The following is a 57671-nucleotide window of genomic DNA, read 5'->3' as shown; positions in this document are numbered from 1 at the left end:
GATCTTGCGGCCGTTCGCATGAATCTTCAGCTTCGCTTTCGAAAGAACTTCCTTGTTCTTCTCCGTAAAAAGGGCCGCCGTCTCATCGGACAGCTCATATACGACACCGTTCAGCCGGATGTGTTGGGAATCCCTGATTTCCTGAAGGATCATGTCATGTTCGACGGAAAAAAAGGTGGCCAGCAGCATTTCAGCCGCTTCGCCGCGGGAGACGGTGCCTGCCGGGAGAAAAGAACCTCCGGCAAGCTTCATGGAACCTTGTTCCAGACTGGTCCGGACATAAGATTGCGCCCACGGAGCGGTCCGGTCCCAATCTAAGGGCATACCGGACAAGCCGGCCCCTTCGGGAGATAGCTTGGCGGCACGCATCAGCATGGCCGCCATTTCCTGGCGGGTTACGGGAGCCTGAGGGCGATAGTTGCCTTCTCCGTCGCCTTGGACGATATCGGCCCTGCGGATCGCCTCAATATACGGGCTTCCCCAGCTGCTTGCGGAAACATCCTTGAAAGACGAGGACGAAGCGTCCAGCGGGAGCTCCAATGCATGTGTAAGGAGAACCGCCATCTCCGCCCGGGTCAGCGAATCTTTAGGCCGGAAAGCTTCCGCGGCTCCGTCGAAAAGCCCCAGCTCGACCGCCCGCTGAATACTTTGCAGCGGATTTCCCGTTATGCCCGAAAGATCGGTAAAGCCCGCTTTCTGGGCCGCGGAGGCCGCGCTTACGGGCGAACCTCCCGCCGTTCCGGCGAAAGCTGCCAGAGCGCCTGCCATCACAACAGATAATACTTGTGGAATTTTTCGTATCTTTCTCATCTTTCATCTCCGCTTTGGTTGAATTTTCTTAGTTGAATGATCCGGCTCAGATTTGGACTTTTGCCTTAAATTTATCGGCGTTTCAAGGCGATAAAGTTACGGAGATATACGCCCTTACGGGAGCTTGACCGATCCTTCCCAATATTACGAGTCACATTCTTTCCCGCGTTTTCGGATTCCTCTTTAAAACGACAAAAAAAGCCATTTGCCGCAAAAGGCATCATGGCTTTCGTAAGGAACAAAAAATCAGAATAAGTCCAGCTGTCTCGGGGCGAGTCCCTGGTCGTCCCCGATTCCGAGCAGCTCCATCATCTCCTTGGCGTTGGCGGCCGCGTCCCCGCCGGAGTTGTTGTTGAAAATAACCGCGACTTCACGGCTGCTTCGCTCCAGCACCTTCAGTCGCTCCTTCCACTCCAGGAGCTCGGCCCGGCTGTAGCGGTACAGGTACCGCACGTCGCGCCAGCTCTTGCCCGGAGGCGCACCGACCCAGCCGCCGTCGTTGCGCCCGTGGAACCGGACCAGCGTCAGGTCCGGATTCGCGGCGCGCAGCACGATCGGCACGGAGCCGCTGCCGACCTGGGGTTCGTCACAGACCGTGTGGATCCAGCCCTCCTGCTCCAGAAAGCCCAGCGTGCGCTCCCGCACTTCCGGCGCGTACCAGCTGCGGTGCCGGAACTCCACCGCAAGCGGCAGCCCGTCCAGGAGGCTCCTCGCTTCACGGAGCGTGTCCACATTTTCGCGGACGCAGTCAAACCAGGGCGGATACTGGAGCAGCACCGCCGTCAGTTTACCCGCCTCGCGCATCGGTTCGATGGATTCGGCGAAAGCCCGGAACATCTCCTCCGTGCTGTCAAAAGGATTTTTCCCGCGCAGGTGTCCCGTCATGCCCTGGTACGCTTTGACGACAAATCCGAAACCGGGCGGCGTCTCCCTCACCCACTTCTGGGTATTGCGCAAAGGCTGGACGGCGTAGAAGGAGCTGTCCAGCTCCACAACCGGAAAGTGTGAGGAATATACTTTCAGTTTTTCTTTTTTGTCCGCAGGAGTCGTGTAAAGATCGTCATGATCCCCCCAGCCTGCCAATCCGATCCGTATCATGCCAATCCCTCCTCCGGCAGCGTCTTTTTATGCGGCTGCAGCCAGCCGCTTTTTTCCATTTTAACACATAGGTACGATTACCCGAATTCTGTCCGTTTGTCCCAGCCCGTGAGATTTCCCGTTTGAAGGCCCTTATGGCAACAAGAACATACGCAAAAAAAACAAAACAAAGCCGCGCGAGAAAGCCCGGCAGAAAACAACGAAGCAGCACAAAAAGCGCCGGAGAACGATTCTCCGGCACCTTCGCGCAGCAGCTGGCTGGAACAATTAACGGACGGGAGAAGGACAGAATTCGTCTTTCACCGTGTAACAGTAAACGTGCTTAGGCACGGGAACACAGTGATGACGGTTGACGATCTCGATCGGATGAACGACTTCCACGATTTGCGGATGGTAAAAATCTCTGTAAACGCGTGTCGGCGGATCAAATACCTGCTTCTCCGGGCAAAGACAATGTTTATGATGATGGTGATGATGATGACTCATATTTGAACCTCTCCTTTCGGTTATTTCTAATTCAGCATACGAAAGGAGAGACATTTATGCCTGTTCACTTGCCTATCGGGCGGATACTTTTTTCCGCTCCTGCCTCAGGGGCTTATCCGCATCCGGACGCGGTCCTTATAGGACAGATGAAACGATGGCCCCTTAACGGACAGCAAGCACGCGCCCGTATTTATCCGGCGGCATCTCCGGGATGCCGTCATCCGAAGCGGCCCGAGTTATTGTCCGAAGAGCATACGCACCCCTTCGAGAGCAATCCCGATAATAAATCCACAGACGGCGCCGTTGACCCGGATCCACTGAAGGTCTTTGCCGACCTTGTTCTCGATGAAATCGATCAAGGCGGCATTGTCCATCTTGTCGATATTCTCCCGGACAAGAGCGCCGATCTTGGAATGGTTGCGCTCGACGAATTCCGTAATCTGCGTCTTCAGCCATTCCTCAAGCTTGCGCACAGTATCTTCGTCGCTGCGCAGGCGCCGGACGCCTTCCTGGAGCAGAGGCATGACGGTCTCATCCAGGAGAGGACCTTCCTGCAGCTGCTCGAGGAGCCGGTCTCGCCAGCTTTCGATCAGAGCGGCAAGCCGCTCCTCCAGCCGGAGCCGGTCCGGCAGCTGCTGCGCCAGGCTACCGACGGCTTCGTGCAGCCGCTCGTTGTCTTTGAGGCCGGCCAGCTCCCGCCGGACGAGGTCGAGCAGCCCGGCACGGCTGCGGTGGCCGGGGAGCCGCAGGGCGGCCAGGTTATCGAGAAGCGCATGCTGAAGCATGCCGCCGAGCTTGTCCCCGGACATGAATCCGAGGAAAGCGTTCTTGGCGAATCCCATCAGCCCGTTCATCTCGATCCCCTGGATAACCCCCTCGGCAATCTCCCCGAGGAGGCGGCGCGTCTCGGCCCGCACGGCCCAGCGCTCGGCACGGTCGATCAGGAAATCAACGGCCGGCTCCTCGTAGCCGTGCGTCAGCACCTGATAGACCATCAGCCCGACGGCCGCGGCCGGGTCCATTCTGCCCGCCGCCTGCCGGATCTGCTGTGAGGCGAATGCGGCGATCTGCTCGGCCGGCAGACGCTCCAGCGCGTAGCGGCAGGCGCTGCGCACCGCCTCGCGCGCGCCTTCCGAGCCAAGCGCCTCTTCGGCTTTGGCGAGCATGGTCTCGACAAGGCGCATCTGGCCGATCCGCAGCGCGATGCTTTCCTTGCCCAGCAGGTTGTCCTCCACCGCGGAAACGACCGCTTTGGTCAACTGGGCGCGGTTGTTCGGAAGCAGCGCCGTGTGCGGGATCTTGATTCCCAGCGGATGCCGGAACAGGGCCGTGACCGCAAACCAGTCGGCAAGTCCCCCGACGAGGCCCGCTTCAAAGCCGCTTTGCAGAAAGGCACCCGCGGTATGCGGAGCGAAAGGAAGCGTGGCCAGGAAGCCCGCTCCCATCACACCTAGCGAAACCGTCGCGATATGTTTGGTCTGTTTTGGTTTTTTCTCTCTCGATTGAAGTTCCTGAAGTTCCTGCATAGATGAATCCCTCCGACAGGGCATAACCGGATGGGCAAACGGATGCTACCGGTTTCCTGGTTTTTATCGTTAACAGCATTATCGCCGATTTTTCCCATGAACTCCAGAGGATGCGTAATCCGCGCTCCCGGATACCGAAGCGGGGCTGCCTTTGTACGTATGTACGCGGACAGCCCCCTCCATTTCGGTTTCCCTATCTTTGCTCCGGCAATCCCCTCACAAGTCCTGCACTATACTTCCAGGGTCTCGCCCGGAGCGAGCCGGACGCCATCCTGATACGCCTGCTTCAGCTTTTGAATCCATTCGCTCGCGTCCTGCTTGATCGCGTCGAACGTATTGTAATGGGTCGGAATGTATTTTTTGGCGCGCAGCCACGTCGCCGCAAGCACCGCCTCATCCGGTCCCATCGTAAAAACGTCTCCGATCGGCAGCGCGGCCACATCGATGTTGTACATTTCTCCGTACAGCTTCATATCTCCGAAAAGGGCCGTGTCGCCCGCATGATAGAACGTTTTTCCTCCCATGGTCAGAAGAATGCCCGCGGGTTGTCCTCCGTCCACGAATTTGCCCGGCTCCACTTCAATACTGGAGGAATGGAAAGCTAACGTATATTTAACGGTGCCCCATTCGAACTTGGCGCTGCCGCCGATGTTCATGGCAAAAGTTTTAAGTCCCTTGGATGCGTAATAAGAAGCGATTTCATAATTCGCGATAATGACGCAGTCGTTTTTGCGGGCGATTTCCTCGGCATCCACGATGTGGTCACTGTGGCCGTGTGTAAGCAGGATGGCGTCCACTTGAATTTCTCCCGGATCGGCAACAGCCAGTGCATTTCCGCTTAGAAAAGGGTCCAATAGTACCCGGTATCCTTCGTTTTCTACCAAAAAACACGAATGCCCGTGGTAAGTAATTTGCATATGAGCGCCTCCTTTAAGTTTCAACTTGTTCATTACCCGTCTCGCGGGCTTTCGAAACATCCGTTTTAACCGGTAGGTGTATGTATAAAATGCCGGCCTGCGAGCAGACCTTCCAATGGAAGTGTGCCCAGCGGAACGCCGGTTCAAACAGGGGTTTTCCGTTCCCTGTCTCTATTAAACCTCAAACGAGAGGGCGGATACAACTTTTCGGATAAGCAAAAAAGCCCGCTTGCGCGGGCAGTACGGCCGAAATCGCCAAGTGTCCTGCCGCTGCAAGGGGCTTTATAGAGCTTCAAAAAGCTGCTCCGAACGGCCGTTTCAGTCGTCTATGTTGGCACTCAGCCCAGCAGGCGCAGCACATAGACTTCTCCGATGCCAAGCAGCGAGAGCAGCACCGAGCCGAGCAGAACGGCCGCGGAGGCCCGCAGGCCGTGGCGCCGGAACACGGCCAGGTTCACGTTCAAGCCGAGCCCTGCCATCGCCATCGCGATCAGTAGGTAGGCGCCTTGAACGGCGGCCGCCGCGGCGGGCTGCGGGACGATCCCCATCGTGTTCAAAGCGGCTGCCGCCAGGAAGCCCACGATGAACCACGGGACCGGCACGCCCGCCCTGCGGGCCGCACCCGCGGCTGCGTTCGAAGCCGCCGAGCCGGGGGCTCCTTCGCCTGCGCTCCGGCGTTCCCGCCGCGCCGCCCAGACGCCGAGCGCCAGGGCGACCGGCGCGAGAAGGGCCACGCGCGTCAGCTTCGCGACGAGCGCGCTGTCTACCGCGGCACTGCCGCCGGGAGCGGCGGCCGCGATGACGTGGGCGATCTCGTGCAGCGTCGCGCCCGAGAAGAAGCCGTACTCGGCGGACGAGAAGCCGAGCAGCGGGTAGATCAGCGTGTAGGCCACGGTAAACAGTGTGCCGAGCAGCGCGATAACCGTGACGCCGACGGCCGTTTCGTCGTCGTCCGCCTTGATTTGCGGAGAGATGCCGGCGATAGCCGCCGCCCCGCAAATCCCGGTGCCGCAGGCGCTCAGCATCGCGAGGCGCGGGCCTACGTTCATCCGCCGGGCGATGGCGTACACGACGACGGTCGCGAAGAGGATGTTGCCGGCCGCCGCGGCGAACACCGCCGGACCGGCGTGCACCACATCCATCAGGCTGAGGCGCATGCCGAGCAGGATGATGCCTCCGCGGAGCAGCTTTTTGCTGGCGAAGGCCAGCCCCGCGGGAGCGGATGACGGAACGGGGGCGCCCGCCCGCCAGGCGATGCCGAGCAGCAGAGCGAGCACGAGCTGCCCGACGACGTTCAGGCCCGGAATGAGGGCGAGCGCTTTGGCCGCCAGGGCCAGCGCAAGCGTCATTCCGAGGCCTGTGGCGAGCCCGGCGGGGCCTCTCCCGAGCCCGGACGCGGGCTTCGCCGCTGCCGAGGCGGCGGAAGGACCCCGAGCTTCTGCCGCGGCCGCGGGGGTTTCCGCTGCGGAAGCCGCTTGAGCGGCTCCGCCGGCCGGGGCTCCTGCGGCTGTGCTGCCGGAGAAATCGGCCGCTGCCGGGATGGCCGGCGCGCTTTCCGCTCCGCCGGAACCGGGAGTACGCTCCGCGGACTCAGCCGTGAAACCGTAGGCGGCAATCGTATCGGCGGCATTCTTGCCCGTTCCCTCTGTTTGCGTCCCCTTCGGCCGTGTTTCTTCTTTTATAACAGTAGAATCTGTCCGATCTATAGAAACGGCGCTTAATTCTTCGTTCATCCGGGAGCGTTTCATATTCGAATCCGTCTTTGCTGGTCCCTTTTCTTGTACAGCCGGGGTTCCTAACCGTTGTGTGAAAGTTTTCATCTGTCGACCCCTCCAGTTTCTTCTGCTCGTATTTATAGGCTTTCGAACGTTCTTTATTTTCACTATAAAAGGACGTGCAGAGGAACGGAAATACGAATACGCGATGCCAATCATTACAAATACTTATGATACAATGGTGCCAAAGGCATTGCGCTCTTTATATGTTTTCTAAAAGGGCTTTTGTACACCGCATTTTAGCCGCACTCAAACACTATAGTTTGTATACCACTCGATTACGGAGGAAGTTACGATGATCGTCGATCATTTGCGCGTGTTTGCCGCCGTAGCGGAACAGCGCCATTTTTCCCGGGCAGCGGAGGCCCTAAATATTTCCCAGCCCGGCGTCAGCCAGCATATCCGCAATCTGGAGCAGGAGTTCGGCGCCAAGCTTATGATCCGCTCGCCCAAGCAGGTTAAACTGACGGAAGCCGGGGAACTTCTTTATGCGAGAGCCAAAAAAATTTTGCGCTTGTATGAAGAGGCCCGGCAAGAAATCGACGCTTTGCAGCATGTGGTGACGGGATCGCTCAAAATCGGCGCCAGCTTTACGATCGGCGAATATATCCTTCCCCGCCTGCTGGCCGATTACGCCAAGCATTACCCGAAGGTCGACATCCATTCCACCATCGCGAACACCGTCGAAGTCGTCCAAGGCGTGCGCCGCGATCATTTTCATATCGGGCTGATCGAGGGTGCCGCGGACGCTCCGGACGTAGAGATCGAGCCTTTTATGGAGGATGAAATGATTCTCATCGCTCCGCGCGATCATCCTCTGACCCGGGAACCATTCAAGCTCCATGCCCTTCAAAATCAGACCTGGGTTTGGCGGGAACCTGGTTCGGGAACGCGCGATTACAGCGACAGGCTGATCGCGGAATGGCAGCTCGGCGTGAAGCGCTCCTTTATGTTCAGCAGCTCCCAGAGCGTGAAGGAAGCGGTGTCCGCCGGGCTCGGAATCGCCATCTTATCGAGATGGATCGTACGCAAGGAGCTCGAATCGGGGGAAATCGTCCATCTGGGGGCGGACGGACGCCGCTTGACCCGGACGCTGACGATGGTGCGCAGAGCCGCCGGCGAGAACTCGAAGGCGCTTGAAATCTTCGTCCAGAAAGTCCGGGACGCCCACGAGTCGATGCAGCTCCCCGGTTCCTCCGGGTCCTGACCGGAGCCTGTCCGTGGTTGACCGCCGTCACGTAACGCCGAGCACCGGGCGCCGGGAACTTCACGTCGTGTGTTCCCCGGGACAGCCTGTCTGCCGCCGCGGTCCCCTTCTCGTTTTTGTATGCCAAAAACTCCCCTGCTTCACATGGCCCTTCCCGGCGTTAAATATTCGGTAGCCTGTAACGGCCTGCCCTGCCCTGCGGGAGTCTATAGATTGATTCCCGGCATCCGCGGCATAGAGAAACTCCGTTACGTCCACTACAAGTACGGGAGAATGCCCATGAAGCCTTTAAAACGAACCGAACGGAACACTTGGCCCCCGGGCCGCTCTTCGGGAGATACAAGGAAGCAAACCGAAAAAAGCTGGCTCTCTTCGAATTGGCTGAAAGGCGGTATCCTGCTTCTCGTCTTCTTTCTCTGGGCGGGCATCGTGGCCGCCATTCATACACATAAAGCTTTGCCTGCCGGCCTGTCATTCGAAGGAAAAGCCTACCGGGCGGAGAGCGTCGATTTTCTCTATGATCTTTCTTATAAAAAAGACGGCGGCTATCATCAGGAACAGATGATTTTCGACCGGGTCAAACATGCTATCGCGGAAGCGAAGGAATTTATCGTGATCGACATGTTCCTGTACAGCGGGTACTACGACAACGACCAATCCTTCCCTCCTCTGAGCGGGCAGCTGACGGAAAGCCTGCTGGAGGCCAAGCGGAGACACCCGGCCATGCCGATCACGGTCGTTTCCGATGAAGTGAACACGACCTACGGCTCGCACCCGTCTCCGGAGCTTGAACGGCTTAAGGCGGCCGGTATCGGGGTAGTACTTACGGACACGGACCCGCTCAGAGACTCCGTCCCGCTGTACTCCGCCGTCTGGCGCATGGGGCTCCAGTGGTTCGGACAGTCGGGCAAGGGCTGGCTGCCCAATCCTCTGGCGGATTCCGCTCCCAAGGTGACACTGCGCTCTTATTTGAAGCTTTTCAATGTCAAAGCCAATCACCGTAAAGTCGTCGCCACCGAAAATACGGCTCTCGTGCTATCCGCCAACCCGCATGACGCCAGCTTCAATAACTCGAATATCGGGTTTCAAATAACGGGAAGCCAAGACTTCATCTCCGAAGTCGTCGGCACGGAGCAGGCCGCCTCCCTGATGTCCGGCGGGCCCGGGCTTCTTCAGCCGAAGGCCGGCGATAAACCGGGAGAATCAGCCGGTTCGGAGGAGGCGTCCGGAAACGGCACGCAAGAAACGGCAGCTTCGTCCAAGGACGCCGTAACCGTACGGCTGCTTACGGAAGGCAAAATCTACTCCCGCCTGCTTGCCGCTATTTCGGCCGCGCCCAAGGGCAGCGAGATTCGTATGGGCATGTTCTATCTCGCCGACCGCAAGGTTATCGACGCCCTGCTGGACGCTTCGGCCCGGGGCGTATCCGTCCAATTGCTGCTCGATCCGAACCAGAATGCGTTCGGGCACAGCAAGACCGGAATTCCGAACCGTCCGGTCGCCGCGGAGCTGAGGAAGAAATCCGGCGGCAAAATCGCCGTTAAATGGTATAACACAGCTCAGGAGCAGTTTCATACGAAGGTGATAGATATCCGGGATCCGGAAGGCAACGCCGTCATTAACGGGGGCTCCGCCAATTTCACGCCGCGTAATCTCGACGATCTTAACCTGGAAACGAACGTGGAAATAACAGCTCCGGCTGACAGCAAGATTACGAAGGACCTCGACCGTTATTGGGACCGTCTGTGGAATAACCGGGATGCCGAATATTCCCTGGACTATCCCGCCTATGAAGATAAGCTGGTCGGCTTCAAGCGGGTCGTTTATCATTTGCAGGATATGTTCGGATTTACGACTTACTGAAACCTTATTTCTCTGCTTGAAATGGGATTTTTGACAGAAGAAAGCCATTCTTTTTCCCCGGTGACTATGATATAGTTGCAAGTGGATTTAGAAAGGTGGAACCTCACATGAATACATCTCCAATTCCGGCTTCCACCAAAAGCAGACCGCGCGCTGCTTACTGGAAGCCTTTTTTATTTATCGCCATTCTCATAGGCGGACTATTTTATGTAAAGTGGGAGCCGTACTTCCACAAAGCGCTTACCGCAGCCGCCAAGCATGATATCGGGAAGTCGATACTCGCCGGCACCGCCGAGCCTTCGCTGGCCGCGGCTTGGGACTACTCCGTGGTCTATTTCAAAGCCGTCTGGAAAGCCGCTATTCTCGGCATCGTCCTCGGCTCTCTCCTTCAGGTGCTCATCCCGCAGGACTGGCTGAAGCGGGTGTTCGGCAAACGCACCTTCGGCAGCACGGTAGCCGGCGGCCTTAGCGCCATGCCCGGCATGATGTGCTCCTGCTGCGCCGCTCCGGTAGCGGTCGGCATGCGCAAGCAGTCGGGCTCCATCGGGTCGGCTCTCGCTTTCTGGATCGGCAATCCGGTACTGAACCCCGCGACGATCATCTTCATGGGCTTCGTACTCGGCTGGAAATTCGCCGTCCTGAGAATTGCCGCGGGTATCGTGCTCGTGTTCGGTGTCTCGTACTGGGCGGAACGCCTCGTTAAGCAGGGCGATGAAGCGACAGGTGAGCTTCCGCAAACGCAGGCTGTGCAGCCGCAGTCCGGTCCCTTGGCCGTCCGCTGGCTCAAAGCGCTTTGGACGATGTTTTGGACCGTGGTGCCCGTCTACTTCATCGCCGTGTTCATTCTCGGTGCCCTGCGCGCCTGGCTGTTCCCGGCCCTTGACCCCGCGATCGGCAACAGCCTCGTCGCTTTGATCGGATTGGCTTTGGCCGGTACCCTCTTCGTCATCCCGACCGCCGCGGAAATTCCGATCGCCAAAACGATGATGGCCCTGGGCCTCGGCACGGGACCGGCCGCCGCGCTTATGATGACGCTGCCCGCCGTCAGCCTGCCGTCCCTGATTATGGTGCGCAAGGCTTTTCCCGTGCGGGTGCTCTGGTTCACGGCCGGTATGGTCGCCCTGACGGGCATCGTAACCGGCGTGGTCGGCATTTTCGTTCTATAAGCCCGTCCGTTTTGGCAATCGGGGCTTTGATCCAACTCTATAGAAATGCGTTACGCGAGAGGGCGGGCCACCCCTCTCGTTTTCTTTTGCCCCGTTAAAAGACAGCGATTTCAAATACCGTGGAAAAAAATCTGCGAAGCGGCTTCCCGCATCGGTTCCGTCATAAAATTCACGCCTTTTTCCGCGATTGACAAGGTTTGGGACATCCTGTAGTATTATCACGGAAAACCGCATATTTGTGGAAACAGGTATTTTAGAGACACTCTAAAATTTAAAAGGGAAGAACGGTGAAATGCCGTCGCGGTCCCGCCACTGTAAGGGGAAACACTCTCATTCACATCCGGCAAGAAGCCACTGGAACCAGAACGTTCCGGGAAGGCGCCGGTATGGACGCCCCGAGCCAGGAGACCTGCCTGTTTTGACAGCACTGATACGACCTACGAGGAATAGGGAGGTGTTTGAGATCGCAAACTTTTTTTGTTGCGTGCATAAGGCATCGTGTTCCCGTACGAAGGGAAAGATGTCTTTTTTTGTGTGCGAAAAAATGGACCGGAAACCGCCGGATCGGAATCACCGGAAAGAGCTTGCGGAACCGTCGGCCTGACCGCCGGCGGAAACAACCAGCGCCGAAAGCGCGGCAGGGGCAAGAACCCCTACTGTCGCATCACCGCCAAATAAGGCGGCCCCCATCATAAAGGAGGATTTCCGATGAACATCCGTAAACCCCTGGCGTCTTTCCTGCTCATAGCCGGATTCGTCTGCTTTTTCCTGATAAACGAGCCGCAATCGGCTTACGCCATGCATATCATGGAGGGCTTTTTGCCGCCCTTCTGGGCCTTATTCTGGTGGATCGTCTTCCTGCCTTTCTTCATCCTGGGCGTCCGCGCTCTGGTCCGGATCACCAAAGAAACGCCGGAGCTTAAGCTTATGCTCGGCTTGGCCGGCGCCTTTACATTCGTCTTGTCGGCCCTGAAAATCCCGTCCGTCACGGGAAGCAGCTCCCATCCGACGGGTACCGGTCTCGGAGCTATCCTGTTCGGACCGCTCCCCATGAGCGTGCTCGGCTCCGTCGTCCTTCTCTTCCAAGCCCTCCTGCTGGCCCACGGCGGTCTTACGACACTGGGCGCCAACGCATTCTCGATGGCCGTAGCGGGTCCTTTCGTCGGCTATGCCGTGTACAAGCTCATGATCAAATCAACGGGAAGGCAGAAGCTCTCCGTCTTTACGGGCGCCGCGCTTGCCGACCTGACCACCTATCTGGTCACTTCCGTACAGCTTGCGGTGGCATTTCCCGCGGCCGAGGGCGGCATGCTCGCGTCCTTTGCCAAATTTGCGGGAATCTTCGCCGTCACTCAGATTCCGCTCGCGATTAGCGAAGGACTGCTGACCGTACTGGTTCTGGGCTGGTTGCAAGCCTATACGCCGCATGAAATTTCCGCTCTGCAGCGCAATTTGAAGGGAGCTGACCGTTCATGAAAACGTGGAAAAAGAACGTGTGGATTCTGGCCGCAGTCGTCCTCCTTGCCGTGCTGCCGCTCGTTTTCGTTCAAGGAGAGTTCGGAGGGGCCGACGGAGCCGCGGAAGAAGCGATTCAAGAGATCGCCCCCGATTACGAGCCATGGTTCGCATCGCTGATGGAGCCTCCGGCTGAAACCGAGAGCATGCTTTTCGCGCTGCAGGCCGCGCTCGGAGCCGGTTTTATCGGGTATGTAATCGGCCTGTATAAGGGGAGAGCCTCCAAACCTAAACCGAAAGCATGATGCTCAAGCGGATTGACACGATTTCTTATGCCAACGCTTTGCGGGGAGTCTCCCCCGTCTGGAAGTGTGGATTTGCCACCTGCCTCTTTTTGCTTTCCTATGCCGGGGCGCCGCCTGTTCAAGCCGCCGTGTTCGGATGGATGACACTTTGGTCACTGCTTTACGCGCGTATCCCGGCCAAGCTTTACTGGCTCGTTTACGGCGGTTCTCTGCTGTTCTTCGCGGCCAGCCTTCCGGCTCTCCTTCTCGAATTCGCGGCACATGCGGAAAACGGGGTTCCCCTTGCTTCGGGGTGGATCATCGGAACGGCCGGTCCTTGGACCGTATATGTCACGAGAGAATCTTTATCCCGCACAGCAGAGCTGTTTATGCGGGTTTCCGCCTGCCTGGCTTGTCTGCAATTTGTTTTGTTTACGACCCCCTTGCTGGAAATTCTTCAGGTGATGAAAAAAATCCGCGTTCCTCAGATCGTGATCGAGCTGACCCTGATTATGTACCGCTTTATTTTTTTGCTGGCCGATACGGCTCACGCCATGCGGACCGCCCAGCGCTGCCGGGGCGGGCAGAACGGATTCACGGGCGGCCTGCGCGATACCGCGCTGCTGATCGTTCATCTGTTCGGCCGGACCATGCAGCGCTACCGGGGACTGACCTACGGGCTCACTTCCCGCGGCTTCACGGAACGGATCGAACTCGCCCCCTATGAAGCGATTCCCGTCCCGCGGCGCTACAAAGCCGAAGGCGTGACGGGGATCCTCATGCTGACGGCAGCACAGATTTGGCTGAAATGGAGGGGATTCGCATGAATCCGAATCAGAATCCGAATCCGATTCTGGAACTGGCGGACGTCGTCTACAGCTATCCCGGCACCGATAATAAAGCCCTGGACAGGCTAAGCCTGGCGCTTCCGGCCGGCCGCCAAATCGCGCTTTGCGGACATAACGGCTCCGGCAAATCGACGTTTTTCCTGCATGCCGTTGGCATTCACCGGCCGCAATCGGGGACCGTGCGCTGGAAAGGCGCCCCTGTGTCCTACAAGCGCAAGGAATTGCTGGAGCTGCGCAGACAGGTGGGACTCGTGTTCCAGGACCCCGAGCAGCAGCTCATTCTCGGTACGCCGTACGAGGACGTCTCCTACGGCTTGCGTAACGCGGGCGTTCCCGAGCCGGAAATCCGCGCGCGGACCGGGGCGGTGCTGGAAAGAATGGGCCTGGAAGACCTTGCCCATACCCCCATCCATCACCTCAGCCTCGGGCAGAAGAAGCGCGTCACCCTGGCCGGCGTTCTCGTGCTGGAGCCGAGCCTTCTCCTGCTCGACGAGCCGACGGCGTATCTCGACCGCGCGTCGGAACGGCTACTGCTGGATGAGCTGGCGGACATCCGGCGGAGCGGCGTCACCGTGGTCATGGCGACCCACGACATGGACCTGGCCTACACATGGGCGGACCAGGTGCTGGTCATGGACAAGGGCGCCTGTCTGCTGCAGGGGCCGCCCGCTCAGGTTTTCGCGGAGACGGAGACCATCGGACGCATCGGGCTGGAACTGCCCCTGCTCCTCCGGCTGTGGCAGTCCCTTCCCCGTGAGCTGCGGGAAGGCGCCGACCCGCCGAGGAGCGCCGACGCCTTCGGCGAGCTGCTCGCGGCCCGGCTTCAAGCGGCGGCCTCCAGGAGCTAGCCGTTTGAAGCCGGCACATAAAAAAAGCAGGTCAGGAAATTTCTCCTGAACCTGCTTTTTTATTTGGCCGCAAACCGGAAAACGGCGCGATGCGGCACATAAGCCCGAAGCGGCCTTAAGCGGGCCGTGCTTCCTCTCCATTCGTCAGGGCTTAGGCCTGCTTGATATCGAAAGAGCTTTTCAGCGATACTGTCAGATTGAAGACCAAATGATCTTTCGTGGAGGCTTTAGGATCAACATTGAAGTACCCGTGACGGAAGAACTGGAATTTATCGCCGCCCCCGGCATCCTTCATGTTCTCTTCCACAAAGCCGTTCAGAGCCTCCAGGGAATTCGGGTTGATCCGGTCGAGGAACGTGCTTCCTTCTTCCTTCTCTTCCTGTTCCGGCAGGACCAGCGGCTCGTAGAGCCGGAACTCGGCCGGCACGGCGCGGCTCGCTTCCACCCAGTGGATCGTTCCCTTCACTTTGCGGCCGGTAAACCCGCTTCCGCTCTTCGTTTCGGGATCGTAAGTGCAGCGGAGCTCGATCACGTTGCCCGCTTCATCCTTAACCGCTTCTTCGCATTTTATGAAGTAGGCGTGCTTCAGGCGCACTTCGTTGCCGGGAAATAAGCGGAAATATTTGCTCGGCGGATTTTCCATAAAATCGTCCTGCTCGATATAAATCTCCCGCGAAAACGGAATTTGACGGACGCCCATCTCCGGGTTCTCCGAGTTGATTTCGGCATCCAGCATTTCCACTTTTCCTTCGGGATAGTTCGTGATCACAACCTTGAGCGGTTTCAGAATGCCCATCGTGCGCGGAGCCTTCAGCTTCAAATCTTCCCGGATAAAATGATCCAGGTATTTCACGTCGACCGTGCTGTCGCTCTTCGTCACGCCGATTTCGCGGCAGAAATTACGGATCGATTCCGGCGTAAAGCCCCGGCGGCGCAGTCCGGAAACGGTCGGCATGCGGGGATCGTCCCAGCCGTCCACGACCCCTTCGTCCACCATCTGCTTCAGGTAGCGCTTGCCCATGATCGTATCCGTCAGCTTCAGCTTGGCGAATTCATATTGATGAGGCACATGTTCCGTCTCACACTCCTGAATAACCCAGTCGTAAAGCGGACGCTGGTCTTCGAACTCCAAGGTACAGATGGAGTGGGTAACCGCTTCGCGGGCATCTTCCAGCGGATGCGCGAAAGCATACATCGGATAGATGCACCAGGCATCTCCCGTACGGTGGTGATGCGCATGCGAAATGCGGTAAATGACCGGATCGCGCAGATTGATATTCGGCGAAGCCATGTTGATTTTCGCCCGTAGGACCATTTCCCCGTCCTTAAATTCACCTTTGCGCATGCGCTCGAACAAATCCAGGCTTTCTTCCGCCGGACGGTCCCGGTACGGGCTTTCCTTGCCCGGCTCCGTAAGCGTTCCGCGGCCTTCGCGGATTTGTTCCGCATTAAGCTGGCACACATACGCTTTTCCTTTGCGGATCAGGAGCTGCGCCTTTTCATACATATAATCGAAATAATCGGAAGCGAAAAAGAGGCCGTCCCACTCGAAGCCCAGCCACTGCACGTCTTCCTTGATCGCCCGGACGAACTCGTCGTCTTCCTTGGCCGGATTCGTATCGTCGAAGCGCAGGTTCGTCTTACCTTTGAATTCGTCCGCGAGCTCGAAATTCAGGCAGATCGACTTGGCGTGCCCGATATGCAGATACCCGTTCGGTTCGGGCGGAAAGCGCGTGACGACCGTATCCACACGGCCTTCGTTAAGATCTTCGATCACGATGTTTTTAATGAAATTGGTGTTGGTTGTATTTGTTGTGCCGCTTTTGTTCTCCATCCGGATCAACCTTTCTTTCTTATCGGAAATCGCTGCCGCAGTCCAATTCGGTATTTGTATTCCATCATACCCATAACAAAGGGAGAGTTCAACCTGCAAAAGACGATCCGCGCCCCGGAGAGTCCACGATCTTATCCGCTGCCGGCTCTTTACCCCTCCTCATTCCCTGACACGACCGTACCCGCGCATATTCCCCGTTTTTCCTATGCCCATCAGTATCGCCTGCCTCCGGCTTAAATATCGCTTTTTCTTTTTAAAATGCCGCCGGGGCCGCACCGGTTTTCCATTGGGCGCTAAAAAACCAAAAAACCGCCCCCGGCCGAAGCCCGGGACGGTTTTAGTAGAACGGGGAACTCTGCAATACTTTCAGCGTTTATGAACTCTCAGCGTTTGTGAAAAATCAGTATTACCGCGCGCTCAGCTTATAAATCACGCTTGCCGATTCCGCGCGCGTAGCGCCGTTCAACGGCTTGAAGGTGCCGTCCTCGTAGCCGTCGATCAGACCGAGCCCGGCAGCCTTCCGCATAAACGGCACCGCCCAGGTTCCCGCCGTGCCTTCGTCTGTGAAGGACGCCGTCTTAGGCACGGGAAGCTCGTCCGGCGCTATGCCGCTGCCGTAAGCGAAGGCGCGCACCAGCATAGCGGCCATCTGCTCGCGCGTGATAGGCTCGTCCGGCATGAAGCGGTCGTCCGTGACGCCGGAGACGAGCCCCGCGCTGTAAGAGCGGGCGATAACGTCGGCGTACCAGGCGCCCTTCGCGACGTCACGGAACTGCTGCCTGCCTTCCGGGGCCGCCGGAAGCTGGAGCAGACGGGCCAGCATCGCCGCGAACTGGGCGCGTGTCACGCCCGCCTGCGGAACGAAGCGGCTCGCGTCCATCCCGTCCACGATCTGCCGGGCAGCGAGGACTTCCACGGGTCTTTTCGCCCAATGAGCGCTCATATCCGCGAACGTGCGGCTGACCGCAAAAACGGCCGCATACGAAGGGCCTTCGACCGCAAACGTTATGCTGTTTTCGTTGTCGGCCCCTTTAACATACTTCCACTCGGAATCGTCGTCCGTGTAAACGAAGGCGCCCATCTTCTCCGGATCGGCCCCCGAATCGGACGCCGCAGCGTGAGCAAGCGTGACCTTCGCAGGCTTTTGGAGATTCTCGATCAACCGGTTCCCGGCCGTTATTTTAATCTCCAGGATGGAAGACATAGGCGATGCGCCTTCGGGATAAGCCGCTGTCAGGCTCTCGGTCGCGTGTGTCCGGCGGAGTGAAATAACCACTTCCTCGCCGCCGTCCGCTTGCAGAGAACCCGGGTCCATCCTCAGCGTTCCTTCGCTGGTCGTAATGAGCAGCCCTTTGGACTGGCCGCTTCCGAAGAAGGATGCCGGAAGATGAACCTTCGCACCGGCGGTATTGTCCTTTCCGGAAGAGAGGGCCTGCACGCCGATCAGGGTTACATCGGGATTTTTAAGCAGCGGCTGCAAATTCTCGTCGGCGACCTTTACATCCAGCATGGCATAGCCTTTTTCCTGGATGACGGTTGAGTCCGACTTCACGGCCGTGGCAGTTTCTTCCGAAGGCGGTCCGGTTCCGTCCCCTCCGCCGGTATTCCCCCCGCTTGTCGCGATATCGTAGCGGTAGGTCCGGACTTCGCTTACGGCTCCGCCTGCCGCCGAGATGACTCTCAAGGTTTGCGTCCGGGAGATCTCGATCGGACCGGTATAAACGGCTGACTGCACGGTAGGGGCCGCTCCCGTCAGGGTGTAATAGATTTTGGCGCCGGGATCGGCTGCGGTCAGCGTAACTTTCTGTGTACCCGTGTAGCTCCCGCTCCGAAGACTGGCCTGGGGAGCTTGGGGGTTCTTACGGAACGTAAGCTCGCCGCTCACCCAGAGCGGACTTTTCTCGTCGTTATAGGCAACAAGCAAATATTTGCCGGCTTTATCCGGCTTGTATGTAAGAGAAGCTTTTCCTTGACTCGCTTGAAACGTTAACGTTTTGACGAACTGGGGTTCCATGCCGTTCGACGTGTAAGCGAACAAATCCGCCTTGCCGGCTCCGCCCGCGCCTGAGGCAAGAGAACCGTCTTTGTTAAGAAGCCGGATGTCGGCCCGGAGCTCGTCCGTGTCGGTCAGATTCGTGCTGCCGTTAACCGCCTGGATGCTTACACGGGGTGTTTCCATGGCTTTTTTGACGTCGATCAGCCCGGACCCATATTCATCGTCAAAGCCCGGGGGCCCCAGATCCCGGGCCGTTTCGGAAATAATACGGCCTACACGCTCCACCCTTTCGGAAGTGGAGAGACCATCCAGACCGGCGTCCCCTGCGAGGATGAGAGCGGCAAGCCCGGACACCATCGGAGCCGCCATCGAAGTGCCGTTGCGCCCCGTGTAGCCGTTGCCTTTGTCCGTGCTGTAGATGTCCACGCCCGGTGCGACCACGCTCAGGCTGCTGCCGGAGTTGGAGAAATCCGCGACGATAAATTCCGTTTGGGGATACCAGTCGACGGCGCCTACCGCGATGACTCCCGGCAGCTTGGCCGGGAAGGCCACATCCTTTACGAACCGGTGGGCCAGCGGATCTTCGCTGCCTTTTACCTGGTCCAGTTCTCCCGTGTCGCTGCCCGTCCAGTGATTGCTTTCGTTGCCTGCGGCGGAAACGACGATCACACCTCTCTGCAAGGCATATTGTACCGCCTCTTCCATAACCCGGGAGGAGCTCCCCGAAGTCAGGCTGAGATTAACTATATCCGCTCCGTGATCTACGGCCCAATAAATGCCCTCGGTAATGACGTCCGTTCTTCCGTAGCCTTCGCTGTCGAGAACCTTAACCGGCATAATTTTGGCTCCGGCGGCCACTCCGGCAATTCCGACACCGTTGTCCTTCGGTGCGGCGGCAATCCCCGCCACATTCGTACCGTGACCGTTATCGTCCCGGGTATTCGGCGTGTTGTTGACGAAGTTGTACCCTTCCACGAGACTGCCTTTCAGATCGTCATGGTACGGGTCAACGCCCGTATCGACAACAGCGATCACAACACCCGAGAGCTTGGCATCCGCCGCACCGGTATCCGCGAGATCCGACTGAATCGCCCGGTACCACCACTGCTGCTCCACGTAAGGGTCGTTCGGTACGGAAGCCGCTTTAGCGGGCGAATCCGCCGCACTTGCGGAACCCGTCGTTGTCCGTGCCGCAGCGCTCCGCCCGTCGCCTCCGTTCGGTACGGAAGTTTTCGTCTCGGCGGCCCATACGGGATAAACGGGCTCGACGAAATCAACTTCGGGATCGTTCTCCAGTTCCTCAAGCACGTCCGAAACCGGCTCCGATTTGGGAAATTCCATCGTGACCAAACCTTTCGGTCCTACACGCTGCTTGTATTTCGGACTAGGCGGATCGGGAAGCTCCGCTTTCTTTTCGGGTCCCATCAAACCTTGCACATTCATCGTATCCGCTTTTTCTTTGTATTTGACGATAACCTGGCCGGGCAGCGCTTCCTTCAAAGCCTGCGGTCTTTCGTAACGGGGAGTCGAACCGCTTTTTTTCAGGCCCGCTTGGGACTCCGCTCCGAATGCCGGGACAAACAGACTCAGGGCCAATAGTACGGCAAGCACCAGCAGACTTATTTTTCGCATACAAAAACCTCCAAACCTCACATCGCGATCCTTAATAGGCATTCGCTTCCGGTCCCTGAATTCCTGCCTCATCCCCACTTTTGTAAATAAACGGAATATATGAAAAGGAATCCTTCCTTCATCTCGCTCTAAAACATGCAAATTGTTGTAAAAACCTCATTATGGAGCTATTCTCCCGACGACACGTTCTATCCTGCATAAAAAGTTCTTCCACATCTTCCGATGCACAGGATAAACGGCCGGCACCGGCCCGTCTTCGTCTTACGCGCCGCCGTTTCACGCCGAGTACGGATTCGGCCAGCGGTTGCGGCTTCGCATAACGGCGTTCACCCCCCGCGGGTGCCGCAGGAACACAGTACCGCCGCGCGTAAGCAGCGGACGTCCGGGTCAGCGCCGGCAGCAATACGGCACCGCGGCGTGTAACGTGTGGCGCGGTTGCCCGGGTGAATGCCGGCAACCAAACAGCACTTCGAACCGGCAGTTCGGCATATTTCAGCCGCCCAGCCGGATCGGAAGCACGTATCCGCAGCAGGGAAGTTCTCAAAAGCTGCGAATACCGCCTACAAGAAGCGGACACCGGATCTCTTCCGCTTCCTTTCCGCGCCTCCCTCATCTCCGTAAATATACCGGAATGCCGCCGGGATACTTTCGATTACGTCGCTGGCCAGAACATCCGCAAGGGAGTGGCGTTCCTCCGTCAGCAGACTGGCAGCGAGCCCGTGGATGAACACGGCATTGCTGACGGCCTCCAGAACATCCTCGTGCTGAAGAAGAAACGCCGCCGCGATGCCGGTCAGCACATCGCCGGAGCCGCCCTTGGCCAGTGCGGCGCTGCCCGTCGTGTTGACGTGCTGCGTGCCGTCCGGGGCCGCAACGATCGTGTGCGGCCCCTTCAGGACGACATAGGCGCCGTTCTCGGCCGCAAAGCGGGCGGACACGCCGAACCTGTCGTCCTCCACCGCCGCGGCGGTGCTGCCTGCGAGCCAGGCCATTTCGCCCGGATGCGGCGTCAGCACCGTAGGCTTGGTGCGCTTCCGCAGCAGCGGCAGAAGCTCTGCGGCGTGGAACAGGGCGTCCGCATCCAGCAGGACCGGCACGTCCTGGCGCAGCACCTGTTCCACGACAGCCCGGCCGCCCGCTGTGCGGCCGAGGCCGGGCCCTGCGGCGATGAAGCCGAAGGAGGCGCCGTCCAGCGGCAGCTCGCCCCGGAAGTAACCGTCCTCCGACGGTGAAGGCAGATACATCGCCTCCGGGTAATGCCCCGCCGCAATCGCGTGGATGCAGTCCGGCACCGCCACCGTCACGAGCCCGGCTCCGCTTCGGAGGGCCGCGCGGGATGCGAGCACGACGGCTCCGGGCATCGGCAGGGACCCGCCGGCCACCAGCAGCCTGCCGTGCGTCCCTTTGTGCGAGGACGCTTCCCGGCGCGGCAGAGTCCGCCGCACGTCCGCCAGCGTCCACAGGGCACGGCGGGCAAGGTCTGCGGCGGCGGCCGGCGGGATGCCGATGTCGGCGACGAGCAGCTCGCCGACGTAAGAAGCCGACGGATTCGTGAACGTTCCGAGCTTCGGGTACTGGATGGTCACGGTGGCATCCGCCCGGACGGCCGCTTCGACGGGTCCCCCGTCCGCGGGAACACCGCTCGGGAGATCAATCGCGTAGATCTCCGCGCGCTGCTCGTTGATCTTCCCGATCAGCTTCCGGTACGGCTCGCGGAGAGGGCCGTTCACCCCGATGCCGAGCAGGGCGTCGACAATGGCGTCCGCACGCTCAAGCTCGCGTTCCAGCCCGGCTTCGGAGCCCCTGTAATCGGAAGCGGTATAGCCTGATTTTTCGTAAACGGACAAAGCGGCCGCGGCGGCCCCTCTGATTTTGTCCCTTGGCGGAATCAGCCACAGAGAAACGGGCCGGCCGTGCGCCTTCAGAACTCGGGCAATTACGATTCCGTCCCCGCCGTTGCTTCCCGCCCCGGAAAGCACGACAACCTTCGCCTCCGGCGGAATCCGCTCCAGCAGAAGGGAAGCGGCCGCCCGGCCTGCGCTTTCCATGAGCGTGTCGGCGCTTAATCCGATGAGGTTCACGGTTTGACGGTCGATTTCGTACATTTCTTCGCCTGATACGATTCGCATCGTTTGGACCTCCTTAAACGGGTGGGTTCGGTTCGGAAAAAATCCGGTCTCACTCTCTTATTCTATTTAATCCTCTACTAAACAGTATAAGAGGCTGAATCACAAAATTAAACTTTCGGACAGATCCACGGACTGCCCCGGAAAAAAGGTTTACCTTGACGTTACGGAAAGGTTTACGATGGAGGAAGAGAAAGGGCAATTTCCGGCGCTCGGCCGGTTGAACTACGGGAGGAAACCGCTATGCATATCAAGGAAGCCGCCAAACGGCTGGGAATATCGGCTCGGGCTATCCGCTTTTACGAAGAAAAAGGGCTGGTCGCACCCGGCAAGGAACTCTCCAGCGGTTACCGGTCTTTTACCGAACAAGAAATCTGGAGGCTGCAGACGATCGTCGCCCTGCGCGAATCCGGCATGTCCGTAAGCGATATTCAAGCCGCTCTGGTGCAGGTGGAACGTGGCGGGCACGAGGAACTGCTCCATTATCTCGAGCTGCAGCGCTCGGTCCTCTACGCCCGCATGCTGGAGACCAGGCAAACCCTGCAAACGACCGATCATATGATCGGACTCTTGCAGCGGAGCCGGGGGCTTCCTTTGGAGGAGTTTTACCGGCTGGCCCAGGATTCCCGCGAAGTCCGGGAGCTCCGCAACTGGGAGGACCGCTGGAACTTCGACGAGCTGGCTTCTTCTCACGACGAGCGGGTATGGAGCGGGGATTCGGCCTATCCCGGTTACCGGGAGGCACTGGAACGGACCGTGGAGGAAATCAATCCGGCACCCGGAGAAACGGGGCTTGATCTGGGCACCGGGACCGGCAATCTCGCCGGATTGTTGATGGAACGCGGTGCCGTCATGAACGGAATCGACCAATCCAAGGAAATGCTTCGTATTTGCCGCTCCAAATTTCCGGCCATGACGGCCAAGATCGGCAATTTTCTTGCTATTCCCTACACGGAAGGGCAGTTCGATTTTGTGGTGAGCAGCTTTGCGTTTCACCATTTGTCCGGCAGGCAGCAGCTATTGGCACTGAGCGAAATGGCCAGGGTTCTTAAGCCGCAGGGCCGCATAGCGATTACGGGATTCATAAACAGGAGTCCCGGCGGAAAAGTTCCAGCCGGCAAAGATCGTTTGGGTTCGGCGGCCTGTGAGTTGGATTTTTTGGACTGGTTTGCTCCAAACGGGTTTGAAAGCAAGTGCCTCAAGCTTTCACCCGAGCTTTATCTGGCGGCGGCCCGGCGCGGGTTTGTGTAATATAGGGGCTTCACCAGAAATGCCGGGTCCGGGCTGGCTTTCCGTCTTGTACCGTTAAGCTCCATTTTGTCTACTCCCCCTTGACCTTGCCGCTGCGTTAACGCTTAGGGTATAGAAGGAATCTCATTCCACATTCATTCTTATTACACAAATGGAGGAACGAACCGCATGCCCGACCATACCGACATTTACCGCAATCAGACTCATCTGTATGACCGGATGATCTCCAGACAGCCCGGCTTGGAAGAAAGGATAAAACGTATCCGGCCGTATGAAGGGCTGGATATCGTGGACCTCGGAGCGGGAACGGGCCGCCTGACGGCCGTTTTGGCATCGAAGGCGGCATCGGTCACCGCCCTGGACGCCTCTTCCGGCATGCTGGAGGTCACCGCCTCCAAGCTCCGGCAGGCAGGGCTGACGAACTGGCGCTGCACGGCCGCCGACCACCGCAGTCTCCCTCTGGCGGATGACTCCGCCGATCTTCTCGTCTGCGGCTGGAGCCTCTGCTACCTCGCGGGCCCCGACGTCCCGGACTGGGAAGCAAACGTGGCGCAAGCTCTTGCCGAGATGAGAAGGGTACTGCGTCCCGGAGGAACTCTCATTCTGCTGGAAACGATGGGCACCGGCACTGAGGTTCCGGACCCTCCCGCTTTCCTGAAGCCTTACTATGCGCTGCTGACACAAAAATACGGCTTTGCCCACGAGACGTTCCGTCTGGACTACACCTTTGCCTCCCTGAAGGAAGCCGAAGAAATGGCACGCTTCTTCTTCGGAGATGAGCTGGCGGCGAAAACCGTACGGAACCGCTGGGTCACCCTCCCGGAGTGTGCCGGGATCTGGTGGCTGCATATGCCGGCGGGTACGTAAGCGGGTAACGTTTAGTGCGCCGCTTCTCGCAGCACCCTCCGTTATTCCTAGCACGCTGTTTTCTCTGGTTGTTTCCGGCGGGGGTACCCGGCATGAGCGGCTTGCTTATGACAGCCCTCTCATACTCCATCCGCCCGGCTTCGCGTGCACTAAAAAGCCCTGCAGACGAATTCCGTCTACAGGGCTTGCTTCATTAAAACCGCACGCGCCGAGTCCGGTTCGGCTTGTCCGATTCGCAGCACGCGTCTAACGCAGCAGGTTATCGGACCATGACGCTTCCCGGCTAACACACAACTAGGTCAGCTCGGCGATTCATCCGCCCTAAAGCCCGCTCAGGCTCAACCTTGAGCCCGTTCCGCTACCGCACGGGCGATCCATACGCCCGCCGCTCCCGCCTGGGCCAGTCCCCGCGTTACGCCCGCTCCGTCCCCGCCGCAGTACAAACCGGCGATTTCGGTTTCGAGCTGCTCGGTGAGCTTCGGACGGGCAGAGTAAAATTTCGCCTCCACGCCGTAAAAAAGCGTATGCTCGGACGCGATGCCCGGCGTTACTTTTTCCAGTGCCTCTACCATTTCGACCAGGCTCTTCATCGTATTGTAAGGAAGAACGAGTCCCAGATCGCCGGGAACGGCTTCTTTCAATGTCGGCTCCAGAAATCCTTCCTTGATCCGGCCTTCCGTAGAGCGGCGGCCGCGGATAATGTCGCCGTATTTCTGTACGATGACGCCTCCGTTGGAGAGATCGTTGGCACGTTTGCAAATCTCTCGTGCGTATTCGTTCGGTTTATCAAACGGCTCCGTAAACTGATGCGAGACCAGCAGGGCAAAGTTCGTGTTCCGCGAACCGAGCGCCGGATCTTTGTATGCGTGGCCGTTGGCCGCCATGACGCCGCTGTGATTTTCCACGACAACATGTCCCGAAGGATTGCTGCAGAAGGTGCGGACACGGGTGCCGACCGACGTGTTGAAAATGAATTTGCCTTCGTACAGATGCTTGTTGATTTCCTGCATCACGACATCAGATGTTTCCACGCGGACGCCGACATCGACCTGGTTGTTGTACATTTTCAGGCGGCGCTTGCGCAGAACGTTCGTCAGCCATGCGGACCCGTCGCGGCCCGGCACTACGACCACGGAATCGGCTTCGATCTCTTCCCCGCTGCTGAGCACAATGCCCCGGATCTTATGGCCTTCGGCCGTTTTGCTCGTCAGCAGATCGGCCACTTCCGTTTTGAAACGCATGTCCACTTTTGTTTTCAGGTACGTATTGATCGAACGGAGGATTTCAAGATTCTGCTCCGTCCCGAGATGGCGGACCTGCGCCCGGAGGAGCTTGAGTCCCGCCGCATAGGCACGGTTCTCAATGGAAGACACGACGTCCGTCAGCGGATCGGTCAGCGTCTGCTGTGCCCCGTGCTTCAGGTTGATGTCATCCACATACCGGATGAGATCCAAAACGCGGGATGGCGGCAGATAGTCCGTCAGCCAGCCTCCGAATTCCGTCGTAATGTTGAACTTGCCGTCACTGTAAGCCCCCGCTCCGCCGAAACCTGCGGTAATCGAGCATGCGGGCAGACAGCCCGCGAATTCCTTGCGTCCCGCGGCAGGCGGACACAGCTTGATCTTTTCTTCCAGGATCGGACAGCGGCGGCTGTCGATGTCATGCCCTTTATCTACAAGCAGCACTTTAAGGTGCGGTGTTTTTAATGAAAATTCATAGGCAGCGAATATCCCGGCCGGTCCGGCCCCCACAATAATGACGTCGTAACGGTTGCTCATGATCGTATCCCCCAGTCAGTTATGAAAGGTATCAGGTTTTAAGCCGGGCGCGCAAAAAAATCCCGGCCTTCGAATGGTACGGAAAAACCGTCCATTCGTAGCCAGGAATTTTCGGTTCCTTGTAGAGACCTCTGGCCCGTATTGCCAAAGATATACGAATAGGTAAAACGCAAATTAAGTTGTTGGCGGGGCAATTACCCCTTAAACAGGTTAACGAAATTTATGTTCAAAGTCAACCTAAATCCGATTAAATATTCGGTTTATTTTTTGTAAATGACGATTTCACAAAGAAAAAAATCACTAAAGCGACCAAAACACGAACATTAAAAAGAAAATACAATATAACCGGCCGACAGCCACATCACAATGGCCGACACCTTGCCTAGTACCGCCGTGAACCGGGCGGACCCGCTTGCACGGCCCGTCAGCCAGCCCAGCGCGGCCAGTCCCAAGAACCAGACCCAGGAAACAAGAATACATGCCAGAGTGAACCCCCACTTATGCGTACCGGTATACTGCAGGGAACTCGTCCCGATCACACCTACCGTATCCAGGATGGCATGAGGATTCAGCAGGGAAACCGAAGCGGCGAATGCGATCTGCTTGCGTGCGGGGTAACGTGCCTCATCACCGGCCGCCGGTTCGTTCCCTTCCTCGCGCGAAGCGCTCTTCCACGTTGTCCAGCCCATATAGGCAAGAAATATTACGCCCGCACTCATGAGCAAGGTTTTGATCCACCAGATTTTCAGAACGAGCACGGAAACGCCGAAAACCGCCAAACCGATCAGAACCGTGTCGCAGACCGAAGCGGCCAGAACGGCCGGAAGGGCGCGGGTATATTTTTGGTGCAAAGCCCCTTGGTTGAAAATAAATACGTTCTGCACCCCGAGAGGCAAAATAAGCCCCAAAGCCAGTATCAGGCCGTGCAGGGCAGCCGCAGCCGTCAGCATCATGCCGATTCCTCCATTTCTCCACGGTTAGTCTCTTGTTTACCCTCTTCATGATATAGAAAGATCGCCTTTTGTCTCCATCCATTTGGATGGATCGGGAGCCAACCAAGCGTTATACTGGAACCATCGGACCGCAACCGGCTTAGTACGGAAGCGCGTTTCAGAATCCGCTATTCCCATGAAAGCAGGAACCGTCATGCAGGACAGCAGCTGGAAACCCGACAGGGCTTCTTCCATCCCCTTATCTCTTCAAATCAAGCAGTACATTATAAGCAAAATCGAAAACGGCGAGTGGCCCGTAGGCGTGAAAATCCCGCCTCAGCGGACTATGGCCGCGGTCTTCGAGGTCAACCGCAGCACCGTCGTGGCGGCCATTGACGAGCTGATCGCCGACGGAATTCTGGAGGGACGCAGCGGAAGCGGCACGCGGGTCGTCAACAATTCCTGGACGCTGCTCGCGCCGGCCGCTGCTCCCGACTGGCCCTCCTACGTGCAATCGGGCGTCCACCGGCCTAACCGGGCGATGGTCCGCGAGATCAACCGGGCGGAATTTACACCGGGCATTATCAGGCTGGGAACGGGAGAACTTTCTCCCGACCTTCACCCCCATGAAATGACGAGAAAAGTGCTGGAGAGGCTGCCGGGCCGCATGACTTCGCTCGGCTACGAGGAGCCGAAGGGTCTTCTCCCCCTCCGGGAGAAGGTCAGCGCTTATCTGGGCACAAGCGGCATCCAAGCCTCGCCTTCGTCCATTCTGATCGTCTCGGGAGCTCTGCAGGCGCTCCAGCTCATTTCTCTGGGCCTATCGCCGCCGGGCTCCACCCTGCTGCTGGAGAAGCCGTCCTACTTGTTCTCGCTCCATATGTTCCAATCGGCCGGGGTCCGACTATGCGGCCTTCCTATGGATGAGCGCGGAATAATGGCGGACCGCATCCCGGAGCTGGCCAAACGTACCAAGGGAGCCATGCTCTATACGATCCCGTCTTTTCATAATCCGACCGGCACCCTGATGCCGGAGGAACGGAGAAAAGAGCTGCTTGACGCGTGCGAGAAAGCGCAGCTTCCCGTCATAGAAGATGACGTGTACCGCGAGCTCTGGCTCGACGAGCCCCCGCCTCCGCCCCTGAAAGCGATGGACAGAAGCGGACTGGTCCTCCACCTCGGGAGCCTGTCCAAGACATGGAGTCCCGGCCTGCGCATCGGCTGGGTGGTCGGACCCGAAGCCGTCATCGATCGGCTGGCCGACCTTAAGATGCAGACAGACTACGGCTCCAGCTCACTGTCGCAGTGGGCGGCCGCCGAGCTTCTCTCCGGCGGGTTATATGCGCCGCATCTGGAGACAGTCCGTACGGAAATGCGGAAGCGCCGCAACCGGACCCTGGAGCTGCTGGACAGCGGGTTCAAGGATATCGCTTCCTGGGAGGTTCCTTCGGGAGGCTTTTACATCTGGCTCAAACTGACCCCCTCCCTTTCCATGAGAGAGTTGTTTGAGAAGGGACTTCAGGAAGGCATCCTTCTGAATCCCGGAAGCCTGTACGATCCTCTCCCCGGCCCTTATCTCCGGATTTCGTATTCTTACGCTTCTTTCGAGGATCTGGAAAAGGGACTGCTGAAACTTTCCGTTCTGATCCGCAGGCTTGCCCGCTGAATGAAGCCCGAATGCCGCCTTCAAGGGCGGTTTTGCCTGACCGGACGTCTAAAAACCTTTTTCCCGCAATAGGTTAAGCATGAGACGACATCCGGAAAGGAAGAAGAGCATGACCTCCTTATTTCAGCTTCCCGTGCAGGTAGAAACGGAAACTCTCACATCTCCGGATGTGACGATCTATACGCCGAAACTTTCGGGCCTCGCGAACGCCGCCGCTCAGAAAAAATTGAACGCGGCGTTCTCCGATCTTACGTCTTCACTCGTTTACGAACAGAAGAAATATCAGACCGGTACCCTCCGGGAGATGACGGGGCATTATGAGGTGAAGACGAACGAGAGAGGGCTTCTCAGCCTAATCGCCACCAATTATGCCTATTCGGCTCCCATGGCCCATGGATATACCGTTGCGGAATCTCTTACATGCGATGTGAATTCGGGGAGCTTTTTCACTCTGTCGCAGCTTTTCAAACCCGGATGCGGCTACGTGGAGCTGCTTTCGCAGCACGTAAGGGTCCAGCTTCAGCGGCGGAAACTGCCCCTGCTCCATCCTCCGTTCAAATCCGTCTGGCCCGATCAAAACTTCTATTTGGCGGACAAAGCGCTGGTCCTCTATTTCGATCTTCTTGAAATCACACCGTATTACGTCGGATTTCCCATGTTTCCGGTTTCGGTCTATGATCTGCTGCCCATTGCGGCAGAAGGAGGCCCTCTGGATATCTTGGAGGTAGACGTTACCTAGTAAAAATCCGCACGATAATGAGTCGGTCGGCAGCCTCCAAAAACGGAGGCTGTTTATTTTCGCGTTCCGTTACAAGGAGACAGAGTCCAGGCGTGCACAGCTTTAATCTCTGTCCTTGATTGACGGACAGGGATTTTTTGAGATTTTAGCGTTCAGAAGGGTAATATAAGAGAGCAAGACCATACCCGGGAGGCGATAAATAATGGAAACCAGCTTATACGACAAGCTTGGCGGAAAAGACGTAATCGGCAAGGTCGTGGAGGATTTTTACAAGCGCGTCATGGAGGACGAATCGGTCAATCATTTCTTCCGGGATACGGACATGGCGAAACAGCTGCTCATCAGACGGCCTTCATCAGCTATGCGCTCGGCGGGGCTCCCTACACGGGCAGATCGATGGCCGCGGCCCATACGGGACTTAATCTGCAGCGGGAGCATTTCGACAGCATTGTCCATCACCTGCAGGCCTCATTGCGGCATTTCGGAGTTACGGAGGAAGATATCGGTCAAATCACGGATAAAGTGGGATCCCTGAAAAGCGATATCCTTTACAAATAAAACGGATGCGGGCCCGGCATTTCCCTCCGAACTCCCGTCTGCGGCTCCCTTTATCCCGGCCGCCGCGATATGGTCGAATGGTCGTCTGAATCTTTGTCCTCTTTTCCCGCAGGGACCGGATGTGCTACAATTTGCAAAACGTCTTCACGTGTCAGGATTATTCACATATAGAGAAAACAGGAAGGGGGAAGCAGTGGATGGATATGCGCAAGTACCGTTTGGATGAACCCTCCCAGGGGACATTCAGCGAAGAGCGGGACGAATACGAGCGCGATTACGCCCGTCTTATCCAGTCTCCGGTGTTCCGCCGGCTGCAGGGCAAATCGCAGGTATTCGGTGCGGGGACCGGTGACTATTACCGAACGCGGCTCACCCATTCCATCGAGGTTTCGCAGATTGCCCGCGAGGTTGCCCGGCGTATGAGAAAACAATACGCGTTTTGCATCGGCGGGGAGCATCCCGGATTGATGATCGATCCTGCCGTCGTGGAATGCGCGTCGCTCGCGCACGATTTGGGACATCCTCCGTTCGGCCACAAAGGCGAGGAAGTGCTCAATCATCTCCTCGGGGAGGAGCATGGTCTTTCCTACGAAGGAAACGCGCAGAACTTCAGGATTTTGACGTTTCTGGAGAAGCGGGCCGGCAGCGACAGCGGCCTGGATTTGACGGCCGCCGTGCTTCTGGCCATCAACAAATACCCGTACAGCCTGGAAGAGCCGGGACGGCTCAAGGGCGTGTACGGGATGGAATGGGAGGGCATCCGGCAGCTCCGGGACATGTGGAACATGCCGGAAGGCTGCCCGACGCTGGAAGCCCAGCTGATGGATTTGTGCGACGACATCGCCTATTCCACGCATGATATCGAGGACGGCATCCGTGCCGGCAAAATCCAGATGAACCGCTCCTTCTTCGAAGACGACCGGCTGATCGGGCACCTCGTTCAGGAAATCGTGAACGACCAGGGCAACCTGGAGGTCGGCTGGGAGCAGGTCGACATTGCCGCGATGGTCAAGCAGGTGCTCGCCTCCTACCTCCAGCAGTGGGAGCTCATCTACGCCCAGTGCGACCGGGAAGCCTCGCGCACGCGCCGAGAGATGAAAGCCCGCTGGGTCAGCTCCTTCGCCGGCAAAGTCGGCATCATCGACGACCCGGATAAAGGCTGGAAGCGTGTCACGTTCGTGCGCGAGGGCCGCCAGGACCTTGATCTTCTCCGTACGATGGAGATCATCAAGAAGCTCGCCTGGGTCACGCTAGTCAAGGACTTCCGTGTCCAGCGGCTCCAGAAGCGCAGCGAAATCATCATCCGCCGGCTGTGGGGCAGCTTTAAAGTGCCCGATCACGGGCAGCTTATTATTCCGCCGGACTGGATCGAGAACTACGAGCGCCACCGCTCCGTCTGGTCTTGGCCCCGTCTGGTCGCCGACTATATTTCCGGCATGACCGATGCCTACGCGGAGAAAGTCGCCGCCGAGCTCTACGCGAGCAAATCCGGCTCGATCTACGAAATGGATTGAGGCGGGCCGCCGTTTTTCTGGTATAGGCTGTATATTTATGCAGGCCTGGACGGCAGAACCCTCAGCGGCTGCGGCTCCGGCTTGCCGAAGTAGTAGCCCTGAAACCATTCATACCCCAGATCCCGGAGACATTCCAGATCGTCGCGGTCTTCGATTCCTTCCGCGAGCGCGCGGGAATTAAGCTCCTGGGTCATTCTTGCCACAGCGCGTGCGACGCGCTGTTTTCCTTTGTCCTTACTCACGCCCCGGCAAAATTCAAGCGCCAGCTTCACAACGTCCGGTTCCAGCTCGGAAAGGACCTGCAGGCTGTTAAAACCCGTTCCGACATCATCCAGTGCATAGCGGAAGCCATGTTTTTTGTAAAAAGCCAAGATGCTTCTCAGGTGATTCATGTTGTTGATTTCTTCGCTCTCCACCACTTCGAAAACGATCGATTCGGGATTTACGCCCGTTCTCTCCACCATCTCTACCGTCGATTGAAGACAATGAACGGGATTATAGATGGACGTCGGGAGGAAGTTGATGAAAATCAGCCCGTCATCCAGGCCGCCCGCGTTCCGGACCGCTTCGAGTCGGCACGTACGGTCCAGCGCGAACAGGCGGTCTCTCGCTTTAGCGGCCTGAAACAGCTGAACCGGCGGAATCAGCCCGCCGTCCCGCGCGGTTCCCCGCGAGAGCAGCTCGTAGCCGATAATGGAGCTTTCCACCCCGTCGAAAGAAACGATAGGCTGATAAAAAGTCCGGATGGAGCGGTTAGTAATGATATCGTCAATCCAGTGGGCATCTCGTTCTTCCTTGAAAAATTGGACCGGTTTAAGCTTGTCCAGCCCCTGCAAGGGGTCATGCTTGTCCGCCCGTACGGCCCGGATATTGGCATATTCCAGATGCGCGGTCACGTAATCGACCATGGCGTTGAACAGAGATTCGTGCATCCAATATAGCCGTGAATCGATTTTATCCCACTGATCCGCCGGGTATTCCGGCAAATAGGCATCCAGAAACGCGGAAGTTTCACTTCCGCCAAAATAGACCGTGTAGCCGCGCTCCCCAACGAAGCATTTCGAACAAAAGTTTTGCATGACAAGCGCTCCCTATGTCACATAATGGATGGATTTACGTCTATCTTACTTAATAAACGTTCTAATTTACAACCTTTAAGGATAAAATTTCATTTTATTGAGTATTTCAGGTTTGAAAACGGTTTTTACTTCCTAATTCCCCTGAAATCTCCTTAAGCTGTTTTCGCCGAACTCCCACTCCGGCGTTTTCAGACCGCCTCCTTCTTTAAGCGTGTACCAAGGGCTTTGAGCGGGATCTGCCGGATTCGCCAATATTTGTGTCTCCTGGGCGGGCGTATAGCTTTGCGCCAGCATAAATACGGTGTCCCCCGTCGCCTTATTCACCGCCGTATCCACGACAATGACCGCATGTCCCGGCGATCCCCCCACAATAAACACATCTCCCGGCTTCACATCGCTTTTCTTGACCGGTATCAGCTCTTTTTCCAGCGATAACGTTCCCGCATAGGCGAAAACCACATCCATAAACTTGCGGAATCCCTCCTGGCTGTTATCGGCTCCAGCATTTTTTACCCACGATGCCTGATTTCCATTCATCTTAATCCGATATCCGTTCATCCATTTTGAATATTCGGCCTTAAACCCGTTCACAAAGTTAAAATGAATCTCCCCGTACTGCTTCCGGTCGAATAAATACTGGGCCCGCAGCAGCATGACCGCATCGGCGCACTGATGCAGATCGCGGCTGCCGATCGGAATATCGACTACCGCCTCGTAGACCCCCGGCTTGTTTTTCTCGCGTCCGTCGAACAGATGAACGACCGAACCGTCCGGCTTCAGCTCCAGTCCCCGTAAAAAGGCCGCAAAGCTTCCCGGCTTGGCCTCCGTTCGTTCGTACCCTTTCGGCACTTTGAACCGCTCCTGTAAAGTGGCGCCTTCGGGCAAAACGATGGCGGCGTTCCTTGCGGCTGCCGCACCTTGTTTGCCGGCCTCTTCGGCGGCCTTCTTTGCAGCCATTTCGGGGGAACCGGCCGACTCACACGCGGACGCTCCCAGCGACAGGACAAGCAGGCCGAGCAGTGCGCTTTTTCTCCATTTGTCGGTCTCTGTAAAGGACATATTTATCGACTCCTTTGAACTCTTTTCTTCATTATAATGGATGCTAGAATTTATTTACAAAAGATGAAATGAAATCTAGTCTTTTTACAGTCGTTCCGCCACACCCTGAACTCCAAGCTGAATATTTTCTCACGACCGCCGTTCTTTCCCCTCTTCTAATCCGGCGGCCCTTTACATAGATTTGAAAAACAACTTGAAAATTGGCGCTTGACGTTTAAGAGTTCCGGTAGTACGATACATATCATTAATCCCGACTAAACTTATGAGCATTAAGGGGGAACAGGCTTCATGAATAACAACTTGATTAAAGCTTTCGAGACCAACTGGATTTCCCTGGTTGTTTCTCTGGTTATTATCGTCTTTCTTCATTTCCTGGCCAAAAAACGCGTCAGCTTCGGCTACCGCGTCCTGATCGGTCTCGGTATCGGTCTTATCGTAGGATTTATTTTCAACACCTACAAAATCGACGCCAAAAGCGTCAGCACGATCGGTACGATCTACGTCAATCTCATCAAAATGATGGTGATTCCGCTCGTAGTCGTGCTCGTCATCAACAGCATCGCCGGTCTTTCCAACCTCGGACAGCTCCGCAAAATCGGGCTGAAAACGATCGGGCTGTTCCTGGCGACAACCGGTATCGCCGCTTTGATCGGGCTGCTTGTCGCACTCGTGTTCGATCCGGGTTCCGGTATTCCGCAAGGCACGCTTAAAGATTTCAAACCGAAAGAAATCCCGACGTTCTCCCAGGTTATCCTGGATCTCGTCCCGTCGAATCCTTTCAATGAAATGGCGACCGGCAAAGTCGTTCCGGTTCTGATCTTCGCGATCTTCGTGGCGGTTGCCATCGTTCATATCGGTTCCAAGAAGCCCGACGCCGTCAAGCCCGTGAAGGACCTTATCGCTTCTCTGGCTCAAGTGCTTCATCAGGTGATCAAGTACGTTATCCGCCTGACTCCATACGGCGTATACGCATTGATCGCAGCTATGTCCGCCAAGTACGGCGTGGATACCTTGAAGCCGCTGATCATGCTCATTCTGGCCACGTACACGGCGCTTCTGCTTCACTTCATCATTACGTTCGGCGGTCTGGTTACGTTCGTAGCCAAGGTCAACCCGTTCAAGTTCTTCCGCAAGGCTTACCCGACGATCGCCGTTGCTTTCACTACCCGCAGCAGCTACGCGACACTCCCGGTTAACCTGGAAGTCCTGACGAAAAGACTGCGCGTATCTCCGCGTATCGCCAGTTTCGTGGCTCCGCTCGGCGCGACGATCAACATGAACGGCTGCGGCGGCGTATGGCCTGCTGTCGTTGCGATCTTCGTCGCAGGCGTCTATCACATTCCGCTGAGCGTGTCCGATTACATTCTGATCGTGCTCGTCAGCATGATTTCCTCCGTCGGCGTTGCCGGCGTGCCCGGACCGGCTGCCATCTCGACGACGGTCGTTCTGACCGCTCTCGGCCTGCCGCTCGAAGGTCTCGGCCTCACCCTCGCGATCGACGCGATCGTCGATATGGGCCGTACGGCCATCAACGCTACGGGCACCACGGTGTCCACGCTGATCGTGGCCAACTCCGAAGGAGAATTCGACCGCGCGTCCTTTGACCGCGACGAAGAGGATGAATTGGAATTGAACCCGTCCTAAGCGGGTCGTTAATAAGGGCAGACTCCGGTCTGCTCTTTTTTTATTTGCCCGTACCGCATGAAACCGGGAGAGGACCGGCCTGCATCCGGCCGCTTTTTTTGTCCCGGCCTCTGTTCCCATTCCCTGCTTGCCAAAACCGCCCGGTGTTGTTATCATCGTGATTCCCTGTTTAAATATACAAATGAGGGAGCCTGCGACCGATAATGGGTATGTCTGGGAGGCAGCTAAGCAATACTAACATCAACTCTGTATGGAGACAGGAGACACAGAAACGCTTATGAGAAAAATTGGGTCCATTTACGCCCGTGATATCCGGAACATCGCGACCAATTGGGTGGCCGCTGTCATTATTCTAGGCCTTGTATTCCTTCCCTCGCTTTACGCGTGGTTTAATATCGAGGCTTCCTGGGATCCGTACGGCCAGACCGGAGGCATCGCTATCGCGGTCGCCAACAACGACGAAGGAGCCGCCCTGCGCGGCAAGCAGCTGAACCTGGGGGAAGAGATTGTAGCCTCCCTCAAAAAAAATGAAAAGATCGGCTGGACCTTCGTCGATGAGAAAGAAGCGATGAAAGGCGTCAACCACGGGGATTATTACGCCAGCATCGTCATTCCCGCCGATTTCTCCGCCAAAATCGCCACCGTGCTGACCGATGATCCGCAAAAAGCGGACATTCTCTACTTCGTGAACGAGAAGATCAACGCCGTCTCGCCGAAAATCACGTCCAAGGGAGCCACAGGCGTCATTGACGAAGTCAGCCGCAATTTTATCAAGGTGGCGAACGGAACGATCTTCCAGATCTTCAACGAGGTCGGCGTCGAGCTTGAGAACGAACTGCCGACAATCGAGAAAGTGAAAACACTCGTTTTCAAACTGGAAACAGTGTTTCCCGAGCTCAATCAGGCCGTCGGTGTCGCGCTGGACGATGTACATAAGTCGAATGACATTGTAAAAAAAGCGCAGGACAACCTGCCGATCGTGACCCAGCTCGCCAAAGACGGGGAAGCTTTCACCAACAAGCTGGGCGACTTCCTCGGCAAAGGCTCGGAGGCCGTCGAAGCGCTCGGTCCGAACATCAAGCAGGACCTCCTGCTGCTCCAGCAGACGGCGACGGCCACACAGGAGCTGACCGGCATTCTGCAGGACGCCAACTTCGATCCCGCCGTCGCAAAGGCCGCTCTCGACCGGGCTTCGCAGCGTCTCACGGTTGCCGTTGAGGTGACGGACCGGATGATCGGTTTGTTCGAACAGCTGAATAAGTACACGGGCGGCAAAGTGATGCCGTTCGTGATCGACCGGCTGAAGTCCGTCAAAGACCGCTTCCAGCAGCAGCTGACGACGGTCGGCAAGATCAGGGATGCGATCGACAAAGGCGAGAAACCGGCGCAGGAGCTGATCGACAACCTGAATCGCCTCTCGAAGGAAGCGGCCGGATTTATCGGCGACATTCTGGGCCGGTACGACAGCGAAATTCAGCCGCAAATTCTCCAGGGAATCGCCAAGGCGAAGAAGACCGCCCAGAATGCCCATACCGTGCTGACCGAAGCTGTCAACAGCATCCCGGATCTTCAAAAAATTCTCGGAGACGCGGCGAAGGGACTGGCTCTCGGTGACAAGGAGCTCAAAGAGATCCAGGCCCGGCTGCCGGAGGCAGAGACGAAAATCAAGGATCTGGCCGATAAAATCCGTGCCTTTGAGAAAGAAGGCAACCTGACGGAGCTGATCGACCTTCTGAAAAACAACTTCGAGAAAGAAAGCGAGTTCTTCTCGGAACCGGTCCAGCTCAAAGAAAACAAGCTGTTCCCGATTCCGAATTACGGGTCGGCCATGTCGCCGTTCTTTACGACACTTTCCCTGTGGGTCGGCGCTCTGCTTCTCGTGTCGCTGCTGACAGTTGAAGTGCACGAGCCGGGCTACAAGAGCTACCAGGTGTTTTTCGGCCGTTATTTGACCTTCGGCACGCTGGCCGTTATGCAGTCTCTGATGGTCACGCTGGGCGACATGTTCATCCTGAAAACCTATGTCGTGGACAAATTGTGGTTTGTCTTGTTCGGAATGGTGCTCAGCGCAGTTTTCATGCTTATTGTGTATACGCTCGTCTCCGTATTCGGCAATGTAGGCAAAGCGATGGCCATCGTGCTTCTCGTGCTGCAGCTGGCAGGTTCCGGAGGGACGTTCCCGATCCAGGTGACTCCTCCGTTCTTCCAGGCGATCCACCCGTATCTGCCCTTCACGTACGGAATCAGCATGATGCGGGAAGCCGTCGGCGGCATCCTCTGGGATATTATTATGGAAGATTTGGTTATGATGGCCGTCTATATCGGGATTACCCTGCTTATCGGACTGGCGCTTAAGAAAGTCATCAATAAATCCAGCGCCAAATTCATAAGCCGCGCCAAAGAAAGCAAGCTTATTCATTAGAAGCGGGACCTGCCTCCGGGCAGGTCTTTTTTCATGCATACTCCGGACAGGCCTTTTCATGTGTGCTAGGGCAGCACATTTTTCATGTATGCTCCGGGCAGTCCATTTTCAAGGATTCTGTCCATTGACCCGTCCCGGAAATGTCCGTACACTAATGTTTAGCCGACTAACTAATAAAGGAGGAGCCCGCAGTCATTATGGACATCTATCAATCGGATTCCGTCCTGCAGATCCTGTCACGGGTCTTCAAGCTGCACCGCCGCCACCTGCACGAGCTGCTCCAGGAGTACGAGGTTTATCCGGGGCAGCCGCCCCTGCTCATCCGCTTGTCCGAGAAAGACGGCCAGAGCCAGCACGAACTGGCCGCTCAACTGCGCGTAAAGCCTGCCACGCTTACCGTCATGATTACCCGGATGGAGAAAACCGGACTTCTCCGGCGCGGAACCGATAGCAGGGATCAACGGGTATCGCGTGTGTATCTGACGGATAAGGGGCATCAGGCAACGACCGCCGTCAAGCAGGCTCTCCGCGAAATCGAGGAAACATGCCTGAAGGGCTTTCTGACGGAAGAGAAGCTTCTTTTCCGCCGTCTTCTGCTCCAAATGTATGAAAACTTGAAAGATATCGAGGAACAAATCGATTAGCCGGCAAATTAAAAGGAGGTGACCGCTCTGTTTGCTTTGAGCCGATATTTAAAACCTTACTGGAAGGCGGCCGTACTCGCTCCGCTTCTCATGATTCTTGAAGTTTACATGGATCTGCTTCAGCCCAAGCTGATGGCCGACATCGTCAATCAAGGCGTCGTGGCCGGGGATCTCGACACAATAAGAAACAAAGGGCTGCTTATGCTCGGCGTGGCCTTGGTCGGTCTGATCGGCGGAGCCGGATGCACCGTATACTCCAGCATCGCTTCGCAAAATTTCGGTGCCGATCTGAGGGACGATCTTTTCCGGAAAACCCAGACATTCTCTTTCCGGAATCTGGACAAGTTTAAATCGGGGTCGCTCATTACGCGGCTGACGGGAGACATCGTGCAGGTCCAGACCCTGGTTCAGATGACCCTGAGGGTTCTCGTCAGGGCGCCTTTTCTCGCCATAGGCGGCGTCATTATGTCGTTTATGCTGAATCCGCGGCTTGCTTTGATCCTGGCTGCGGCCATTCCCGTTCTTTTTCTCGTGCTGTACTTGCTCATCCGCGTGTCCCAGCCTCTCTTCTTGAAGGTTCAGGAGAAGCTAGACGGGGTGAACACGGTCCTCCAGGAAAATCTGAGCGGCATTCGTGTGGTGAAAGCCTTCGTGCGATCGGACTTCGAGCGCAAACGCTTCGGCGAAGCAAACCGGGATTTCACGGATATCGCCCTGAAAGCGGCGCGGACGATCGCTTTGAACGCCCCCGTTATGACGTTCATCATGAACGTCAGTCTGGTAGCCGTGCTCTGGTACGGCGGCGCCCAGACGTGGAATCTTTCTTTTCCCGTGGGAGACCTTATCGCTTTTCTTAACTATGTGACCCAGGTTCTCACTTCCCTGCTTACCGTAGGCATGATGATGATGTTTGTCACGAGAGCGAGAGCTTCCGCCGGGCGTATCAATGAAGTGTTCGAGGCGCAGCCGGAAATCGCGGACAAACCGGACGCTTCCGCCGATGCCGTCGCTGCGGGCCGTGTCGTCTTCGACCGCGTTTCTTTCGCTTACGACGAAGACGGCCGGGAGCTCGCCCTCAGCGACATCAGTTTCACGGTCGAACCCGGCCGGACGCTGGCCATTCTGGGAGCGACGGGCTCGGGCAAGACTTCCCTCGTCCATCTCATCCCGCGGCTGTACGACCCGACGGCCGGACGCGTCCTTATTGACGGAACCGACGTCAAGGACATCGCTCTGGAGCACCTGCGCAGCCGTGTAGGCATGGTGCTCCAGCAGGCGATTCTGTTCAGCGGCACCATCCGCGAAAATATTTCCTACGGCAAGCCGGACGCCACGCAGGAAGAAATCGAGGCGGCAGCCCGCGCAGCCGAAATCCACGCCTTCATCACCGGTCTGCCGGAAGGCTACGACACCCTGCTTGGCCAGAGAGGCGTCAATCTCTCCGGGGGCCAGAAGCAGCGCATCTCGATCGCCCGCGCTCTGCTGATTCGACCCGCTGTTCTCATCCTCGACGATTCTACGAGCGCGGTGGACTTGGCGACCGAGGCCCGTATCCAGCAGGCGCTGAAGGAAAGGATGGCGGACAGTACACGCCTGCTTATCGCGCAGCGCATCTCATCGGTCGTCGACGCCGATCAGATTCTCGTGCTGGAAGACGGCCGTATCGCCGCAAGCGGCACCCACGCCGAGCTGCTCGCCGGCAGTCCCGTTTACCGCGACATTTACAAATCCCAGCAAGGAAGGGAGGAAGTCATCCATGGCGGATAAACCCCAGAATAACGGCTCCTCCGCACCGCAGCCCCCAATGGGCTTAGGCGGACCTGGCGGCCGGGGTCCGGGTCCCGGAGGCCCGCCCATGACGCAGAAAGTACGCGCCAAGAACACGGGCGCCACACTCGGCAGGCTGAGCCGGTATCTCGGACGCCAGCGCAAGGGACTGGCGGCTGTCGTCATCCTGACCGTGCTCACTGCCGGTGCCGGGCTGATCGCCCCTTACCTGCTCGGGCGGGCCGTGGACGACTACATTCTGCCCCGGGATTACGGCGGCCTTCTGAGGCTCTGCCTTCTTCTGCTCGGCATCTATCTGTTCAGCTCCGTGATGAACTGGTTTCAGGCCTACGTGATGGCTGCCGTCTCACAGCGTACCGTGCAGAACCTGCGCCATGACTTGTTCGCCCATCTTCAGAAGCTGCCGCTGAATTTTTTCGACACCCGGACGCATGGAGAGCTGATGAGCCGCACGACCAATGATATCGAGAACGTTTCGAACACGTTAAATCAAAGTGTCATTCAGCTTATGACCAGTGTGGTCACAATTGCAGGCTCGCTTGTGCTTATGCTGACCATGAACATCTGGCTCACGCTGGTTACGCTGCTTTCCGTTCCGGTGACCATTTATTTAACCGGGCAAATCTCCCGGAGGACCCGCACTCATTTCAAGGGCCAGCAGAAAAGCCTGGGAGAGCTGAACGGGTTTATCCAGGAAACGATATCGGGCCAGAAAGTCGTTCAAGTGCTCCGCCGGGAGCGCCAGACAGCCGAACGTTTCAAGGAAATCAACGGCGAGCTGCGGGAGGCCGGGACGAAGGCCCAGATTTACTCGGGCATGGTAGGCCCTTTCAACAACGTGGTCAATAACTTCAGCTTCGCTCTTATCGCCGCAATCGGCGGATGGCTCGTAATCAGAGGCTGGACGACTCTCGGGGTCATCGTCAGCTTCCTTAATTATTCCAAGCAGTTCACCCGCCCGATCAACGATCTGGCGAATCAGTACAACCTGATCCAGTCCGGGATTGCCGGCGCCGAACGGGTATTCGAAGTACTCGATGCCAAGACGGAGTACCCCGGAATCCCTCAATCTAAAAAGGACAATGACGCTGACGGGCCTCCTTTGAAAGTCGCGGGTGAAGTCGTTTTCGAAGATGTCTCCTTCTCTTACAAGCCGGGTTCCCCGATTCTTTCGGATATCTCCTTTACCGCGAAGCCGGGGGATACGATCGCTCTCGTAGGACCGACCGGAGCCGGCAAAACGACCATCGTCAACCTGCTCACCCGGTTCTACGAGATTGACGGAGGAGCTGTCCGGATCGACGGAACCGATATCCGGGAGCTCGACAAGGACAGCCTCCGCGGCCAGCTCGGCATCGTTCTCCAGGACGCCTATCTGTTCTCGGACACGCTCCGCGAGAACATCCGGTACGGCCGGCTCGACGCCACCGACGAGGAAGTGGAGGCTGCGGCCAGACTGGCGAACGCCGACGGCTTCATCCGCAAGCTTCCTCACGGCTACGACACGCCGATGTCCTCCGAAGGCGGCAATCTCAGCCACGGCCAGCGGCAGCTGATCACGATTGCCCGCGCCATTCTCGCCGATCCGGCCATCCTCGTTCTCGACGAAGCTACCAGCAGCGTCGATACCCGGACGGAGATGCATATCCAGGAGGCGATGAATCTGCTCATGAAAGGGCGGACCAGCTTCGTCATTGCGCACCGCCTCAGCACGATACGCGACGCCGACCTTATCCTTGTCCTGAACGGCGGTAAGATCCTTGAGCGCGGAACGCATGATGAGCTTTTGGCCGCCGGAGGATTCTATTACGAGCTGTACAGCAGCCAATTCCGCGAAGTGGGTTAACCGCAAGCACGCCAAAACGACAAAAACCCCGGGTTCGCTTATTAGAGCGAATCCGGGGTTTTTTCTATATTTTCTGCCGCGGGAATGAGAATCGTTTCTCAACATCACCCCGTAACGGGTGAAGCTTCTTCGGCTGTATCCGTTCACTACGGTCACGGGCCGTCTGCCCGCTTTTTGCCCGCTAGCTGCCGTTAATCGTCGATACGCGCCACTTCAAGCTTCAGGTACCGGTTCTTCTCCCGCTCCAGCACGGTAAACTTCACGTTCTCGTAAGTCAGGGATTCCCCTTCGGAAAGGTCGTCACGGTGTCCGTACAGCCACCCTCCGATCGTATCCCATCTTTCGGTTTCAAGATCCACAAGCAGGCGGTCGTTTACGATAGGCACGGAAACTTTGCCGTCCAATACGAGATGGCCCTCGCCTTTTACGAGAATCTCCGGCTCTTCCTTCATATCGAATTCGTCCCGAATTTCGCCGACGATCTCCTCCAGAATGTCCTCAATCGTAACCATCCCCGAGGTGCCGCCGTATTCATCGATAAGAATGGCGATATGCGTGCCTTCCTTCTGCATCCTTTTCAGGAGTGCATTGACGGGAACGACTTCGGAAACCGCCATAACCGGCTGGATGAGCGTGGTGACATCAAGCTCCTCGTCATCCTCGTAAGCCAGGAAGAATTTCTTCGTATTCACAATCCCGATTACGTTATCCTTGCTCTCTTCGACAACGGGAAAACGGGTATACTGCTGTTCTTTGATAATCGCCAGATTCTCTTCCCTGGTCTTGTTCGCGTACAGGCAGATCATGTCGGTGCGGGGCACCATAATATCTTTAGCCAGCATATTGTCAAAAGCGAAGATACGGCTGACATAGCCGTACTCGGCCTGGTTAATTTTACCGCTTTCATAACTTTCGTTAATAATAATCTGAAGCTCTTCTTCCGAGTGCGCTTCCTCATGCTCCGATGCCGGCTTAATGCCGAAAAGCTTCACGAGCTGGTTGGCGGAACCGTTAAGCACCCAGATAAAAGGATACATGACTTTGTTAAACCAGATGATCGGACGAGCAGTCAGCAGCGCCACAGCCTCCGTTTTGCGGATAGCGATCGTTTTCGGAGCCAGTTCCCCGATTACGACGTGAAGGAAGGTAATAATAACGAACGCGATAAGAAACGAAAGCAGTCCGGTTAACGATTCATGCAGATGCAGAGATTCGAAAACGGGATGCAAAATTTTCTCGACCGTCGGTTCACCCAACCAGCCTAAACCCAGAGACGTAATGGTAATGCCGAGCTGACACGCGGACAAATATCCGTCCAGATTGGCAAGCACCTGCTTCACGGCTCTCGCGTTGCTTTTGCCTTCGGCGATCAACTGATCCACCCGGCTGCCCCGGAGCCGTACGACGGCGAATTCCACTGCCACGAAAAACGCGGAGAGTCCAATCAATAAAGCAATCATAAAAAGGTTTAACAAATAACTGTCACTTTCCATTTCGGTAATCTACTCCCTTAATATAAAGATAACCATTCATTACGTGGACTCTAGCCTTATGGTTTCATTTCCTGGGCTTAAAAAAACAGATTTTTTTCGCCAATATATTGAAGAGCGGAAGCTGGACAAGACCTTCTGGAAAGTTATAGGATGAATAGGAATGACTTCAAAATAGAGAACTGTTATTTCGGATAAAGGATTGGTTTAAGGATGAAAAAATACATTTTTATGCTGACTTCTACGCTCCTTCTGCTGGCGAGCTGCGATAGTGCGGGCACGGGAGAGAAAATTAATACCGCGGGACCCCCGGTTTCTCCGGTCGTAACACCCTCGTCAGGAGCTGGCAAAACGTCCGCAGCCGTTACGCCTTCATCCGGTACGGCGGGTACGACTGTGCCCGTCTCAACGCCCGTCAAGCTTCCCACCGTATCTCCGGTTTCTTCCAACCCTGCGAAACCACCGACTCAAGAGGAGAAGGGCAAGTCCGGAACACTTGCGGACGCCAGCGGATCTATAGGCGGCGATGGTATGGCGGCCTTCGATTTTAAAGCCGGGGACGGCTTTCAGTTTTATCTGGAGAACAAAGGCACCCAACGCCTGTTTTATCGCGTGAACTACCCGAACGGGCAAAATCAGGTAGAGAGGACGATTCTTCAACCCGGAGAGTCACATTCCTTTACTTTTCAAAAAAGCAGTCAAGATCTGCCGGGAGTACACGGGGTTTATACGGTTTACATGTACAACGATGACGGATCAACTATTGACTACAACCTAGTGGTACGTGGTTTAAATGAATAAAAGAACCTCCGGACCGCTTCAATAGAGCGAATCCGGAGGTTCTTTTCAATTTTCCATTCGTTTAATGCAGGCTGCGTGAAGCCGAGTCGGCGCTGTAAGAAGCGTCTTCTCCACGTTCTTTGCGGCCCATAAACGGCCACCAGTTGGCCGGACCGAACATCCGCACCATGACCGGAATAAACAGCGGCAGCATGATAAGCGCGTACAGGAACAGTCCGCACAATACAATCGTGGCGATTTGCAGCAGGGACATGACGCCCGACGGCAGCATCGCCGCGAACGTTCCGCCCAGGATGAGGGCGGCGGACATAATGACCGTCCCCATGTTTTTCATCGCTTCCAGAATCGCCTGCTGCGGAGACAGATGGCGGTATTCCTTGAACCGGTCCATGAGGAAAATGCTGTAGTCGATTCCGAGCGCCATCAGCATCACGAAACCGAAGAACGGAACGGCCCAGGAAATACCTGAGTATCCGAGCATCCGCACGAAAATCACTTCCGTAATCGCCATGGACGTGTAGTACGTCAGAAGCAGCGATAGAATCAGATAAATCGGAATGACGATCGAGCGGAACAAGACGATCAGAATAAGCGCGATTCCGATCAGCATGAGCATCGCGGTACGCGAATAATCCGCTGCGGAGATGTTTTTCAAATCGTTGTTCATGCTCGTGACGCCGTCAACGGCATAAGTCGCATTCTGGAGCGGCGTGCCTTTGACGGCGCGATCCACGGCTGCCGTAAGCTCGCCGGACTGCTCCAGCGTCTCGACTTCGTACGGGTTGCCCTCGAAGATGACTTCGAACTTCGCGATTTTGCGGTCCTTGGACATGTACGCGTCGAGCGAAGGCTGGAAGTCCGCCCCGGAGATAACGTCCTGCGGCATAAACCAGCCGCTGATCTGCTTATTCGGCGCGGCCGAAAGTTCCTTCAGGTAGTCCTGCGCGGATTTCAGACCGCCGGACACCTGCGACAAGCCGTTTACGCTCTTGTCGAGGCCGCCCGTCAGCTCGCCGAGCTGACCGTTGAGCTGGGCGAAGCCCTGCTGCAGCTCCTGCTGCCCGCTGCTCAGCTTGTCGAAGCCCTTGGTCAGCTCCGGCAGCTTCGCCACGATCTGGCCCTGGCCGTCGGCCGCCTGATCGATGCCCGCCTGCAGCTTGGCGATGCCGTCGGAGAGCTGAGCCAGCCCCTGCGCCAGCGCGGCCTGGCCGCCCGCGGCTTTCTCGAAGCCGGCGTTGGCCTGCTGAAGGCCCTGGCTGGCTCCGGCAAGCTGCTGGTTCAGCTGCTTCAGCCCTTCGCCGAGCTGCGCCGCGCCCGTCTGAAGCTGGCTCACCGCGCCCTGCGTCTTGAGGAAGTCGGGGTCCGACTTCAGCTCGGGGTACTTCTGCGCGAGACCGCCCAGCCCCTGGCCGACGTCGCCGAGCCCTTGGGCCAGGCCGGAAGCCTGCGAGGCGACGTCGCCGTAAGCTTTGGTCAGCTGGCCGAGGCCGCCGCCGACCTGCTTGTAACCGGCAAGCAGATCATTGCTCGCCGCCGCGAGCTGATCCGCGCTTGCCTTGGCCTGCGCGAGCCCCGCGCGGAGCTCTCCCGCACCGGCGGAGCCGCTTCGCAGGCCCGCCTCCAGGCGCTCCAGCCCGTCGCCGAGCTGAACGACGCCCGTCTTGAGGGCGTTCGTGCCGTCGACCAGCTGCTTCGCGCCGTCCGCGGCCTCGTTCAGCTTCGGCGCATTGGCGCTGAGCGCACTGCTTGCTTCGGAGAGGCCTTTGCCGATCTCTCCGAGGCCGTCGCCGCTTTGGCCGATGCCGCCTTCAAGCTTGTCGACCTGATTGGCTACCTGCAGATCGTCAAGCGGCTCTCCCGTCGGACGGGTTACGCTGCGGACGCTCTTCACGCCGTCGACCTTCGCGAGCTCGCGCGTGATCTGCTCGACGGCCGCCAGCCCTTCCGAATTGTCGAGCGGCTTGTCGGTTTTCACGACGACCGTCGAAGGAAGCGTATCTCCGGGGCCGAAGCTGGAGGAGATCAGGTTAAACGCTTTGACCGAATCGTATTTTTCCCCGATTTCATCCAGGGAGTTGAACGAGGTCGATCCCTTGTACGCGACAAGGAAAGGAACGATAATCACCGCGAGAATCACCAGGGACCAGAGCGGCTTTTTTAACGAGAAAGAACCTACGGCGCCCCACAGACGGCTCGGTTTATGCTCCAGGGAGCCTTTGGCCGGCCAGAAAATCACTTTGCCCAGAACGGCCATAAAGAACGGCACGAGCGTAACCAGCGCCAGCAGCATCACGGCTACGCCGACCGCAACGGCAACCGCCGAACGGTACAGAACGAAGGTCGAGAGACCGATGGAAGCGAATCCGACCAGAACCGCCAGACCCGAGAAAAACACGGTCCGTCCCGCCGTACGGTACGTGGCGAGGATCGCCTCCGTTTTATCTCCCGAATGGGCAAGCTCTTCCTTGAACCGGGAGATCAGCAGAATGCAGTAGTCGGTCCCGATCCCGAATAAGACGGCGACGAGGAAGATCTGCGTAAAGTTCGACAGCGGAAAATCCGCATACTTCACGAGAAAAGCCACGACGGATTGCGAAACCAGGTAGCTGAAGCCCACCGTCAGAAGCGGAATAAAAGGCGCCACCGCCGAGCGGAATACTATAAACAGGATGGCCAGAATGAAAATAACGGTAATATACTCCGTTTTCTTGAGCCCGTCCTGAGAGCTTGCCATTACATCCTCCTGGATCAGCCAGTTTCCGGTGTAATAGTGCTCCACCTTAATGTCGGAAACGGTACTGTACAGCGCATCGCGGATTTCTTTGGCTTCCCGGCCGTCTTTGGCCGTATTCACCAGTACGAGCACGGTTTTCCCGTCCGCGGACACCATCTGCTTTTCCAGTTCCTTATTGTCAAAATGCGTCATCACGCTCGTAACGCCCGCGGAATCCTTGGCGTTCTTAAGCTTGTCGACTCCCCGCTTGACTTCGTCAAGCTGAGCTTGCGTCAGTTTCTCCGTGCCGTGAAATACCAGCACTGACGATTCTTCTCCCTCCGCTTCGGGAGAGCCTTTCTTCATTTCCTCGATCAGTTTGGAGGCCTTCGTGGAGGAATACCCTTCCGGTACGGTAATCTGGCCTTTCTCCCGGACCAGCGATTCCATATTCGGCGCAGTGAGCATCAGCCCCGCCGCCACGGCGATCCACAGTACCAATATAAGCCATCTGAGCTTCAGTACGGTTCTCATCCCTTGTGTCTGCTCCCCTCATCCGTCTGCATCAAGACGTTCGCAAGTTTTTCAAAGGTCTCTATAAACATTATTGCTTCCTGCCCGTCAAAATGTTTGATAACGCCCGCCAGCAGCTCCTGAATACGGAATCGCATCTCGTTGACGGCCGCCGTTCCTTTGTCGGTGAGCGCCAAATAAGTCACTCTGCGGTCCTTCTCGTCCGGAAGCCGGGTAATGAGCTCCTTGTCGACAAGCCGGGTGATAATCGCGGTAATGGAGCTTTTGCCCACGCAAAAAATGTCCGCCAGCTCGGAGGACGTGCATTTATCCCGGCTCTGCATATAACGAAGGGTAGAATACTGCTCCTGAGTCAGCTCTTCCGGCATCCGGTCCTTGATCATGGCGTTGAGCCGCCGGTTTACCGTGAAGGACGTGCTCTCGTATCTGTCGATAATTTGTGCCAGCAATGTTTCGTCCATAATAACTCCTTTCCTGTGGGTCTGCGCTGTGTTCTACATAGTTCTACAATCATATAGTTCACCTGTAGAATTATTTAATGAAAGAACTATAACAAATATTGCCTGCCTCGTCAACAAAAGCCCGGGTGAAGGGCCGCCGGGGGGCCATCCTTATTTTAGCCGGCGAAAAAAGACCCCTCACCCGAAAGGCATCTGTATGACAGGCCTTTTCCGGGCAAAGAGTCTCTATCCCGCCTTTATTTCATAAAGGTCATTTCGTTCTAGCGATATGTTTTATCCATGCTCTCCGTCATTGCTCTCTATCAATGCTCTCTATCAATGCTCTCTATCAATGCTCTCTATCATTGCTCTCTATCATTGCTTCCAATTCATGCGATCTATCAGCGGACAAGCTCAGGGGTTTTCTCGTCAATCGGCACGACGGCGTCATGCAGATCCCTCTCCAGCTCCGCCGTATAAGCGGCGCGCTGCTCCTCCGTCCAGTTGAAACGGGACGCCATGTAATGGATCACCGGCTCTTTCCACGTTCTCACCCACTTGATGTTGAAAAACACCGCGCCCGTCCGGCGGACAAAGAAGTCCGAGGGCTTGACGGTCATCTCCTGCTCTATCGAATATACGAGCGTACCGAACAGCGAGGCCGGTATCCGGAACGCCTCCGCTTCTTCCCGTTTCGTGTCGATCAGACGGTAAACCTTGTCGATGTTGGAGCCGTAGCGCTGGGCAAGCAGACGGGCTTCCATCACCGTCAGGCCGAGCTTCTGCCCGTCCGCGACTTTCTGCTCCACAAACTGCGGGTAGCGGGCGGAACCGCCAACATCGCCGCCCGAGATGGGGAGCGTTCTCGTCTGGCATTCGGACACCTGGACGCCCCCTGCTTCCTGAAGCTGGCGGACGACCAGGTCCACGACGGTTTCGGCCATTTTCCGGTACCCGGTCAGTTTGCCGCCCGCAATGGAGATCAGGCCGGAGTCCGAAACAAATATCTCGTCCTTGCGAGAGATCTCCGACGGGTCCTTGCCCTCCTGATGGATGAGCGGACGAAGCCCCGCCCAGCTGGACTCGACGTCCTGCTCCGTCAGCCGGAGGGTCGGGAACATCTCGTTGGCCGCACGGATGATATACGTCCGGTCCTCCGTAGTCATGACAGGATGAGCGATGTCCTCCTTATAGTTCGTATCGGTCGTGCCGATGTAGGTTTTGCCGTCTCTCGGAATGGCAAACAGCATCCGGCCGTCCGGCGTATCGAAGTAAATCGCCTGCCGCAGCGGGAACCGCTCCCCGTCGAAGACAAGGTGAACGCCCTTCGTCAGACGGAGCGTTTTCCCTTTCTTCGAGCCGTCGCGCTCGCGGAGAGTGTCCACCCATGGCCCGGCCGCATTGACGATCCGCTTCGCCCGGATCAGATGCGTTTCGCCGGACAGCTGGTCGGCTACGCGCACGCCGGTTACCCGTCCGTTTTCGTACTCGAAAGCTTCCACTTTCGCATAAGACACGGCCTGCACGCCGAACTCGACGGCCTTCTTCATCACTTCGATCGTCAGCCGCGCGTCGTCCGTGCGGTATTCGACATAGTAGCCGCCGCCTTTTAGGTGCTTCTCCTTGAGCAGCGGCTCTTTATCCAGCGTTTCCTGCGGGCTCAGCATGCTGCGGCGCTCGCTCTTCTTCACGCCGGCCAAGAAATCGTATACCCGCAGACCGATGGACGTCGAGAAGGCTCCGAACGTTCCGCCCTGATAGAAGGGCAGCAGCATCCATTCGGGCGTCGTTACGTGCGGGCCGTTCTCGTATACGATGGCCCGCTCCTTGCCGACCTCCGCCACAACCTTGACTTCCAGCTGCTTCAGGTAACGCAGCCCTCCGTGGACAAGCTTGGTCGAGCGGCTCGAAGTGCCCTGCGCAAAGTCCTGCATATCGACCAGCGCCGTTTTCAGTCCTCGGGACTGGGCATCCAGTGCGATTCCCGCCCCCGTAATGCCTCCTCCGATCACGAGAACGTCAAATATCCGGTCTTCCATTCTCCAAAGGCTTTCTTTTCTTGTATCTCCCGAAAAAGCTGTGTCCATGTTGCTCTCCCCTCTGAGATAAACAAAAAAACCACAAACATGCCGGCTACGTCTGAACGTAACGGCTGTCGTGGTTTCTCCTGATCTCCAACCAAATGTATGAACTTATACGATCATTTTACCATATACCTTGAAAACTTGAAAGCAATGCCGAGCAAAACGGGCTCACGCCTGATAGTGTTTCCAGAGCGAGCTGTCCGAGGTCGTCACGGCCATGGCTCCCGCCTCCAGCGCGTTCTCGACATCGCTTACGGTCCGGATCAAGCCCCCTGCAACGATCGGAATGCCGGTGGCTTCCCCGACCTCCTTGATAATGTGGGGCATGACTCCCGGAAGGACCTCAATGTAATCCGGCTTCGTCCTCTCCAGAAGCGTGTAGCTTTTGCGCAGGGCGCTGGAGTCTAGGAGAAACAGGCGCTGGATCGCCAGCAGGCCGTTCTCCTTCGTCTTCATGATGACGCTCGCACGCGTTGAAATCAGGCCCGTGGGCTTGATGTATTGGCAGAGGTACTCCGTCGCGTACTCGTCGTTTTTCAGCCCCTCCACAAGGTCCACGTGCAGAAGCGGCTTTTTGCCATGGGATTTCGCCAGGTCCACAAGGCTTTTCAGCATGCCGATATGGCAGTCGAGCAGCACGATGTACTGGAACGGAGACGTCAGCAGCTTCTCCAGATCCTTGATTTTGCGAACAGCGGGCAGAACCCTCTGGTTGTTAAACGACATAGGCTTAGCTCCTTTGCTGCGGACTTACGAGCTGATCGTTTCGACCTCGACGGCCACCACGTCCGTGATGTGCTTGATCTTCGAGTAAATGACCGTGGTCCGGTGCTTCTCCGGCGCGGAAACGACCAGCTGGATTTGCCTCAGTTCGTCCTTCAAGTCCTTGATCTTGATGTGCTTAACTTTCAGGAACTCCTGATGAAGCTCGTCGATAACATAGGACAAGTCGGCGCCGGGGCTTACAATAATGAGAATGGCCAGGTTCCGCTCGCTCAGCTTGCGGGGTCCGAACCATTTGAAGAAGAGCGGGATCAGGTTGATCGCCATAATGATCAGCACGACCGCCGTCGCCGCTTCCTTGTAAAAGCCCGCGCCCGCGGCGATGCCGAGCGCCGAAGCCGCCCATACCATCGCCGCGGTTGTCAGGCCGGAGATGATCTCGTTGCTGCGCCGCAGAATAACCCCTGCGCCGATAAAACCGACGCCGCTGATAATCTGCGCGGCCAGACGCATCGGGTCCATAGTCGTCGTCCCGGGAATGGCATACTTATGGACGGATTCAATGGACACGATGGTGATAAGACAGCTGGCCACCGAGATGACCATACTTGTCTTGAGGCCCAGCGGTTTATGCTTGAGCTGGCGGTCGATCCCGATAAAGGCTCCGAGAATCAGCGCCATAAAAAGCTTTTGAAGAAATACGTAACTCATGCTGTGCTCACTCCGCCGCTCCGCCTTGGAGCAAATCTTTCAGTCGGCCGGGATAGTTGGTGATGATCCCGGACACCCCTTTGTCCGTCAATTCTTTTAAATCTTGGATTTCGTTCGCCGTGTACGGATACACTTGGAGTCCGTTCTCTACCGCCTTCACGACGTCTTCCGCGTCAATCGCCTTGTAATGGGGATGCAGGGAATACACTTCCACATCGAAGCTGCGCGCGTAAGCGGTCGGGTCAAGCAGGTTGTTGGCATACAGCAGACCGATTTTCGCCTTGGGCTCGATCAGCTTGAGGCGTCTGAGGCATTTGTGATCGAAAGAAGAAGTCACCACGTTGTCGATCCGCCCGCGTTCGTTCAGAAAATCCGCCAGCTTCTGTTCCATGCCGTTACCGGGCGCCTTGATCTCGACATTGATCATGATCGAGTCGGGAACCAGATCGAATACTTCCCCCAAAGTGGGCACTTTCTCCCCTTTGTAGGCTTCCGAGTACCAGGCGCCCGCATCGGCTTCTTTAATCTCGGCCAGCGTTTTCTCCGCGATGGCTCCCTGTCTGTCCGTGGTCCGGTCCAGCGTATGGTCATGGATCACGATCAATTCACCGTCGGCGGACAGATGGACGTCAAGCTCAATGCCCTCGCAGCCCTGCTCAAGCCCAAGCTTAAAAGCGCCGAGCGTATTTTCGGGCGCCATCCCTTTGGCACCGCGATGCGCGATAATCATCGGTTTGTTAGCTGTCATGATAAATTCCCTACTCCCTCCGAAGCGTCGTTGTGGTGCGAATCCCGGACGTATTCCGGCCGTCTTCCTAAGTGTACTTCTCTTTCCCGGATAAAATATCCTTTCGCAGGCGTTTCCATACGGTTTTACAAAATCGTTAAACTGCCGGCGCCGAATAGAAAAAACACATAAGCCACCTGTCGCTAGACAAGCAACTTATGTGAGTCTCCTGTTCTCCGTCACATAGTATTTACTTGTACCCTATCATAGTTCGGTCCGCTGCATCTGTCAACGGAATTCCGGCCTGTTTTTAACAAACAATTGGAAATCGCCCGGATTTTATCCCGTCTTTTTACTTCACGGTTTTGTTGTACTTCTCGATCTTCGATGTAATGTCTTTCGCGGCCGCATCCAAGGCCTCCTTCGGAGACTTCTTGTTGTTGAGCACTTCCTCGATCGCCCCTTCGACAATCTGTCTGGCTTCCGGGAATACGCCCATAACGGCGCCCTGGGTAGCCGTGTTCAGCTTCGTCTGGTGCAGCTGATCGACAGCGGTCTGGAACTGCGGGAAGTTTTTCATGTTGTCCTTGACGCTCTGCTCGTCGTACGCCTTCTTCGTGATCGGGAAGTAGCCGGTGTTGATGTGCCAGTACGCCTGCTCTTTGGGCGAAGTCAGGAACTTGATGAAGTCCCAGGTCGCTTTCTGCTCGTCTTCCGCACGGTCGTTCATGATCCACAGGCTCGCTCCGCCTACAACGACGCCTCCGTCTTTGGCGTTAGCCGGTTTCGGCAGGAAGCCGGTTCCGACTTCGAACTTGCCTTTGGAGCTGTCCACAAGGCCCTTCAGGGCTGCCGTGGAATCGAGAATCATGCCGACTTGGCCGGCGGAGAAGGCTTTCTTCGAATCATCGGTTTTGCGGCCGAGGTTGTTCAGCGCTTTGCTGTCCACCATGTTCTTCCACCAGGTGAGCGTCTGGACGCCCGCTTCGGAATTGACGAGCGACTGGGTCGCCATCTCTTTGCGGCCGTTGCCGTTGTTGATGTATTCAGCGCCTTGATTGGCGAAAAACTGCTCCATAAACCAGCCGTAAATCGCGAAGTTGCCGCCGGTCGCCTTGCCCGTCTTCGAAATGGCTTCCGCCGCTTTCTGGAATTCCTCGTAGGTTACCGGCGGTTTTTCCGGATCGAGTCCGGCCGCTTTAAACAAGTCCTTATTATAGTAGAGAACCGGATTGGACGTATTGAACGGCATGGAGAACAGCTTGTCGTTAAACGTGTAGTAGCCGGTAATGTTCGGCTCCAGCTGCGTCAGATCGTATTTGTCCGCATCTATGAAATTTTGCATAGGGGTGACCATCTTGGAATCGATCATGAAGCGGCTTCCGATTTCGTACATTTGCACGACGGACGGGCCCTCTTTCGTGCCCATCGAAGCTTTCAGCTTGCTGAGCAGGTCGTCGTAGGAGCCTTGGAATACCGCTTCCACTTTAATTTTGTCTTGGGAAGCGTTGTAATCGGCCACGAGCTGGTCGACGACTTTCGTGTTGGCTCCGCCCATGGCGTGCCAGAAGACGACTTTCTTCGGTCCGCTGCCGGAGCCGCCGTCCGCGCTTCCTTTGTCTCCCGTACCGGTATCCGATGCGCCGCAGCCGGCGGAAACGAGCATAACAGCCGTCAATAAAGAAGCAGCCATTCCTTTTTTATTCATAGCTATTTCTTCCCCCTAGTTAAACAAGATTGGTTTGTTTTTATTTATGAATCATCCGCCGCCGGAAACCGGCGGCAGATTAGACATCAGAGTGAAGCTTGCGTCAGCCTTTGACCGCCCCGGCCGTAATGCCTCTTACGAGCTGTTTGACGCCCAGCGCAAGCAGCAGGAAGGACGGCAGAAGGACGATGGTGATACCTGCGAGAATCATGTTCCACGACATGACTTCCGCATGCTGGAGCATGGCGACGCCGATTTGAACGGTCCGCATGGACACCTTGTTCGTAATGAGCAAAGGCCAGAGGTAGCTGTTCCAGTGCGTCAGGAACTCATAGACGGCAAGCGTGGACAAGGCCGGCTTGGAAAGCGGCAGCACGATGGAGAAGAAATTCCGCCAGTGCCCGCATCCGTCGATTTTCGCCGCATCGAACAGTTCGTGCGGCAGCTGAAGGAAAAACTGGCGGAGCAGGAACACCCCGAAAGCCGCCGCCATGAAAGGCACGATCAGCCCCGGATAACTGTCCATCCATCCCCAGGACTTAATCGTCAGGTAGTTCGGGATGATGGTAACTTCCCACGGGATCATCATGGTCGCCAGGAAAACCATGAACAGGGCGTTTTTACCGGTAAAATTCAAGAAAGAGAACGCATAGGCCGCCATGGCGGATGTAATTACCTGGCTGACCATAATCGCGGACGACACGATAAAGCTGTTCAAGATGAACTGGAAGACCGGAACGTTGTCGATAGCGGCTTTAAAATTTCCCCAGTAAAGCTGGCTGGGCACAAGCGCCGGCGGGAATTTGGAAACCTCCTGCTCCGTCATGAACGAAGAGAACACCGTGAACAGAAGCGGGTACAGGACCACCAGGGCCAGCACGATAAGAAGCAGATAGAGCAGCGTGTTGTTCAGTCTCCGTGCGATCATTGATAATGCACCTTCTTTTCCAGAACCGTAAACTGCAGAACGGTCAATATCAGAATGATAAAGAAGAGAATGAGCGCCTCGGCGCTTCCCGTTCCGAAACGGAAGTTGACGAAGGCTTCCTGATAGATGGAGTAAACGACGACATTCGTCGAATCCATCGGCCCGCCCTTAGTCAGGATGTTAATTTGTCCGAACGCCTGGAACGCTCCGATTACCGATACGATAAGAGCAAAGAACAGCGTCGGGGACAACAGCGGCAGAACGATCTGGAGAAAGGTGCGCACCGGACCCGATCCGTCGATTTTGGCGCTCTCGTAAATTTCCTCCGGCACCCCTTGCATGCCGCTGGACAGAACGATAAACAGGAAGCCCATGTTCATCCAGACGGTCATAAGGGAGACGGAAATCAGCGCCCAGGCGGGATCGGTCAGCCACGGGATGGCCTGGATGTGAACCAGGCTCAGGAAGTAGTTGAGCATGCCGGCCGTAGGATGAAACAGGAGCAGCCAGATGATCGAGCCCGTACCTACCGAAATGACGAGGGGCAGGGAAAATACGAACTGGAATATTTTCATCCCTTTCAGCTTGTTGTGTGTAATGGCTGCCAGAAGCAGGGCCCAGATAATACTAGTCGGTACGGTATATAAAATAAAGAGCAGCGTCACTTTCAGATCGGAATAAAACTGGCCCGACTGGAACAAATCGACGAAGTTATCAAACCATACAAATTCAGCGACACGCCCCCTCGGATCGGTGAGCGTCATGCTCAGGTATACCGATCTCAGCATCGGGTAGAACAAAAAGGTGGCGAAAATAATCAGGGATGGCGCCAGAAAGAAATACGCAAGCACGTTTTCCCGCCATCTTTTCTTTTTCGATAAAACGCTTTCATGACTTGGCAAGCGGCATACCCCTCTCTCTCAATCGTGCTTTATACCTATCCGTCCGGAGGTTCATCTGCAGCTTGAACTGGTTCCCGGTTTCACCGTCGGCAGTTCTCTTCGGAAGAGCGTACCGGGTAAAGCGAAGGATAGCCGTTATAATCCGACAGAAAAAAGATTCACATAAATTGCAAGGCCGCCGGGACCTTACAACTTACGTGAATCTCCACATCTCCGTCACAAATTATTAACTTATTTCATATCATAAAGGCTGGAATGGGTTATGTCAACGCTTACAGACCATTTTTTTACTAAAGAAATAACGAAATTGTCCTTGACACAGGCAGCTCCGTTATGGTTTATTTCATCCCGAGAACGGAATCTATCCCGCAGCCCCCGCTCCTCCCCTTTTTCCCCTGCTTCCAAACATCACTTTCTGTCCGGCAAATCCGGCCGCAAAAATCAACAAGGAAATCCAGGGCGATACGGTAAAGACAGGCAGATAAGGCTTTAACAGCAGCCCGGCAGCCGTCACGGCTCCGATACTTACGATGTACAGCAGCAGGAAAAGCAGACGAAATTTACGCTCGCTCCCGTTAAAGGCGGTTTTATTCATAAGAGCAAGAACCAGCTTCACCCAGAGGATAGAGTCAACGGCGACAATAAGCAGAAAAGCCAAGCTGACTTCGTTCATTCGTCCGATCCCCGCACCCGCCATTATCGCTATAAAGCCGGTAACGGCGTAGGCCAAGAACATCCAGGTAAGGGTGATCCAGGGGATCATAACAACCATGCGGAACCGCTCCGACCCGCCCCGAGAAGGCAGCTGGGAAACAATGTCCCTGCAGTATGCGAGAGGATCGGTTCCGAATACGACGCGGGCGCTGCGCCCTTCCTTCTGCGCCTGCAGCAAGTGCTGAAGCATTTCAAGGAGCAGCTCTTCCCCCTGTCTCTCATCGATATCACTCGTCCGGATATAAACAAGCATGTCTCCGTAATACTTGTTATTCTCCTCATTGAGCTGCTGCTGCAGCCTGGCATTTTCAACAACCATCTGACTTGTTTTCATCGAGATTGCCCCCTTCTAAAATGTGATCCACACTCCGCTTCATTGCGCTCCAGTTGCCGCGGAACTGAGCCAGTACCTCCCCGCCATCCTCCGTAAGCCGGTAATATTTCCTTGGAGGGCCTCCGGAGCGTGAGTCGGCCTTCATATAGCCCTCAATCCATTTCTCCTTCTGCATGCGGAGCAGCAGCGGATAAATGCTTCCTTCGCTGACATAGTCGAACCCGCTTTCCTGAAGCTTTCGGGACAGTTCGTAACCATAGACTTCACTTTGCGAGATGATGGCGAGAATACACCCTTCCAAGATCCCCTTTAACATCTGCGTATACGTAGAAATGTAAATCATCCCCTCAATCCGCCCTTATTCCTCCACAACTAACTTGTATTACAATATAGTAGCCTAGAAAGAAAACAAGGAGTTTTAACCTGATAACTACCTTGTTATATAAGTTAGTCTAGCTGACTTTAGTTTTCCTGTCAAGCCTCGACCTGATTAACTATAGACTCCGTCGCAATCTGCCAACGAACGCCGTAGGCATCCTCGATGCGGCCGAACATCGTCCCCCAGAACATCCGCTGCAGCGGCATCAGGACTTTGCCGCCCTCCGACAATGCGGAGAAGACCCCCTCCGCTTCGGCATCGGTGACGAATTCAAGCGTAAGGTCCAGTCCGTTGCCCCTCTCCACCCGGTCGCTGTCCGCCATGTAAAACGTTAATCCGCAGGCCTTCAACACCAGATGCATCACCCGGTCGGGGTCCTGTCCGTATTGGGCGGGTGCCTCCCCGAAGGTTTGGATGCTTACAATCTCCCCTTTCAAGGCCCGGGCATAGAACTCTCCCTGTTCCCTTGCATTTTCACTGTACAAATAAGGTCGTAAAACAGCCATCGAAATTTCCCCTTCGCGGTTTATTCGGACAAACTCGTATATTTCCTGTTTCAATAGCTTCTAGAAAGGGTATGGCAACTCAGAAGTCTATACGCTGGAATATTTCTTCCAATGAAACCATAAAAACACTTCCTCGTACTAGAAACTTTTACGTAACTTCATTCCATTCCTGCCACCGAGGAGGCTTACACTTGTGCGAACAGAGGAACATCTTACAAATCCGTCTTTGATTCATGAACGCTCCGGCCGGCGCATGGAGCCTTTTTACTGGATTCTAACTTTCGAGGCTCTGACTCTGCTCTTGCTGCTGGCTCTTGCA

The 57671-nt window shown here is 56.5% G+C and carries 45 protein-coding genes, 1 pseudogene and 2 riboswitches (2 of these 48 cut by a window edge); of the genes and pseudogenes, 20 read left to right on the top strand and 26 right to left on the bottom strand.

Annotated elements, in window-relative coordinates:
- The 6 genes from C4S74_RS12290 to C4S74_RS12265 form a co-directional block, all read right to left on the bottom strand.
- Nucleotides 1-810, bottom strand: the beginning of a protein-coding gene (locus tag C4S74_RS12290) for an S-layer homology domain-containing protein (protein WP_103995613.1). Its footprint begins 3444 nt before the window's first position; only the first 810 of its 4254 coding nucleotides appear in the window; it begins with the start codon at nt 808-810; its stop codon lies beyond the left edge, outside the window.
- A gap of 246 nt (nt 811-1056) precedes the next feature.
- Nucleotides 1057-1908, bottom strand: a complete 852-nt coding sequence (locus C4S74_RS12285; protein WP_103995612.1) for a DUF72 domain-containing protein — start codon at nt 1906-1908, stop codon at nt 1057-1059.
- A 267-nt stretch (nt 1909-2175) separates the two neighbouring features.
- Entirely contained in the window at nt 2176-2394 is a 219-nt protein-coding gene (locus C4S74_RS12280) for a hypothetical protein (protein ID WP_103995611.1), read from the bottom strand.
- A gap of 236 nt (nt 2395-2630) precedes the next feature.
- On the bottom strand, nt 2631-3920 hold the full coding sequence (locus tag C4S74_RS12275) for a DUF445 domain-containing protein (protein WP_103995610.1): 1290 nt from the start codon (nt 3918-3920) through the stop codon (nt 2631-2633).
- A 230-nt stretch (nt 3921-4150) separates the two neighbouring features.
- Nucleotides 4151-4837, bottom strand: a complete 687-nt coding sequence (locus C4S74_RS12270; RefSeq protein ID WP_103995609.1) for a metal-dependent hydrolase — start codon at nt 4835-4837, stop codon at nt 4151-4153.
- Between the two features lie 338 nt (nt 4838-5175).
- A complete protein-coding gene (locus tag C4S74_RS12265; protein ID WP_181024397.1) occupies nt 5176-6186 on the bottom strand; it encodes a YeiH family protein in 1011 nt (336 codons plus the stop codon).
- A gap of 721 nt (nt 6187-6907) precedes the next feature.
- On the opposite strand from C4S74_RS12265, the gene C4S74_RS12260 reads away from it, so the two are divergent.
- The 7 genes from C4S74_RS12260 (at nt 6908) to C4S74_RS12230 (ending at nt 14283) form a co-directional block, all read left to right on the top strand.
- Entirely contained in the window at nt 6908-7819 is a 912-nt protein-coding gene (locus C4S74_RS12260) for a LysR family transcriptional regulator (protein ID WP_103995607.1), read from the top strand.
- A 279-nt stretch (nt 7820-8098) separates the two neighbouring features.
- Nucleotides 8099-9682, top strand: coding sequence for a phospholipase D family protein (locus tag C4S74_RS12255; protein WP_103995664.1), 1584 nt, complete (start codon nt 8099-8101; stop codon nt 9680-9682).
- A gap of 107 nt (nt 9683-9789) precedes the next feature.
- Complete coding sequence (locus C4S74_RS12250; RefSeq protein WP_103995606.1) at nt 9790-10848, top strand: permease; 1059 nt, start codon at nt 9790-9792, stop codon at nt 10846-10848.
- Nucleotides 10849-11077: 229 nt separating this feature from the next.
- Nucleotides 11078-11280: riboswitch (cobalamin riboswitch) on the top strand.
- Between the two features lie 276 nt (nt 11281-11556).
- Nucleotides 11557-12324 carry an energy-coupling factor ABC transporter permease gene (locus C4S74_RS12245; RefSeq protein WP_103995605.1) on the top strand — a complete coding sequence of 256 codons (768 nt, stop codon included), beginning with the start codon at nt 11557-11559 and terminating at the stop codon, nt 12322-12324.
- Nucleotides 12321-12608 carry an energy-coupling factor ABC transporter substrate-binding protein gene (locus tag C4S74_RS12240; protein ID WP_103995604.1) on the top strand — a complete coding sequence of 96 codons (288 nt, stop codon included), beginning with the start codon at nt 12321-12323 and terminating at the stop codon, nt 12606-12608. Before C4S74_RS12245 ends, C4S74_RS12240 begins: the two co-directional genes overlap by 4 nt.
- Complete coding sequence (gene cbiQ, locus C4S74_RS12235; protein ID WP_103995603.1) at nt 12605-13414, top strand: cobalt ECF transporter T component CbiQ; 810 nt, start codon at nt 12605-12607, stop codon at nt 13412-13414. Before C4S74_RS12240 ends, cbiQ begins: the two co-directional genes overlap by 4 nt.
- On the top strand, nt 13411-14283 hold the full coding sequence (locus tag C4S74_RS12230; RefSeq protein WP_103995602.1) for an energy-coupling factor ABC transporter ATP-binding protein: 873 nt from the start codon (nt 13411-13413) through the stop codon (nt 14281-14283). Before cbiQ ends, C4S74_RS12230 begins: the two co-directional genes overlap by 4 nt.
- Before the next feature lie 151 nt (nt 14284-14434).
- Here C4S74_RS12230 and C4S74_RS12225 read toward each other — a convergent pair whose 3' ends face one another.
- The 3 genes from C4S74_RS12225 to C4S74_RS12215 form a co-directional block, all read right to left on the bottom strand.
- A complete protein-coding gene (locus C4S74_RS12225) occupies nt 14435-16117 on the bottom strand; it encodes a glutamine--tRNA ligase/YqeY domain fusion protein (protein ID WP_103995601.1) in 1683 nt (560 codons plus the stop codon).
- Between the two features lie 406 nt (nt 16118-16523).
- Nucleotides 16524-19745, bottom strand: a complete 3222-nt coding sequence (locus C4S74_RS12220; protein ID WP_103995600.1) for a S8 family serine peptidase — start codon at nt 19743-19745, stop codon at nt 16524-16526.
- 560 nt (nt 19746-20305) lie between these two features.
- Nucleotides 20306-21874, bottom strand: coding sequence for an NAD(P)H-hydrate dehydratase (locus C4S74_RS12215; RefSeq protein WP_103995599.1), 1569 nt, complete (start codon nt 21872-21874; stop codon nt 20306-20308).
- A gap of 240 nt (nt 21875-22114) precedes the next feature.
- On the opposite strand from C4S74_RS12215, the gene C4S74_RS12210 reads away from it, so the two are divergent.
- A complete protein-coding gene (locus tag C4S74_RS12210; protein WP_103995598.1) occupies nt 22115-23122 on the top strand; it encodes a MerR family transcriptional regulator in 1008 nt (335 codons plus the stop codon).
- Nucleotides 23123-23290: 168 nt separating this feature from the next.
- Nucleotides 23291-23989: a class I SAM-dependent methyltransferase gene (locus tag C4S74_RS12205; protein WP_103995597.1), complete on the top strand. Its 699-nt coding sequence runs from the start codon at nt 23291-23293 to the stop codon at nt 23987-23989.
- A gap of 338 nt (nt 23990-24327) precedes the next feature.
- Here C4S74_RS12205 and C4S74_RS12200 read toward each other — a convergent pair whose 3' ends face one another.
- Together C4S74_RS12200 and C4S74_RS12195 are read right to left on the bottom strand one after the other, a co-directional pair.
- Nucleotides 24328-25767 (bottom strand): NAD(P)/FAD-dependent oxidoreductase, encoded by a 1440-nt coding sequence (locus tag C4S74_RS12200; protein WP_103995596.1) that lies wholly within the window; start codon nt 25765-25767, stop codon nt 24328-24330.
- A 78-nt stretch (nt 25768-25845) separates the two neighbouring features.
- A riboswitch (purine riboswitch) is annotated at nt 25846-25945 on the bottom strand.
- 145 nt (nt 25946-26090) lie between these two features.
- Nucleotides 26091-26720 (bottom strand): LysE/ArgO family amino acid transporter, encoded by a 630-nt coding sequence (locus tag C4S74_RS12195; RefSeq protein ID WP_103995595.1) that lies wholly within the window; start codon nt 26718-26720, stop codon nt 26091-26093.
- A 193-nt stretch (nt 26721-26913) separates the two neighbouring features.
- On the opposite strand from C4S74_RS12195, the gene C4S74_RS12190 reads away from it, so the two are divergent.
- From C4S74_RS12190 to C4S74_RS12175, 4 genes and pseudogenes are all read left to right on the top strand, one after another.
- Complete coding sequence (locus C4S74_RS12190) at nt 26914-28365, top strand: PLP-dependent aminotransferase family protein (RefSeq protein WP_103995594.1); 1452 nt, start codon at nt 26914-26916, stop codon at nt 28363-28365.
- A gap of 109 nt (nt 28366-28474) precedes the next feature.
- Complete coding sequence (locus C4S74_RS12185; RefSeq protein WP_103995593.1) at nt 28475-29104, top strand: DUF3298 and DUF4163 domain-containing protein; 630 nt, start codon at nt 28475-28477, stop codon at nt 29102-29104.
- A gap of 202 nt (nt 29105-29306) precedes the next feature.
- A pseudogene (locus C4S74_RS12180) lies at nt 29307-29662 on the top strand (group 1 truncated hemoglobin).
- Between the two features lie 197 nt (nt 29663-29859).
- Complete coding sequence (locus tag C4S74_RS12175) at nt 29860-31176, top strand: deoxyguanosinetriphosphate triphosphohydrolase family protein (protein ID WP_103995592.1); 1317 nt, start codon at nt 29860-29862, stop codon at nt 31174-31176.
- Nucleotides 31177-31211: 35 nt separating this feature from the next.
- Here the strand turns inward: C4S74_RS12175 and C4S74_RS12170 are convergent, their stop codons facing one another.
- Entirely contained in the window at nt 31212-32255 is a 1044-nt protein-coding gene (locus C4S74_RS12170) for an EAL domain-containing protein (protein WP_103995591.1), read from the bottom strand.
- A gap of 132 nt (nt 32256-32387) precedes the next feature.
- Complete coding sequence (locus C4S74_RS12165) at nt 32388-33314, bottom strand: DUF4846 domain-containing protein (protein WP_103995590.1); 927 nt, start codon at nt 33312-33314, stop codon at nt 32388-32390.
- A 288-nt stretch (nt 33315-33602) separates the two neighbouring features.
- Between C4S74_RS12165 and C4S74_RS12160 the strand changes: the two genes are divergently transcribed.
- The 5 genes from C4S74_RS12160 (at nt 33603) to C4S74_RS12140 (ending at nt 41658) form a co-directional block, all read left to right on the top strand.
- Entirely contained in the window at nt 33603-34958 is a 1356-nt protein-coding gene (locus C4S74_RS12160; protein WP_103995589.1) for a dicarboxylate/amino acid:cation symporter, read from the top strand.
- Between the two features lie 277 nt (nt 34959-35235).
- Nucleotides 35236-37380: a YhgE/Pip domain-containing protein gene (locus tag C4S74_RS12155; RefSeq protein WP_103995588.1), complete on the top strand. Its 2145-nt coding sequence runs from the start codon at nt 35236-35238 to the stop codon at nt 37378-37380.
- Between the two features lie 197 nt (nt 37381-37577).
- Nucleotides 37578-38024, top strand: a complete 447-nt coding sequence (locus tag C4S74_RS12150; protein WP_103995587.1) for a MarR family winged helix-turn-helix transcriptional regulator — start codon at nt 37578-37580, stop codon at nt 38022-38024.
- A gap of 27 nt (nt 38025-38051) precedes the next feature.
- Nucleotides 38052-39791: an ABC transporter ATP-binding protein gene (locus tag C4S74_RS12145; protein WP_103995663.1), complete on the top strand. Its 1740-nt coding sequence runs from the start codon at nt 38052-38054 to the stop codon at nt 39789-39791.
- Between the two features lie 37 nt (nt 39792-39828).
- Nucleotides 39829-41658, top strand: coding sequence for an ABC transporter ATP-binding protein (locus C4S74_RS12140; RefSeq protein WP_374755401.1), 1830 nt, complete (start codon nt 39829-39831; stop codon nt 41656-41658).
- Between the two features lie 191 nt (nt 41659-41849).
- Here C4S74_RS12140 and C4S74_RS12135 read toward each other — a convergent pair whose 3' ends face one another.
- A complete protein-coding gene (locus C4S74_RS12135) occupies nt 41850-43151 on the bottom strand; it encodes a hemolysin family protein (RefSeq protein WP_103995585.1) in 1302 nt (433 codons plus the stop codon).
- Between the two features lie 210 nt (nt 43152-43361).
- Here C4S74_RS12135 and C4S74_RS12130 point away from each other — a divergent pair, with 210 nt between their 5' ends.
- Nucleotides 43362-43949, top strand: a complete 588-nt coding sequence (locus C4S74_RS12130; RefSeq protein ID WP_103995584.1) for a hypothetical protein — start codon at nt 43362-43364, stop codon at nt 43947-43949.
- A gap of 61 nt (nt 43950-44010) precedes the next feature.
- On the opposite strand, the gene C4S74_RS12125 is transcribed toward C4S74_RS12130, so the two are convergent.
- The 12 genes from C4S74_RS12125 to C4S74_RS12070 all read right to left on the bottom strand — a co-directional run bounded on the left by C4S74_RS12125 (nt 44011) and on the right by C4S74_RS12070 (nt 57352).
- The gene (locus C4S74_RS12125; protein WP_103995583.1) at nt 44011-47196 is read right to left on the bottom strand and encodes an efflux RND transporter permease subunit; all 3186 of its coding nucleotides are present in this window, start codon (nt 47194-47196) and stop codon (nt 44011-44013) included.
- Nucleotides 47193-47657 carry a MarR family winged helix-turn-helix transcriptional regulator gene (locus tag C4S74_RS12120; RefSeq protein ID WP_103995582.1) on the bottom strand — a complete coding sequence of 155 codons (465 nt, stop codon included), beginning with the start codon at nt 47655-47657 and terminating at the stop codon, nt 47193-47195. Before C4S74_RS12120 ends, C4S74_RS12125 begins: the two co-directional genes overlap by 4 nt.
- A 380-nt stretch (nt 47658-48037) precedes the next feature.
- Nucleotides 48038-49723 carry a glycerol-3-phosphate dehydrogenase/oxidase gene (locus tag C4S74_RS12115; protein WP_103995581.1) on the bottom strand — a complete coding sequence of 562 codons (1686 nt, stop codon included), beginning with the start codon at nt 49721-49723 and terminating at the stop codon, nt 48038-48040.
- Between the two features lie 165 nt (nt 49724-49888).
- Nucleotides 49889-50446 (bottom strand): glycerol-3-phosphate responsive antiterminator, encoded by a 558-nt coding sequence (locus C4S74_RS12110; protein WP_103995580.1) that lies wholly within the window; start codon nt 50444-50446, stop codon nt 49889-49891.
- 24 nt (nt 50447-50470) lie between these two features.
- On the bottom strand, nt 50471-51154 hold the full coding sequence (locus tag C4S74_RS12105) for an MgtC/SapB family protein (RefSeq protein ID WP_103995579.1): 684 nt from the start codon (nt 51152-51154) through the stop codon (nt 50471-50473).
- Between the two features lie 7 nt (nt 51155-51161).
- Nucleotides 51162-51902: a glycerophosphodiester phosphodiesterase gene (locus C4S74_RS12100; RefSeq protein WP_103995578.1), complete on the bottom strand. Its 741-nt coding sequence runs from the start codon at nt 51900-51902 to the stop codon at nt 51162-51164.
- A 331-nt stretch (nt 51903-52233) separates the two neighbouring features.
- Entirely contained in the window at nt 52234-53589 is a 1356-nt protein-coding gene (locus C4S74_RS12095) for an ABC transporter substrate-binding protein (RefSeq protein WP_103995577.1), read from the bottom strand.
- Nucleotides 53590-53692: 103 nt separating this feature from the next.
- A complete protein-coding gene (locus tag C4S74_RS12090; protein ID WP_042231327.1) occupies nt 53693-54517 on the bottom strand; it encodes a carbohydrate ABC transporter permease in 825 nt (274 codons plus the stop codon).
- The gene (locus C4S74_RS12085) at nt 54514-55419 is read right to left on the bottom strand and encodes a carbohydrate ABC transporter permease (protein ID WP_103995576.1); all 906 of its coding nucleotides are present in this window, start codon (nt 55417-55419) and stop codon (nt 54514-54516) included. The genes C4S74_RS12090 and C4S74_RS12085 overlap by 4 nt, the downstream gene beginning before the upstream one ends.
- 361 nt (nt 55420-55780) lie before the next feature.
- A complete protein-coding gene (locus C4S74_RS12080; protein ID WP_103995575.1) occupies nt 55781-56467 on the bottom strand; it encodes a DUF1129 family protein in 687 nt (228 codons plus the stop codon).
- On the bottom strand, nt 56442-56783 hold the full coding sequence (locus C4S74_RS12075) for a PadR family transcriptional regulator (protein WP_181024395.1): 342 nt from the start codon (nt 56781-56783) through the stop codon (nt 56442-56444). Before C4S74_RS12075 ends, C4S74_RS12080 begins: the two co-directional genes overlap by 26 nt.
- Before the next feature lie 158 nt (nt 56784-56941).
- Entirely contained in the window at nt 56942-57352 is a 411-nt protein-coding gene (locus C4S74_RS12070; protein ID WP_103995573.1) for a VOC family protein, read from the bottom strand.
- A 193-nt stretch (nt 57353-57545) separates the two neighbouring features.
- Between C4S74_RS12070 and C4S74_RS12065 the strand changes: the two genes are divergently transcribed.
- Nucleotides 57546-57671: the start of a hypothetical protein gene (locus C4S74_RS12065; RefSeq protein WP_103995572.1), read on the top strand. Its footprint extends 1155 nt past the window's final position; 126 of the gene's 1281 nt are visible here — the first part of the coding sequence; the start codon lies at nt 57546-57548; its stop codon lies off the right edge, out of view.

The organism is Paenibacillus sp. UNC499MF (genome assembly GCF_900107975.1).
Classification (GTDB): Bacteria; Bacillota; Bacilli; order Paenibacillales; family NBRC-103111; genus Paenibacillus_F.
This window is presented reverse-complemented; position numbering and strand designations above follow the sequence as displayed.

What these genes read in the sequence shown, in the direction of transcription:
- C4S74_RS12100 (WP_103995578.1), bottom strand. Translation starts at nt 51,902, where the DNA reads ATGACAGCTAACAAACCGATGATTATCGCGCATCGCGGTGCCAAAGGG.
- C4S74_RS12250 (WP_103995606.1), top strand. Translation starts at nt 9,790, where the DNA reads ATGAATACATCTCCAATTCCGGCTTCCACCAAAAGCAGACCGCGCGCT.
- C4S74_RS12165 (WP_103995590.1), bottom strand. Translation starts at nt 33,314, where the DNA reads ATGTCCTTTACAGAGACCGACAAATGGAGAAAAAGCGCACTGCTCGGC.
- C4S74_RS12265 (WP_181024397.1), bottom strand. Translation starts at nt 6,186, where the DNA reads ATGACGCTTGCGCTGGCCCTGGCGGCCAAAGCGCTCGCCCTCATTCCG.
- C4S74_RS12070 (WP_103995573.1), bottom strand. Translation starts at nt 57,352, where the DNA reads ATGGCTGTTTTACGACCTTATTTGTACAGTGAAAATGCAAGGGAACAG.
- C4S74_RS12200 (WP_103995596.1), bottom strand. Translation starts at nt 25,767, where the DNA reads ATGAGCAACCGTTACGACGTCATTATTGTGGGGGCCGGACCGGCCGGG.
- C4S74_RS12095 (WP_103995577.1), bottom strand. Translation starts at nt 53,589, where the DNA reads ATGAATAAAAAAGGAATGGCTGCTTCTTTATTGACGGCTGTTATGCTC.
- C4S74_RS12205 (WP_103995597.1), top strand. Translation starts at nt 23,291, where the DNA reads ATGCCCGACCATACCGACATTTACCGCAATCAGACTCATCTGTATGAC.
- C4S74_RS12190 (WP_103995594.1), top strand. Translation starts at nt 26,914, where the DNA reads ATGCAGGACAGCAGCTGGAAACCCGACAGGGCTTCTTCCATCCCCTTA.
- C4S74_RS12155 (WP_103995588.1), top strand. Translation starts at nt 35,236, where the DNA reads ATGAGAAAAATTGGGTCCATTTACGCCCGTGATATCCGGAACATCGCG.
- C4S74_RS12255 (WP_103995664.1), top strand. Translation starts at nt 8,099, where the DNA reads ATGAAGCCTTTAAAACGAACCGAACGGAACACTTGGCCCCCGGGCCGC.
- C4S74_RS12185 (WP_103995593.1), top strand. Translation starts at nt 28,475, where the DNA reads ATGACCTCCTTATTTCAGCTTCCCGTGCAGGTAGAAACGGAAACTCTC.
- C4S74_RS12140 (WP_374755401.1), top strand. Translation starts at nt 39,829, where the DNA reads ATGGGCTTAGGCGGACCTGGCGGCCGGGGTCCGGGTCCCGGAGGCCCG.
- C4S74_RS12270 (WP_103995609.1), bottom strand. Translation starts at nt 4,837, where the DNA reads ATGCAAATTACTTACCACGGGCATTCGTGTTTTTTGGTAGAAAACGAA.
- C4S74_RS12150 (WP_103995587.1), top strand. Translation starts at nt 37,578, where the DNA reads ATGGACATCTATCAATCGGATTCCGTCCTGCAGATCCTGTCACGGGTC.
- C4S74_RS12125 (WP_103995583.1), bottom strand. Translation starts at nt 47,196, where the DNA reads ATGAGAACCGTACTGAAGCTCAGATGGCTTATATTGGTACTGTGGATC.
- C4S74_RS12280 (WP_103995611.1), bottom strand. Translation starts at nt 2,394, where the DNA reads ATGAGTCATCATCATCACCATCATCATAAACATTGTCTTTGCCCGGAG.
- C4S74_RS12175 (WP_103995592.1), top strand. Translation starts at nt 29,860, where the DNA reads ATGGATATGCGCAAGTACCGTTTGGATGAACCCTCCCAGGGGACATTC.
- C4S74_RS12230 (WP_103995602.1), top strand. Translation starts at nt 13,411, where the DNA reads ATGAATCCGAATCAGAATCCGAATCCGATTCTGGAACTGGCGGACGTC.
- C4S74_RS12260 (WP_103995607.1), top strand. Translation starts at nt 6,908, where the DNA reads ATGATCGTCGATCATTTGCGCGTGTTTGCCGCCGTAGCGGAACAGCGC.
- C4S74_RS12080 (WP_103995575.1), bottom strand. Translation starts at nt 56,467, where the DNA reads ATGAAAACAAGTCAGATGGTTGTTGAAAATGCCAGGCTGCAGCAGCAG.
- C4S74_RS12090 (WP_042231327.1), bottom strand. Translation starts at nt 54,517, where the DNA reads ATGATCGCACGGAGACTGAACAACACGCTGCTCTATCTGCTTCTTATC.
- C4S74_RS12225 (WP_103995601.1), bottom strand. Translation starts at nt 16,117, where the DNA reads ATGGAGAACAAAAGCGGCACAACAAATACAACCAACACCAATTTCATT.
- C4S74_RS12160 (WP_103995589.1), top strand. Translation starts at nt 33,603, where the DNA reads ATGAATAACAACTTGATTAAAGCTTTCGAGACCAACTGGATTTCCCTG.
- C4S74_RS12240 (WP_103995604.1), top strand. Translation starts at nt 12,321, where the DNA reads ATGAAAACGTGGAAAAAGAACGTGTGGATTCTGGCCGCAGTCGTCCTC.
- C4S74_RS12220 (WP_103995600.1), bottom strand. Translation starts at nt 19,745, where the DNA reads ATGCGAAAAATAAGTCTGCTGGTGCTTGCCGTACTATTGGCCCTGAGT.
- C4S74_RS12130 (WP_103995584.1), top strand. Translation starts at nt 43,362, where the DNA reads ATGAAAAAATACATTTTTATGCTGACTTCTACGCTCCTTCTGCTGGCG.
- C4S74_RS12115 (WP_103995581.1), bottom strand. Translation starts at nt 49,723, where the DNA reads ATGGACACAGCTTTTTCGGGAGATACAAGAAAAGAAAGCCTTTGGAGA.
- C4S74_RS12120 (WP_103995582.1), bottom strand. Translation starts at nt 47,657, where the DNA reads ATGGACGAAACATTGCTGGCACAAATTATCGACAGATACGAGAGCACG.
- cbiQ (WP_103995603.1), top strand. Translation starts at nt 12,605, where the DNA reads ATGATGCTCAAGCGGATTGACACGATTTCTTATGCCAACGCTTTGCGG.
- C4S74_RS12245 (WP_103995605.1), top strand. Translation starts at nt 11,557, where the DNA reads ATGAACATCCGTAAACCCCTGGCGTCTTTCCTGCTCATAGCCGGATTC.
- C4S74_RS12195 (WP_103995595.1), bottom strand. Translation starts at nt 26,720, where the DNA reads ATGATGCTGACGGCTGCGGCTGCCCTGCACGGCCTGATACTGGCTTTG.
- C4S74_RS12275 (WP_103995610.1), bottom strand. Translation starts at nt 3,920, where the DNA reads ATGCAGGAACTTCAGGAACTTCAATCGAGAGAGAAAAAACCAAAACAG.
- C4S74_RS12285 (WP_103995612.1), bottom strand. Translation starts at nt 1,908, where the DNA reads ATGATACGGATCGGATTGGCAGGCTGGGGGGATCATGACGATCTTTAC.
- C4S74_RS12215 (WP_103995599.1), bottom strand. Translation starts at nt 21,874, where the DNA reads ATGCGAATCGTATCAGGCGAAGAAATGTACGAAATCGACCGTCAAACC.
- C4S74_RS12105 (WP_103995579.1), bottom strand. Translation starts at nt 51,154, where the DNA reads ATGAGTTACGTATTTCTTCAAAAGCTTTTTATGGCGCTGATTCTCGGA.
- C4S74_RS12135 (WP_103995585.1), bottom strand. Translation starts at nt 43,151, where the DNA reads ATGGAAAGTGACAGTTATTTGTTAAACCTTTTTATGATTGCTTTATTG.
- C4S74_RS12210 (WP_103995598.1), top strand. Translation starts at nt 22,115, where the DNA reads ATGCATATCAAGGAAGCCGCCAAACGGCTGGGAATATCGGCTCGGGCT.
- C4S74_RS12110 (WP_103995580.1), bottom strand. Translation starts at nt 50,446, where the DNA reads ATGTCGTTTAACAACCAGAGGGTTCTGCCCGCTGTTCGCAAAATCAAG.
- C4S74_RS12170 (WP_103995591.1), bottom strand. Translation starts at nt 32,255, where the DNA reads ATGCAAAACTTTTGTTCGAAATGCTTCGTTGGGGAGCGCGGCTACACG.
- C4S74_RS12075 (WP_181024395.1), bottom strand. Translation starts at nt 56,783, where the DNA reads ATGTTAAAGGGGATCTTGGAAGGGTGTATTCTCGCCATCATCTCGCAA.